Below are 57,671 nucleotides of genomic sequence, written 5' to 3'. Positions count from 1 at the left end.
ACCGCGGGCCTGGTCAGATCGGCCGCCAGCACGCCCTCGTTGCCCATCACCCGCAGCCGGGCCTCGTCGAGTCCGGGCGTGGCGATCCGGCTCACCGTGATCGACGCCCCGACCTCGTGCTCGAAGATCAACGTCGCGTTCAGCACGCCGTGATCATCGTCGAGCGAACCGGTGCAGCGCGCCGAGACCGTACGCACTCCGAGACCGAGCACGAACCGGACCGCGTCCACGGCTCCGGCCAGCAACTCGCCCAGCGTGCCTCCGTCCGGGCCGCGCAGCACCAGGTCGGCCTGCACCGCCCACGGCAACCCGAGATCGCCCCGGAGTACCGCCACGGCGACCCGCTGCACGCCCGGATCGGTCCGCACCAGCAACACCCTGCTCACGCCGCGGCCTCCTGCTCGAGAGTGATCATGGTCCCGCTGGCCAGCGAACGCTCCGCGGCGTCGCCGAGGACGACTGCGGCCAACCCGGTCCGGCCGGTCACCGGCTCCTCCTCGAGTTGATCACCTCGGACCGCGGCCAGCCAGGTCCGGGCCTGGGCCAGGAACGGGCTCGGCCCGGCCGGCACGACGCGGGTCCCGTCGTGACCCCAGGACAGCAGACCCTCGTTGTCCCATGGCAGCCGCAGCGTCCCGCCGTCGCCCTGCACGAACACCTCCCGATAGCCGATGCCGCGCGGCTGGTTGGCCCGGCTCATCTCGCAGACCGCGGACGCGCCGGACGCGTACCCGACGGTGATCATCAAGTAGTCGTGCACCTCAAGATCGGCGGCCGCGCGCTTGCGGCCGTACGCGTGCAGGTGGGTCGGGGTGTCGCCGAGCCACCAGGTGACCAGGTCGAGCAGGTGGACACCGTTGTGCAGCGCGTGCCCGCCGGACCGGCTGCGGTCGATCTGCCAGTTCCGCCAGTCGCCCCAGATCCAGCCGCCGAGCAGCGTGATCCGGGCCTGCAGCGGCCGGCCGACGGCACCGTCGACGATCGCCTGCCGGACGGCCCGCGCGTACGGGGCGTAGCGGTGCGTGTGCGCCGCCGACAGCACCAGGCCCTTGTCCTCGAACACCCGCACCAGCTCGGCCGCGTCGGCCGGCGTGATCGCCAGCGGCTTCTCGATCAAGGCGTGCACACCAGCATCGGCCAGCACCTTTCCGATCGCCGGATGGGTGTGATTCGGGGTGCAGACGATCGCCGCGTCGGCCGACCAGTCGGCGATCGCCGTACCAAGATCAACAGCCCACGGCACCCCGCCGGCGGACTTCGCGGCGGCGGCCGCCCGACCGGGATTAAGATCGACGATGCCGACCACCTCGGCGTCCGGCAACTGCTCCAGGGCGGACAGGTGTTCGCCGGCGATGAAGCCCGAGCCGACGACGACGACTCTGGTGGGTTCGCTCATGATCACGCCAGCCCCAGCGCCGGCCGCGGGTCGCCGTCCAGCAGCCATTCCAGCGTTTCCTTCTTGATCTCCGGCATCCCCTGGACCTTGGTCGCGGCCATCGAACGCAGCCCGGCGACCGCCTCGGCCGGAGTCCACAGCGCGTAGTCGGAGCCGAACAGCAGCTTGTCCACGACGCTCCATTCCTGGGCCCTGGCCAGCGCCAGATAGCCGTCCAGCGGGCGGTGCCAACTGGCCGAGACGTCGGTGAACACGTTGCGGTTCTTCCGGCAGATCACCATCGTCTCCCGCTGCCACGGATGGCCCATGTGCGCGATGATCTGCTTCAACCCCGGATGCCGCCGGGCCACCTCGTCGACGACCAGCGGCTGGCTGACGTCGAGCCGGCCCTCGGGGCTCGGCGTCGCGCCCATGTGCCAGAGGATGATCAAGCCGGCCGCCTCGGCCGCGGCGTAGACGGGATCGTGCTTCGCGTCCCGCGGATCGAAGTGGGCCAGCACCGGATACAGTTTGATCCCGCCGAGTCCGCGAGCCACGCCGTCCTGAAGTTGATCAAGGACGTCGTCGTCGCAGAGGTCGAGCGCCATGAAGCCGACCGTCGCCGTCTCGGTGTTGGCGCAGAACCACTCGACGTACTCGTTGGGCGTGTCCACGCCGGCCCGGGTGGCCCGCAGCCCGAACGTGAACGCGAGCTCGACGCCGGCCTCCTTCATCGCCGCATCGAACTCGGCGGGCGTCTTCTCCTCGTAGTCGTGACCGTAGACGGGCTTCCAGTTGGTCTCCCACTCCGGGCCCCAGTGCTCGCTGAGGTGACAGTGGGTGTGAACGTCGATCATCGCTTCCTGTTCGGTTGTGGTGCGGAGGGTGGTGATCACACCCGCAGCTGCGCGGTCAGATTGCTGATCGCGACGACGAAATCCTGATCTTGGCGAAGCGCCTCGGCGAGCCGGGAGAGGACGCCGGCGTACTCCTTCTGCCGGGCCGGGCCGAACTCGGCGGCCGGGCCGGACAGGCTGACGGCGGCCAGCACCGCGCCGTCGATCTCGATCCCGACGGCGATGCAGCGCAGACCGGTGCTGCGTTCGTTGTCGTCGATCGCGTACCCACGGGTGCGGACCTTCTTCAACTCCCGCAGCAGTTCCGGCAGCTCGGTGATCGTGGACGGCGTGAAGCCCTCCCACGGCGCGGCCGGCAGCCGCCGGGACGCCGCCTCGTCGTCCAGCCCGGCCAGCAGCACCTTGCCCAGCCCGGTGCAATACAGATGATCACGCGAACCCGGCGCAGCGTTGAACCGCAACGGCCGGTCCGGCTCCTCGACGCAGAGGTGCAGCACCTGATCACCGTCGAGCACGCCGAGGTTGCAGGTGTGCCCCGTCTCGGCCGCCGCCTCGGCGAGGTAGTGCCCGGTCACGTCGGCGATGTCCAGCGAAGCCCGGTACGCCGTCGCCAGGTGCTGCACCTTGTGGCCGAGCCGGAACGACGGCTGCTCGTCGACCCGCACCAGATACTCGAGTTCCACCAGCACCGACAACAGTCGGACCAGCGTGCTCTTGGGCAGCTTGGTGGTGCTGTTGAAATCGCTCAGGGTCAGCGGCCGGTCGGCCGCGGCGAGCTGCTCCATCAGGCCGAGGCCCCGGGCCAGCGCGTTCGCGTGATAGTTGGCCGAGGCCGGACGGCTGTCGTCCAACGCCGACGTTTTGCTCGATGCGTTACGTGCCACGGCTCAGCGCTCCTGATCTTGGGACTCCACCGTCATGCTAGTGGCGGGATCGACGTTCTCCGGGAAGTGGCAGGCCGAAAGGTGCCCGTCCGCGGTCAGTTCGGCCAGCGGCGGCGGTGTCGTCGCACACACGTCCTGCGCCTTCCAGCAGCGGGTCCGGAACCGGCAGCCGCTCGGCGGGTTGCTGACGCTGGGCACGTCGCCGGTCAGCCGGATCCGCTCCCTTTCCTCGCGCCGGTCCGGATCCGGGATCGGCACCGCCGACAACAAGGCCTTCGTGTACGGGTGCCGCGGCCGCTGGTAGAGCTGTTCCCGGCTGCCCTGCTCGACGATCATGCCGAGGTACATCACGGCGATCTGGTCGGACAGATGCCGTACCACGGAAAGGTTGTGCGAGATGAAGACGTAGGCCAGGCCGAGCCGCTGCTGCAGGTCCTGCAGCTGGTTCACCACCTGCGCCTGCACCGACACGTCGAGCGCGCTGACCGGCTCGTCCAAGATCAACACCTTGGGCTCCAGGGCGAGCGCCCGGGCCAGCCCGATCCGCTGCCGCTGACCGCCGGAGAACTCGTGCGGATAGCGGTACGCGTGCTCAGTGCGCAGCCCGACCAGCTCCAGCAGTTCGTGCACCCGGTTCCGGCCGCCGGCGCGGTACAAACCCTGCACCCGCAGGGGTTCCGCGATGATCTCGGCGACGGTGAGCCGCGGCGACAGCGACGAGAACGGGTCCTGGAACATGATCTGGATGTCGCGCCGGCGCGCCCGCAGCCGGGCCGGCGGCAGCGCCGTCAGCTCGTCGGACTCCAGCCAGACCCGGCCCTCGGTCGGCTCGATCAGCCGGGCCAACAGCCGGCCGGTGGTGGACTTGCCGCAGCCCGACTCACCGACCAGGCTCAGCGTCTTGCCGGCCGCCACACCGAAGTCGAGCCCGTCGACGGCCCGCACAACACCGACCTGCCGGCGCAGCACGCCCCGCCGGATCGGGAAGTGCTTGACCAGGCCCTCCACCCGCAACAGCTCGGTCATCGCGCCTCCGCCGCCGCGGCCGGCTCGTCCGGCTGCTCCACCTCGACGACCGTCCGCACGAACACCTGCTCCGGGGTTCGCCCGATCAGTTCGTCGGTACGGAAGCACGCCGCGAGGTGGCCGCCGTCGACCTCGACCAACCCAGGATCCTCGGTACGGCAGCGATCCACGGCCAGCGGGCAGCGCGGGTGGAACGGGCAGTTGGAGATCGGCTGGCTGACGTCGGGCGGGCTGCCCGGAATCGGATGCAGCCGGGTCAGCTCGGAGTCCAGCGTCGGCAGGCTGGCCAGCAGCCCCATCGTGTACGGATGCCGGGGCTGCCGGAACAGCTCCCGGACACCGGCGGACTCGACGATCCGGCCCGCGTACATGACGATCACCCGGTCGGCCAGCTCGGCCACCACGCCGAGGTCGTGCGTGATCAGGATCGCGGCGGCGCCGGTCTCCCGCTGCGCCTTCCGGAGTTGATCAAGGACCTGGGCCTGGATCGTCACGTCCAGCGCCGTGGTCGGCTCGTCGGCGATGATCAGGTCCGGGTCGTTGGCGATCGCCATCGCGATCATGGCCCGCTGCCGCATGCCGCCGGAGAACTCGTGCGGGTACTGGCGCAGCCGCTGGTCCGGGTTGGCCACCCCGACCGACTCGAGCAGCCCGATGCAGCGCTCGCGTACCGCCGCCTTGTCGAGCGCAGCCCGGCTGCCCTTGCCGGCGTGCAGCCGGATCGCCTCGGCCAATTGCGCGCCGATCGTCATCACCGGGTTCAACGCCGTCATCGGGTCCTGGAAGATCATCCCGATCCGGCCACCGCGGACCGACTGCATCCGCTGTTCGGAGGCGGTGGTCAGCTCCTCCCCCTCCAGGGCGATCGACCCGGTGACCGTCGCCTTGCGGTCCAGCAGGCCGACCACCGACAGCGCGGTGACGCTCTTGCCGGAGCCGGACTCGCCGACGATGGCCAGCAGCTCGCCGGTCCTGACCTGGAACGAGATCCCGTCGACCGCGTACACCGTGCCGTCCTCGGTCCGGAACTCGACCGCAAGATCGGAAACGGTCAGCAGCTCGGCCGTCATCGGTGAGTTCATCGGCCGCCCTGCTTCGGATCCAGGGCGTCCCGCAGGCCGTCGCCGATGAAGTTGACGCCGAGCACGGTGACCGCGACCGCGAGGCCGGGCGGCAGCCAGAGCCAGGGCTGATTGCGGATCACGGTCAACGACTGCGCCTCGTTGAGCATGTTGCCCCAGCTCGCGGTCGGCGGCTGGATGCCGAGGCCGAGGAACGACAGCGTCGCCTCCAACCCGATCGAGCCGGCCACCGACAGGGTGCCGGCCACCACGACCGGCGGCAGCACCGCCGGCAGGATGTGCCGGGTGATCACCCACCACGGATGGGCCCCGGTCGCCCGGGAGGCCAGGATGTATTCGTGCTCCCGTACCGAAAGGGCGCTGCCGCGGACCAGCCGGCCGCAGATCGGCCACTGGAACACGCCGATCGCGATGATCATGGTCACCACGCTCGGGCCGAGGATGCCGGCCAGCACGATCATCACCACCAGCGAGGGGAAGGACAGAAAGATGTCGGCGAGCCGCATGATCAACCCGTCCACCCAGCCGCCGAACATGCCGGCCAGGCTGCCCAGCACGACGCCGAGCACCACCGCCAGCGCCGCCGAGGCCAGGCCGACGCCGAGCGAGACCCGGCCGGCGTGCAGCAACCGGGCGAACACGTCCCGCCCGGTCCCGTCGGTGCCGAGCCAGTGCTCGGCGCTCGGCTTGGTCCGGATCGCCGACAGGTCGGTCGCGTCCGGTTGATGCTGCGCGATCACGTCGGCGAACAGCACCGCGATGATGATCAGGGCCAGCACGACCAGGCTGACCACGGCGGCCCGGTGCCGCAGGAACCGGCGCAACGCCATCCGGCCCGGCGACCGGTGTCCGCCGCGGACCGGCGCGGCGGTGGTGGCGACGTCCGACGCGAGCGGGGCCACGGTACTCATTGCAGCCTCACTCTCGGATCGACCACGGTGTAGAGGATGTCGGCCAGCAGGTTCGACGCCAGCACCATCACGGCGCCGACCAGCGCGAACCCGATGATCACCGAGTAGTCGTTCTGCGCGACCGCGGTGACCGCGAGCCGGCCCATCCCCGGCCAGGCGAAGATCTGCTCGATCACCACGGCTCCGGCGACCAGGTGGGACAGGTCGGAGGCCAGGATCGTGATCACCGGGATCAGCGAGTTGCGCAGCCCGTGCAGCACGGCCAGCCGCGGCGAGGCGCCCTTGGCCCGCGCGGTCCGGACGTAGTCGGAGTCCAGCTCCGACAGCAGGCTGGACCGGACGTAGCGCATCAGCCGGCCCGAGTTGCCGATGCCGAGGATCAACGCCGGCAGCACCAGGTGCCGCAGCGTGTTCAGCAGGGTCGGGTTGGTCGGGTCGGTGATCCCGGACGACGGCAGGATCGGGAACTGCAGGGTGAACACGAAGATCGCGACCAGGGCGATGAAGAACACCGGGAAGGCCACGATGCCGAGGCTGAAGAACGTTGCCAGGTAGTCGACGAACGTGTTCCGCCGGACCGCGGCAAGGATGCCCAGCGGGAACGCGATCAGGATCGAGCAGATCATCCCGACGCCCATCAGCTCGATCGTCGGGCCGAGCCGCTCCAGCAGCAGTTCCGTGACCGGGCGGCCGTTGACCATCGAGTAGCCGAGGTCGCCGGTCAATGCACTGCCGGCCCAGCGCAGGTACTGCAGCACGACCGGCTGGTCGAGGCCCAACTCGGCTCGGCGGGCCGCGATGTATTCCGCCGAGCCGGAGTTGAGCAGTTCCGGCGGGATCATCATCGCGATCGGGTCGCCCGGCGTCGCCCGGGTCAGCGCGAAGATCGCGACGCTGATCACCCAGAAGACGCCGAGGTTGATCAGCAGGCGTCGAATCAGGTACGAGCCCACGCCTGCCCCATCACCGTCATGATCCCCACCCCTAGATCACTGCCCGCTGATCGACCAGCTGGCCGGATCCCAGAACGGGACCTCCTGCGAGCCCGGCGCCTGGAACCCCTGCACCCGCTTGTTCACCGCCCACAGCCCCATCGGGCTGTAGAGCCAGAACAGATCGGCCTTCTCGTTGGAGATCCTCGCGGCCTGCGCGTACAGCTCGTTGCGCTTGGCCTCGTCGACGGTGCCGTTGGCCTCCTTCATGATCTTGTCCAGCGCCGGATCACAGAAGTAGTTGATGTTGCCGCCGTTGGGATAGTGCTTGTCGCAGGAGGTGATCACCGAGACGTTGTCGGAGCTGATCGCGTAGTTGCCGCCGCCGTAGAGGACCATGTCGAAGTCCTTGTCGCCGTAGATCTTGGAGATCTCGGACGGCTGCACCTGGCGCAGCTTGACGTTGACCCCGACCTCCTTGAGCTGGCTCTGCACGATCGTCGCACTGGCGTCCCGGTCCCGCTGGCCGGGCACCCACATCAGGTCGATCTCCCTACTGGAGTCCCAGCCCGCGTCGGCCAGCAGCTGCTTCGCCTTGGCCGGGTCGTAGGCGTACTCGTTGAGATCCTCCGGAGCGCGCGGCGTGTAGAAGTCGGAGTTCTGCACGACCGCCTTGCCGAGCAGCACCTTCTGCACCAGGTCGGCCCGGTTGGTCGCGTACAGGAACGCCTGCCGGACCCGCTCGTCCTTGAAGTGGTCCCGGGACTGGTTCAGGCCGAGCCGGACGAAGCCGGCGCCCAGCTTCTCCTGGACCGCGATCTGGTCGAAGCCCTTGATCGTCTCCAGGTCCAGCGGCGAGACCGTGGCCACGTCGAGCTCGCCGTTGCCGAGTGCGGCCGTCGCCACGTCGGACGTCATCGGCTTCAGGTAGACGTCGGAGAGCTTCGGCTTCGGGTTCGCGTGCTCGTTGGCCTCCACGTGGACGTACTGGCTCGTCTTGTACTCGACGAACTTGAACGGGCCGCTGGTCACCGTGGGATTGCGGAAGTACTCGTTGTCGTACAGCTCACCGATCGGGATCTCGCCGAGGACATGCTTGGGCAAGATCAGGATCGGGCCGATCTGGGCCAGCAGACCGACGTTGGGCTCGGCCGTCTTGACCACGACGGTGTGATCATCGGGGGCGGTGATGCCGGAGACCGTGTCGGCCTTGCCGTCGGTCACCTCCTTCGCCCCGACGATGCTGCTGAACATGCTGGCGGCGGCGCTCTTCGCCTTCGGGTTCGCCACCGCGTTGTACGTGAACAGGACGTCGGCCGAGGTCAGCGGCTCGCCGTCGTTCCACTTCAGGTCCGGCTTCAGCTTGAACGTGAACGTCTTGGCATCGGGGCTGATCTCGTACGACTCGGCCAAGATCGGCTGCAGCTCGAAGTTCGGGTCGGAACCGAGCAGTCCCTGGAAGATCAGCGAGTTGACCTGACCGTCGGGACCGCTGGCCGGCGCCAGCGGACCGAACAGCCCGGCCGGCTCCTGATACAGGTAGATGTTGATCGTGCCGCCGCCGGCCGCGGATCCGCTGCCGGTGCCGGGCGCGCCCGGTGTCTCGGTGGCGGGCCCGGTGCAGGCGGTGACGGCGAGGACCAGGGCAACGCAGAGGCCTAGCCCGAACCTGGTGAGTCTCTTCATCGGTTACCTCACTTCGGCGAGGTCCGGCTCTCCTCCGGACATCATGAAAATGTATTCCACGTACGACGACGCGGTCAAGCATCGCCGGGCGCTCTCCGCGATCCTGCGATTGAACGGACTCGGACGCCTCAGCTATAGTCCCAGAAACGGAACGGTATGGAACACTATTCCACGTAACGACTCTGTTACTGGCGAAGGTGAGGTCTCGATGATCCGGCAGCCATCCGACGTACCGCGGGGACGTGCGTTGGCCGAAGCCGCGGCCAGGGTCATTCCCGGCGGGGTGAACTCGGCGACGCGCTACATCGGGGAACCGTACGCCTTCGCGTCGGCCTCCGGTGCCTATCTGACCGATCTCGACGGCAACGACTATCTCGACTACCACGCCGCGTTCGGGGCGATCCTGCTCGGGCACAACGTGGAGTCGGTGAACCGGGCGATCCGGGACGCGGTCGGCGGCCTCGACCTCTCCGGGCTCGGCGTCACCGAGCTGGAGGTGGCGCTGGCCGAACGGATCTGCTCGATCATCCCGAGCGCCGAGAGCATGATCGCGACGGTCAGCGGCTCGGAGGCGACCGCCCAGGCGATCCGGCTGGCCCGGGCGGCGACCGGCCGGCGCAAGATCATCAAGTTCCAGGGCGGCTTCCACGGCTGGCACGATCCGGTGGCCCGGAACGTGATCTCCACGCCGGAGTTGGCGTACGGGCTGGACCCGCTCTCCGCCGGCATCCTGCCGGAGGCGCTCGAGGCGACCCTGATCGCCGAGTTCAACGACCTCGGTTCGGTGAAGGCGCTGCTCGGTGAGCACGACGGCGAGGTCGCGGGGATCATCCTGGAGCCGATCCCGCACAACGTCGGGGCCCTGCTGCCGACCGACGAGTTCGTCCAGGGGCTGCGCGAACTCTGCACCGCGACCGGCACCGTGTTGATCTTCGACGAGGTGATCACCGGCTTCCGGCACGCACTCGGCGGCTACCAGCAGCTGTGCGGCGTGACGCCGGACCTGACCACGTTCGGCAAGGGGATGGCCAACGGCTACCCGGTCGGCGGCCTGGCCGGCCGCCGCGACCTGATGGAGCACTTCAACGGCCGCGGCGGCGACGTACTGCTGGCCGGGACCTTCAACGGCAACCCGTTGGGCTGCGTCGCCGCGCTGGCCACGCTGGACCACCTCGCCGAGCATCCGGACTTCTACACCCGGACCCGGGACTTCGGTGATCAACTCCGGGCCGGCCTGACCCGGGTCGTCGGGGATCTCGGGCTGCCCGCGCACGCGGCCGGGTTCGGCGGGGTGTTCAATCTCTATTTCACGCCGGAACGCCCGACCGGCTATCGCGAACTGCTGGACAACGATCACCAGGCCTACGTCGACTTCCACCGCGCCATGATCAACCGCGGCGTCCTGATGCTGCCGCTGTCCCTGAAGCGCAACCACGTTTCCGGTGCCCACACCCAGGCCGACATCGACCAGACGCTGGAGGCCGCCGAGTCCGCGCTGACCGAGCTGGCCAAGTCCCGCTGAGCCGGACCGGGTCAGCTGCGCATCAGTTTGCCGGGCACACTCGAGAACTCCTCCATCCCGGCCCGGAACGGGAAGCGCCGCTTCACCGCGTCGGTGAGCCGGACGCCGAGTCCGGGCTGGTCCGGCCGGTGCACGTTGCCGTCCACCAACTCGAGGGCGCCACCCCAGAGCTCGGTGTGCAGCGGCCCCGCCGCGGGCGGCAGTTCGACGATCGCCGTGTTCGGTGCCGCGAAGGCGCCGTGCACGTTCTGCAGCACGGCCGCGCCGCCGCCCCAGGCGTGCGGCGCCACCGATCGTCCGGACTCGTGCTGCCGCCGGGCCACCCGGACGAAGTCGATCATGCCGAGCCAGGCGGCGTCGGGCTGAGCCACGGCGAACGCGTCCCGCTGCAGGAACGGCAGGAACTCCGCGAACGTGGACAGCTGTTCGCCGCCGGCGACCGGCACCGCGGACCGCCGGCCGAGCTCCGCGTACCCGTCGAGTTCGTGGTACGGCAGCGGTTCCTCGAAGAAGACCGGCCGGTACGGGGCGACCGCGTCCAGGACCAGCAGGGCGGTCTCCAGGTCCCACCGCTCGGGACCCTCGCGGTGCCCCATGTGCCCGTCGAGCAGGATCCCGACCTCGCCGCCGACGTGATCACGGAGCAACTCGAGCTTCGACGCCTCCAGCTCGGCCGCGGCCGCCGGCGAACCGGCCGTCCGCTCCTGCCGGGTGGTCGAATCGAGGTAACCCGAGGCCACCTTGAACGCCCTGAAACCCAACCCCAGATAGAAATCGACTTTCTCGATCAGCTGGTCTGCCGGCCACGGCGAGGGTCCGCCGGTGGCATAGGCGGGTAGCCACTCCGGAGTGTCCGCGCCGGAGCCGAGCAGCCGGTGCGCCGGTAGGTCGAGCAACTTGCCCTTGAGATCGATCAGCGCCGCCTCGATCCCGGAGATCACGGCCGCGCCCAGGCCGGTGCGGCCCCAGTACTGGCAGCAGGTGCGCAGCCGCCCGGCCAGCACGCCGACATCGAGGCTCTCGCCGTCGAAGGCCTCGGCGTGGATCAGGATCGGGCGGACGTAGTCGACGATCAACGGCACGCTCTCCGGGAAGAAGTAGCCGGCGTACGTCTCCCCCACTCCGACCACGCCGCCGCTCGTCACGATCTCGATCAACGCGACACTGCGCGACTGCTTGAAGACGCTGAGCCAGGGATCGTCGGTGCACGGACCGGTGAGCAGCACCGCTCGGACCTCGGTGATCATCACCGCACCATCTTGACATGGAACGTCGTTCTGCATTGAATCCCTGCTGTGAAGATCATGACGATCTACGCCCATCCCGCCGACACGATCACCAATTGCGGCGGGACCCTGGCCCGGCACGCCGAGGCCGGCGACGAGGTGGTGGCGCTGATCCTGACCCACGGCGGCCGGATCCACCCGAACAAGTACGCCGAGGAGTGGCGCAAGGACGACCCGGATACCGAGATCATCCGGGCCGACACCGCGGCGATCATCGCGAACAAGAAGGCCGAGCTGGAGCGGGCGGCCGAGATCGTCGGCATCACCCGAGTGCACACCCTCGATCACGACGACGAGATCGCCGCGGTGCCCGAGGACCTGGTGGACCAGACCGCCGAGCTGATCGCCCGGGAGCGCCCCGACGTGATCATCTGCGACTACCCGCTGAACTCCGCCCAGACCGCCAACACGCACACCGTGGCGACGATGACCGCACTGGCGGCGATCGGCCGCGCGGCAAGGCTCCTGAAGAACCTCGACGGCTCCGCCGAGGTCAACGTGCGGCAGGTGTTCTTCACCTCCTACCCGGTCTTCATCAGCGACGCACTCAGCCTGCACGGCCCCCGGAACGACCTCTACATCGACATCACGCCAGTGATCGCCAAGAAGGTCGCGGCGATGGACTGCTTCGCCTCCCAGGGCTACGACGGACTGTTCGCGCGGAAGTTGATCGAGTCCAACAACGGCGAGCACGGCCGGGTCGCCGGAGTGAACTTCGCCGAGGCGTTCGTCCGCTGCTACAACGAGACCCGGCCGCTGCTCCCGGTCACCGAGGCTGCCCTGGCCGACGACCCGCTGACCCGGCACGTCGGCTATTCGCAGATCAATCTCCGAGCCGACTTCCCCGCCGGGTAACGGTTGGGTCACAAGATCAGAAGACCCCGGCTGAGCGGACGACAATATGTCCGCTAACACCACTCACATCGGGGTCAGGGAGTGCCAGTCGAGCCGCGGCCGTTGTCGGCCGAAACGATCATGTCCTTGCGCCGGGCGGCGCAGGCCGGCGGCCCGGCCGGGACCCGGGCCAAGATCATTCTGCTGGCCCACCAGGGCCGGACCGACGTCGCGATCGCCGCGGAACTCGGGATCGCCCGGCAGACCGTGGCACGCTGGCGGCGCCGGTTCGAGGCCGCCGCCGACGGTGTCGTACCTGACGGCACCGGCGTGCTCGCCGATGCGCCGCGGTCCGGGCGACCGCCGGTGCCCGAGATCCCCGTGCTGTTGGCCACCGCCACCGCACCGCCCGAGGGCGGCCGGTCCGCCGCCGGGCTCGCCGCGCGGCTCGGGCTCAGCGCCGCGACCGTACGCCGGGTCTGGCGGCGCTGGGGCGTCGTCGTGCACCGGGATCGGATCCGGTCCGAGAGCGGGGTGCTCGCCGGTGAGATCGAGCGGTTCGGCGGGCTCTACCTCAACGGCGGCGACGGCGCGTTCGCGTACTGGCTGCGCACGGGCCGGCCCGCGACAGGTCCGGCCGACGCCGGCACCTTCGAACCGATGCTGGCCCTGCTCGATGCGGCCGACTCGCGGGACGAGTGCTTCCCCGAGCGGCGGGACCTCGAGTTCGAGCAGTTCCTTGATCAACTCCTGCCGGCCCGACCCGACGGCACCGTGCTGCGGGTGGTGGTCTCGGATCCCGCGATGACCGACAGCGACGTGATCATGCCCTGGCTCGCTCGCCCGGACGTCCGGATCGGTCCGCCGCCGTCGGCCGGCTGGGCGATCTTCCTGGCCGCCGTGATCGCCGCCGAGCTGGGCCCCGGGACCGGAGCCGCCGCCGGGACCCGGATCGCCGACCGGGTCGAACGACTCCGCAGGTCCGCCCCCGACGGTCGGGAGCCGATCCGCTGGATCGCCTGATGTCACAGGAATTTCGGCGCTCGCGGGCGTTCCGGCCGGCCGCCCGGCCGTTGCCCTCGCCTCGACAGCGTTCTACTGTGTGAGTCACTTGTTCTGCTGTACGGGCCACTGGCCCGGGGAGGCTGATCATGAGACATCGCCTGGCGATCATCGGTTGCGGCGGCATGGAGGGCACCCACGCGACTGGGATGGACCTGCTCGCGGACCGCCTCGACATCGTCGCCACCGTCGATCCCGTCCTCGAGCGGGCGGAGGCCGCCGCGGCCCGGTTCCCCGGGGCGCGCGCCGCCGCCAAGCACACCGAGGTGCTGGACGACATCGACGCGGCCCTGGTGGTCACGCCGCACCACACCCACTACGAGATCGGCACCGACCTGCTGGCCGCCGGCAAGCACGTCCTGATGGAGAAGCCGCTGGCGCTGTCCGAATCGGAGTGCCTGGACCTGATCGAGCACGCCGAACGAGTCGACCGGACGCTGATGGTCGCCTATCCGATGCGGTACCACCCACTGGTCGTCGAGCTCAAGCGGCTGCTGGACGCCAACCAGATCGGCGAGGTGTTCCAGATCTCGATCTGGACCGAACAACGCACCCAGTACGCCGACGGCCACTGGGCGCACTCGGCCGCCACCCTCGGCGGCGGCCAGCTGTTCTCGCACGGCTGCCACTACATCGACCTGCTGCTGTGGTTCCTCGGCGACCCGGTCAGCGGCACCCACGTCGGCACCCGCCGCGGCACGCCGTGGCTGGAGGGCGAGGGCACCAGCAACGTCTCGCTCGAGTTCGCCAATGGCGCGCTCGGCTACCACTTCGGCACCTGGGGCGCCCGTGGCACCAAGCTCGGCTACAGCATCCACGCCCACGGCACCGAGGCGATGCTCGAGGCGGACCTCAGGGCCGGCAAGTTGCGGATCTACACCCGGTCCGGGGTCAAGACGTTGAGCCGCACCGATCAGCACCGCAAGTACGTGGACCGGGAGCTGGGCCAGTTCCTCGACTGCATCGAGGGCAAGGCCCCGGTCCCCACCGACGGACCCACGTCGCTGCAGGGATTGCGGGTGATCTGGCGGCTCTACCAGGCCGAACGGGAACGGGTGGTCGCCGACCTGACCGGCCTCGGGTTCGGTGACCCGTGGCGGAGTCCCGGACTGGACCGGCTGCCGGTGCCGGCCGGGCGGTGATCGAAATGATCATGGAGACGTTCGACCGGCGGCGGTTGTTGGCCGGCGCCGGCCTGGCCGCGCTGGCCGCACCGGCCCTGGCGGGCTGCGCCGACTCCGGCCCGACCGGCAGCAGCACCGGCGGGAACAACGCGCGGGTGCCGCTGCCGACCTATCAGAAGTACGACGGCGTCGAGCCGGACCTACCCGGCAGCGCGGAGGGCGTACCGGACGGATTCCTCACCTATCCACGGCCCGCGCCCGAGGCCGTACCGGAGAAGCCGGCGGCCGGCGGGGCTGTCACGGCCATGATGAGCATCTCGGTCCAGGCACCGACCCCGATGGCCAACAACCGTTGGTGGCAAGGGCTGAACGAGCGGCTCGGCTGCGAACTGCAGGTCGAGATGACGCCGAGCGCCGACTACGACGCTCGGTTGTCGACGGCTCTGGCCGGCAACGAACTGCCGGATCTGGTCGGGCTGCGCCCGTCCTATCCGCGGCTGCCGGACGTGCTGGAGGCCAGGTTCACCGACCTCAGCGACTATCTGTCCGGCGACGCCGCCCTGGACTATCCTTTCCTGGCCGCGCTGCCGCCGGCGACCTGGCAGAACACGGTCTTCAAGGGCCGGATCTTCACCATCCCGCCGCAGAACATCGTCGGCACGCCGACCTGGATCACCCGCAACGAGGTGATCAAGAAGCTCGGCCTCGACCCGGAACCGAAGGACCTGGCCGCGGTCGAGGAACTGGCCCGCGGGGTGACCGACGCGGCGGCGAACCGGTACGCGTTCGGCAACGCCGAACACGTGCTGCACCACCTCGGCTGTGCCATGTTCGAGGCCCCCAACAACTGGTCCGAGCAGGACGGCGGGTTCCGGCTGATGCACGAGACCGACGAGTACCGTGCCGCGCTGGACTGGACGATCAAGCAGTGGCAGGCCGGCGTGATCCACCCGGACGCGTTCGGCAGGATCAACGCGCCGCAGCTCTACCAGTCCGGCAACGTGGTGCTCTTCGCCTGGGGCGGCGTCGGCTACAGCGGCGTGCTGCGGCAGAACCTGCCCGGGATGGACATGGGCTTCCTGGCGGCACCTCTGGCGGATGGCGGCGGGGTCGCCCCGAAACGGCTCGGGCCGGGGATCAGCGGGCTGTGCGGGATCTCCAAGCAGGCCTCCGAGGACCGGGTCCGGGAACTGCTCCGGGTGCTGAACTGGCTGGCGACGCCGTTCGGCACCGCCGAATATCTCTACCGCCAGTACGGCGAGGAGGGGACCCACTTCGGCTGGGACGAAAAGCTCGGCGCGCCGATCGACAATCAGCTGATCGCGGCCGAGCAGCCGGGCGGCGAGTTCGCGTACCTGTCCAGCGGGCCGTACGTCCTCTACAACCCGGGCCACATCGACAAGACGAAGGCCATGTACGAGGTGCAGAAGAAGACCATCCCGGTTGCCTACAAGGATCCGACGCTCGGGCTCTACTCGCCCACCAACGACCGGGAGGGCGCCCGGCTGCTGCTCGCACTGAACGACGTCCGGGACAACGTGATCATGGGCCGCGCCACGATGGCCGACTTCGACAAGGCCGTCGCGGACTGGCGCTCGCGCGGCGGCGACAAGATCAGGGGCGAGTACGAGGCGGCGCACCGGGAACGGGCCGGCGGCTGACGTGACCGAACCCCAGCTCCGCGTCGGGGCGGCCGAAACCGACCTCACCCCGCCGCTCGGCGCCGAGCTGGCCGGGCTGTTCGAGACCCGCCCGGCCACCGGCGTCGAGAGCCCGTTGCTGGCCAAGGCGATCGCCGTCCAGGCCGACGGACCGCCCGTAGTGTTGATCACCTGCGATCTGCTCTACCTGCCGGCGACGCTGACCGACCTGGCGAAGTCGATCATCGCCGGACGGGCCGGCGTCCCGGCCGAGCGGATCGTGATCTCCTGCACCCACACGCACACCGGGCCGGCGACGATCCGGACCGGGGCCGGCGCCGCCGTCGACCCGCACTATCTGGAGGACCTGCCCGGACGGATCGCCGAGTCCGCGATCCTGGCCTGCGCCAGGCTGCGGCCGGCGACGATCGCGGTCGGCACGGCCACCGTGGACGGGATCTGCTTCAACCGCCGCTACCTGACCGACGACGGGTTCGTGATCACCCACTTCGGCAATCGGTCCGGTGAGCCGCGGCCGGCCGGGCCGACGGACCCGACCGTGACCGCGCTGCTGGCCGAGGACGGCGACGGCCGGCCGATCGCGCTCTGGGCGAACCTCTCCCTGCACTACGTCGGCATCGACGACCAGACCATGATCAGCTCCGATTACTACGGCCGGTTCGCCGAGGCGGTCCGAGCCCAGCTCGGCAGCGACGTGATCGCGGTGCTGTGCAACGGGGCGTCCGGCGACATCAACAACGTCGACCCGCGCCGCCGGGTCCCGATCACCGGTACCCGGCGAGCGATCCTGGTCGCCCGAGCCGTCGCCGGCGCGGCCCTCGCCGCCACCGCCCTCGCCGAACGGTCGTCCGCGATCACCGTGGACGCGAGGAGACTGCCGTTCCGAGCCCACCGCTACCCCGTCACTGACGACGACCGGGAGCTGGCCGCCAAGATCATCGGCGATCCCAGCACGGAAGCGTGGTTCAGTTATGCGCAAGGGAATCCGGTGCCCGCACCGGTCGCGGAGCGATTCGCCCGCAACCTGCTCGAACTCGACGCGATGCCGCCCGAGCGGCCGACGGCGATCGGCTTGATCACCATCGGCGACCTCGGCCTGGTGGCGCTGCCGGGCGAGGTGTTCGTCGAGCACGGCCTGCGGCTCAAGGAACACTCGCCGCACCGGCTGACCGCGATCATCGGGCTGGCCGATGATCATCTCGGCTACCTGCCGACCCGGCGGGCCTTCGAGCAGGGCGGGTACGAGACGTGGCGCAGCCCGACCTCGTGGACCAGGCCGGGCACCGGCGAGGATCTCGTCGAGACCGTACTGAAGGAATGGGAGGGCCCGTGACCGAACGGCTGCAGGACCGGTTCGCCGAATGCGGCACCGGCGTGGTGATCGAACCGGACGTGTGGATCGAGCATCCCGAGCTGTTCCGGGTCGGCGACCGGGTCCGGCTCGGCCGCGGCTTCTCCAGCCAGGGCTCGACCGAGGTGATCATCGGGCCGGACAGCTCGTTCTACCCGAACTGTTTCCTGCAGGGCAGCGGGCGACTGGAACTCGCCGCCGAGGTCGACTTCTACCCCGGCGGCTACCTGTCGGTCGGTGGCCCGGGCGGGTTGATCAGCGTCGGCCGGAAGAGCCACTTCGCCGCCGGCTGCGCGGTCTACGGCGGCGGCGGGGTGCGGCTCGGCGCCTATTGCAACGTTGCCGCGCATGTCGTGATCACCTCGGTCCAGCACGACCCGGCCCGGCACGACGTACCGATGGCGCTGGCACCGTCGACGTCCGCGCCGATCACCATCGCCGACGACGTCTGGCTCGGCGCCAACGCCACCGTGGTGCAGGGCGTCACGATCGCGACCGGCTGCATCCTCGGCGCCAACGGGGTGCTCACCCGCGACACCGAGCCGTACGGGATCTACGCCGGCGTCCCGGCCCGCCGGATCGCCGACCGCCGCCCGGCGAGTTGATCATGACCGACCTCCTGATCACCGGCGGTACGGTGATCGACGGCACCGGCGACCCGGCCCGGGCGCTGGACGTCCTGATCAAGGACGACCGGATCGAGGCCCTGCTCGCACCGGGCACCCCGGTCGCCGCGGCCCGGGTGATCGACGCCGCCGGACAGGTCGTCGCCCCCGGCTTCATCGACGTCCACACCCACTCCGACGTCAGCATGCTGCTGGACGGCCGCGCCGAGAGCAAGGTCCACCAGGGCGTCACCACCGAGGTGACCGGCAACTGCGGCTTCTCCCCGTACCCGCTGACACCCGCGCGCCGCCATGATCAACTCGAGCTGCTGGCCGGCCTCGGCGACGACCCGATCGACCCGGGCTGGACCGACCTGGACGGCTACGCGGCCGCGTTCGCCGAGCGCGGCGTCGCGATCAACGTCGCGCCGCTGGTCGGCCACGGGCCGCTCCGGATCGCCGCCGCCGGGATGGCCGAGCGGGTCGACGCCGACCAGGTCCGGACCCAGCAGCGGTTGTTGGCGGAGTTGCTCGACCAGGGCGCCTTCGGGTTGTCCACCGGGCTGACGTACGTCCCCTCCGGCTTCGCCGAGACGACCGAGCTGATCGAGCTCTGCCGGATCCTGGCCCGGGCCGGCGCCCTCTATGCGAGCCACGCCCGGCACGAGGGCGTCGAGTCGATCGAGGAGGCCGCGCTGCTCGGCCGGACCACCGGGGTCCGGGTGCAGTACTCACACCTGGCGATCAACCACCCCGAGCGTTGGGGCGAGGCCGCGGAGCTGGTCGAGGTCTTCGATCGGCTCCGCGGCGCCGGGGTCGACCTGGCCTACGACGTCTATCCGTACGACGCGTCGGCCTCGGCCCTGACCCAATATCTGCCGGCCTGGGTGCAGGCGGGCGGCGTCGCGACGATGGCGGCGCGGCTGGCCGAGCCGGAGATCCGGCGCCGTGCGGCCGCCGACCTGGCCCGCGGTTGGGGACGCGGAGTGCCGTGGCTGTGGGACCGGGTGATCCTGTCCCGGACCGACGGGCTGTGCGGCGCCCGGGAAGGGCTGACCGTCGCGGAGGCCGCCGCCGAGCTGGACCGTTCCGAGCCGGACCTGGTGCTGGACCTGTGCCGAGCCGGCGGCAACCGGGTGCAGGTCGTGCTGCGGTACCGGACCGAGGCCGACATGCTGACCTTCCTGCGGCAGCCGTACGCCCTGATCGGATCCGACGGCTCCGCGCTGCCGTACCTGATCGATCGACGGCCGCACCCGCGCGCCTACGGAGCGCACGCTCGGATCCTCGGCCGCTACGTCCGTGATCTTGGTGTCCTCGAACTCGCCGCGGCGATCCGGCGGATGACCGGCGACGCCGCGGACCGCATCGGACTCACCGACCGCGGTCGGCTCCGGCCGGGCCTGGCCGCGGACGTCGTCGTGTTCGACCCGTCCACCGTGATCGACCGCGCGACGTTCCTGGACCCCGCTCAGCGGCCGGACGGCGTCCGGCACGTACTCGTCAATGGAACCGCAGTGATCGCCGACGGTCGTCAGACGCCCGCCTGTCCGGGACGGGTGCTGCGCCGCTGAAGCCGGTCAGCCCGCGAGCGGCTGCTCGCGACGCCAGGCGTGCCGATCGACGGTGTGCTCCCGTTGTCGCAATTCGCGGATGATCCGTTGCTCGGTCCGCGCCAGCTCGATCAGCGAGCCGTTGATCGGTTGTCGTTCGGAGTCATGTCCGTCGCCGCAGATTGCTGCCCGCCGAATCGTGTCCTCCGTGTCCGCGAGTCGAATGATCAACTCGCGCACCGACAGTCGTCCCAGATCGTCGTTCATAACCACCTCGAACAGTCCTCACCCGCACAGGGCCCCTCCCTGCTGCTCTCGGTCGTTACCGATTCTTGATGACACTCGGTGTGACTGTCAACACACGGATCACGAAGCGACCGGACTCGTCTCGCGCGACGTTGCTGTGGAACGCGAACTGCCGTTCCCCACGAGCACGGGCCCGTGGGGAACGGCAGGACGGCGTCGGGTCAGAGAGCGTTGCTGATGGTGGCCAGGAGGTTGACCGGGCTGAGCAGGCGCTCGACGTCGATGGGCGTACGGCTCTCCCAGACGTCGACGAACTTCGCCAGCAGCGGCGCGTTGTAGTCCTTGCCGAGGGTCAGCTCCTTGGCGACGATCGCGCCGGTGCCGATCAACTGGGCGTGGAACGGGATCCGGTAGTCGGCGCCCGGCACGACGAAGACGAACTCGACCTCGACGTCGCCGATCAAGGTCCGGGCCGTGACGGTGTCGCCGCGCCGGGTCACGTCGACGGCCTGGTCCACCCCGATCACCGGATTGCCGAGGATCTCGAGGGCGGCCTCGACGTGGTGGATGCCGTAGAAGAACAGCCCGGAGTATTCGCTGTCCGGGTCGGCCGGGCCGGAGACGGTGAGCCGGCGCAGTTCCTTGAGCTGGGGTGCGGCGGCGGCGAACTCGGCGATCTCCGGCACGAAGCGCAGCGCCGACGAGGAGTCCAGCGGGGTCTCGCTCGCCTGCGCCGCGGCGATGACTGCCTCGGCGTCGGCCGTCGTGGTCGCGAACGGCTTGTCCATCAGGACCGGCAGGCCGGCCTTGAGCAGCGGCTCGGCCTGCTCCCGGTGCCGGGCCCCGTCGCGGGTGCAGATCACCGCGGCGTCGACCTGGCCGATCAGGTCCTCCGGGTTGTCGACGATGATCGAGATGTCGCCGGCCTCGGCGAGCGCGTTGTTGCGTTCCGACGCGCCGCCGACGAGGGCAACGGCGCGGTAGCCGGGGTGCCGCTCCTCGGCGTTGAGCAGGCGGATGAAGTGGTCGGTGTGGGAGTTCTCGGTTCCGATGAAGCCGATGCGTTTCACGGTCGTCCTAATTCGCTGTGAGGTGGGTTGGCTGGAGGTCAGAGGAAGCCGGTCTGATTGCGGGCCTCGGCGATCACGCCGATCTGGCGGCGCACGCTGGCGGGCGTGACGAACAGGTCGGCACCCTCCCGCAAGGTGGCGTAAATCGTCCGGTAGTAGTTCTGGGTACGCTGCGCCGGCGGCGGCACCTCGATCGTCTCCTCCTGCCAGTCGATCGTCTCGGTGTAGCCGTACTTGCGGCCTTCGGGGGTGTCCGGGTCCGCCTCGAGTTCGGGCAGCGCGGCCGGGTCGAACCAGCGGACCTTGAGTTCCGACATCGAGCCGGTGATGCCTCCCGCCGTCCCGGCGATCAGCCAGTGGTCCTGCGGGTACGCGATCGCGGCGCTGGACTCGACCTCGACCAGCGGGCCCTTCTCCGGCCGCAGCACCAGCTTGACGTGGTCCTCGGCGTCGCCGGCCGACACGGTCCGGCGCAGGTCCGCGAACACCGACACCGGGCTGTCCCCGACCAGCAGCAGAAGTTGATCAAGGAAGTGCGACACGGTGTTCGGCAGCTCGCCGCCGCCCTTCGCACGCAGGGTCTGCCAGTCGGCCCGGCGGGCGAACCGGTGGATCGCCCGGCGTACCAACACCACCTCGCCGATCCGGCCGGAGTCGATGATCTCCCTGATCTTGAGGAACGAGGGCTCGAACCGGTTGTTCTGGAAGCAGGTGACCATCCGGCCGGCCTGCTCGGCCGCGGCGGTGAGCTGGTCGACCTCTTCGACCGACTGCGCCATCGGCTTCTCGATCACCACATGCTTGCCCGCCCCGAGCGCGGCCAGGGCGAGCGGCACGTGGGTGAACGACGGCGTGGCCACGACGACGAGCTCGACCTGCTCGTCGGCGATCAACTGCTCCGGCTCGGCGTACGTGGTCGCCCCGAAGTCGTTCGCCGCCTCCTGCTGGCGCTCCGGGAGCGGGTCGGCGACGGCGACTACCCGGAACTGGTCGGTCAGGTCCCGGAGGCCGGCGGCGTGGATGTTCCAACCGCTTCGGCCGAGGCCGATGATGCCGACTCTTACCTGTTCGGACAAGAAGGTTCTCCCCTTTGCATTGCGGACTGATCAGCCCTTGACGGCTCCGATGATCACGCCCTTGGCGAAGTGTTTCTGCAGGAACGGGTAGACCAGGCAGATCGGGACCAGGCTGACCACGAGGATCGCCATCTGCAGGGACTGCTGCGGCGGGATGTAGTCGCCCGGCAGGTCGACCCCGATCGAGGAGTTGTCCACCACATAGGTGCGCAGGACCAGCTGCAGCGGCCATTTCTCGGTCGAGTTGATGTAGAGCACCGCGTTGAAGAACGCGTTCCAGTACGACACCGCGTTGAACAGCGCGATCACCGCCAGCGCCGCCTTGGACAGCGGGACCATGATCGTGGTCAGGATCCGGAACTCGCCGGCACCGTCGATCCTCGCGGCCTCGATGATCTCCTTCGGCACCTCAAGGAAGAACCCGCGCATCAAGATCACCTGGAAGCCCGACACCATCGTGGGCAGGATCAACGCCCAGTACGAATCGATCAGGCCCAGCTGCTTCACCAGCAGATAGTTCGGGATCATGCCGGCGGAGAACAGCATGGTGAACAGCACCATCAGCAGGATCGGCCGGTGCGCGAACGTCCCGGGCCGCGACAGGGCGTACGCGAGCATCGTGACCACCGTGACCGAGAGCGCCGAGCCGACCACCGTGATCAGGATCGACACGATCGTCGCCCGGGTCACCACCCCGCCCCTAAAGATCGCCTCATAGGCGGCGAACGTCGGGTTGGTCGGGAACAGCACGTAACCGCCGGCGGCGTTGATCTGCTCCTGGTCGGCCAGGCTGGTCGAGATCACCGCGACGAACGGCATGATCACCAACAGCGACGCGATCAGCAGCACGACCCCCTTCAGCATCCGGATCGGGATGCTGGGCGGCTTCGCGCCGTTGATCGCCCGCAGCCGGTCGCTCTGCGACATGCCCGGGATGGTGACCGGCTTGCGCCGCTTCCGCGGCGAGGACGTGGTTGTCGTAGCCATGATTCAGTCCTTCGTCGAGTAGACGCCGCGTTCACCGAAGATATGGGCCACCTTGTTCGCCCCCAGCACCAACGCTGTGCCGACCAGGCCCTTCACCAACCCGACCGCGGCCGACGCACCCCAGTTGCCGCCCACGATGCCCCGGTTGTAGACGTAGGTGTCGAGGACTTCGGAGGCCTCCAGCCCGACCGGCCCCTGCTGCAGGAAGATCTGCTCGAACCCGACCGTCAGCGCGTCACCGAGCCGCAAGATCAGCAACAGGATGATCACGCCACGGATCGCCGGCAACGTGACATGCCACAACTGCCGTAACCGCCCGCCGCCGTCCACCGCGACCGCCTCGTACAAGTCAAGATCGACCCGCGAGATCGCCGCCAGGAAGATGATCGTGCCCCACCCGGCGTCCTTCCAGATGATCTGCGAGGTGATCAACGGAATGAACAGGCTCGGTTCACCGATGATGTTCATCGTGAAGAAATCGTTCTGCCGGGCCCACGTGTTGTAGAGACCCGCATTGCCCAGCATGTGCTGGAAGATCGCGACCACGATCACCCACGACATGAAGTGCGGCAGATACAAGATCGACTGCACGACCCGCTTGATCTTCTCGCCCAGCAACGAGTTCAACAGCAACGCCAACGCAATCGGCACCGGGAACACGAACACGATCTGGACCAGCGAGATGATCAACGTGTTCTTCAACGCGTTCAGAAAGTACGGATCACCGTTGAAGATGATCTCGAAGTTCTCCAAGCCCACCCACGGGGCCTCCCAGATCCCCAGATACGGCTGGTAGTCCTTGAACGCGATCACATTGCCCAGCAACGGGATGTAATGGAACAGCACCACCAGCACAACCCCCGGCACCGCCAGCAGCAACAAGGACTTGTCGCGCCAGAACCGGGTGAACAGGGAGAGTTGCCGGTCCGGCGGCGTCCCCGCCTTCCGACCCTTGGGTTTGCCGCGGCCGGCGTCGACCGTGTCGCGAGCTTGCAGCTCGGCGTTGGTCGGCTCGTTTCCGGCGCCGATTGCGGCGTCGGCCCTCTGCGAGCTCATGCCACCTCCCTCTTCCCTGAGCGTCTACCCCTGGCATCGCTGCCCCGGGTTCCACCCGCTCGCCGCGCGGGGTGGTGGCCCCGAGTTTCCCCCGGCGAGATTCGACTGTCAACACAGAGATTTCGGTGATTGAAATCCTGTCGCGAGCCTCGCCAGGTCTCGTCCAGCACGCTATTGCAACCGATTGCAAATAGCAAGGGTGGGCCACGTAAATGATCTGTTACGCCCCCACCACCCCACCCGCCGACCAGGCACAACGGCAGGCGTTTTGGGCGGCGTGTCGCTGCAATATTGACCTGTCGGCAGGCTGACCCCCTGGCCTCCCTCCGCGACCATTGTGCGCATCCGAGCCTGGTTCCACGGTCGAGGACTGGAGCAGCCGTCGCGGAAGTGAGCAACCGTCGTCGCCCGGAGCAACCGTCACGGAACGCACCAGCGGCCACGGACCGGACCCGCGCCCGCCGACCGGAGCAGCGGACCACTTCGCTCACGCTTCTCCGGCGCCGCAATCGGCAGTCGCCACGTAACGCGACGGCGGGTGGCTTGGACCGGCGATGCCGCCATCGCCGCATCGAGGGTGCGACCGCTAGCTCGCCAACGAGCAGCGCGATAGTCCAGGCCCTGACCGCGAGCGCAGTCGCATTCTCGTCCCTCCGCGTTCAGCCGTCGATGTCGGCCGGCGACTTCCTGGCTGGCGCGGGAGTGCTGGGTCGAGCGTCGGGCGGCCGCGGTCGGGTAGTGAGTTCCCGCCCGGCCAGTGAGGGTGCTGCAGAATTCGGTCCGTAGAAGCATCGCCGAAGATCTTGCGGGTCCCTGCCCTGCTCAAGGCGCACGATCGGAGTGAATTTCAGCCGGTCAGTCGCGGCGGAAATCCACAGCGGTCGGGTCGTGAGGTGGACGCCATGAGCGGACCGGTGCCACTGACCCGTTGCGCAACGGCACGAGGCGATCCGCGCCACTCCCCCTTCGCTGAGCGCGGGCGGACTCGGCGGTCAGGGCGTCCCCTCGACGACGTCAACGCACCAACAAGATCTTTCGCGGCGTCGCCCGACGGTACCGAATCCGCAACAGGCTCCAGTCACGGCGGAGATTCACCCACGACCTCAGGGGTGGGCCGGCGCCGGAGAGCGGGGCAGTAGGTGCCGAGATATCGACGTCCTGGGCGTCTCCCCGGAGAGCCCGGCGGGTCGCTCCAGACCGGACCCCCCCACTCCGAGCTTCGCGGCTCCGCGCCGCCGGTCCGGCCGAGGTGCCGAACCGGCCGCAACCTTCCGCAACAGCCACTACCCGCGGCCGAACCTCACCACAGCGTCGACCAGGTCGCATTCCAGCGGGAACGTGACGGCGGGCGGGGCCGAACCCGGCCGCAGGCCGCGCTCATCGCGCTCACCGCGCTGCCGACTCGCTCGTGTCGACAGCGAGCGGACGCTGAGGGCAGCCAAACGTGCCCAGGGACTGCCCTTTGGGTCCGCTCGATGAGGTCGGATGCGGTGCGACGCAGATCCTGAGCAGATCGGGTTCATCTCTCGCCCCTCGGCGAGATTGCGGCCCAACTCGGCGGAGTCGCCTCGCACCGAGCATCCCGCCGCACCACCCTTTCCCCGGCAGTCGTGGGGTTCTTACCCGCACGTGTCGAGGGATCGGGCGACGATCGCCGCGGGTACGCCGCCGAGTGGACCGCTTGACCGGCCGAACGGCTCAAAACCCGGTCAAGGCGTCCGCTCAGTTCATCCACGGAGTCTCGCCTTGCCGCTCCGCGATGCTGCTGGCATCCGCTTCGGTCGCGGAGGCGTCGAGCCGGACCCGGATGCTCGACCGATCGGTCCGGCGGAATTCGCTGGCCTAGTGTCGTCGCACAGCACCACGAGGTCACCCGGTGCCCCGCCCGCCGAACCCGTACGAGCGTTCGCCACCCAGCCACCCGACACCGACAGGTCACTAACGCAGCGACACGCCGCCAGAATGCCTGCTTTTGTGACTGGTCGGCGGATGGTCAGGGGGTGATCAGGCGGAGGAAGACTTCTTCCAGGGGGCGGTCGTGGCGTTCGGTGAGTTCCACGACGGAGCCGGCGAGGACGACTCGGCCTCGGTTCATCATGACCACGTGGCTGCAGGTCAGTTCGACCTCGCCGAGCAGGTGGCTGGACAGCAGGACGGTCCGGCCGGCGGCGGCGTAGTCGGCGAGGACGGCGCGCATCGCCTTGATCTGCGGCGGGTCGAGGCCGTTCACCGGCTCGTCCAAGATCAACACCTGGGGCAGGCCGAGCATCGCCTGGGCGATGCCGAGGCGCTGCCGCATGCCATGGCTGTAGCCGCGTACCCGTCGCTGGGCGGCGGTGCCGAGGTCGGCGATCCGGAGCACCTCGTCGAACTTCGCCTCCTGCTCCGGGCGGCCGGTGGCGGCCCAGTAGGCCCGCAGGTTCTCCTCGCCGGACAGGTGCGGCAGGAAGCCCGGGCCCTCCACCAGGGCGCCGACCGAGCGCAGCACCGGCGCGCCGGGGCGGACCGTGCGGCCGTGGACGTACGCGCGGCCGGCGTCGGGCCGGATCAGTCCCATCAGCATCCGGATCGTGGTGGTCTTGCCGGCGCCGTTCGGCCCGAGCAGCCCGACCACCTGGCCCGGCTCCGCGGTGAACGAGACGTCGTGAACCGCCAGCACCCGCTCCTTGGTCAGCCGGTCTCGGTAGCTCTTGGTCAGGCCGTCGACGGCGAGGGGCGTGTCCCGCAGTTCGGCCCGTTCGACGTCGGCGCGGGCCTGCAGGAAGCCGCGGAGCCGGCCGATCCCGATCGCCGCCAGGGCCGCCAGGGCGAGCACCCCGACCGTGATCGGCAGCCAGGCCGGCACCGAGAACCGCTGCTCCGGCTCCACCTCGACCGGCGTCAGTGTCGGCAGCACCAGTGACCGGTCCAGCAGTTCCAGCTCGTAGTCGGCCGCCTCGTCGGGCAGTGCGTAGGCCTGATCGGTGCTGGAGATCACCAGCTGGGCCCGGTGGTTGACCGGGTAGCGGTGCGCGATCGGCGGCAGGTTGATCATGACGTCGGTCGGCACGCCCGGCTTGAGTCCCTCCAGCCGGATCGGTGCGACGGCCAACCCGGGCAGGACCGCGCTGGAGGGCGCCGGCGCCCCCGAACTCGTACTGTCCGGGCCGAGGTCCCAGATCGAGGCGAACAGGGTCGCCGACGTGGTCGACGGCGTGAGCCGGATCCGTGCTCGCGCGCTGCCGACCACGGTGAGCGGTTCGTCCAGCGATTCGCTGGTGAAGGTGACCGACTGCCCGGGCAACACCCCGATCCGGTACGCCTCGGTGCCGGTCAACGAGGCGATCTGCGGGCCGAGGCCGGGCAGGCTGGTCAGCGCCGCCGGCACCCCGCCGGGCGGCGCGATCATCCGCTGCGCGTCGCCGTCGAGGCTCAGCGAGCCGGTCACCATCGCCGGCGCGCCGCGGCCGGGATAGGCGGCACCGGTGAGCCGGTCCGTCGGCCGGTCGGCACCGTTGGCCCGGCCGGTCGGGATGTCCACGGCGAACGCCGGACCCGGGTCGGTCTGCTCCCCCTTCAGATGGCGGCCGAACCAGGACTCCAGTTCCGCGGTCATCGGATCGAGCGCGATGGTGCCGTCGTGCCCGCCGTCCACCCAGACCATCCGGGCCGGCGTCCCGGCCGGCAGTCCACGCAGGTTGGCGTCGGCGTGATCGAGCGGGAACAACGTGTCCTGCTCGCCGGCGATGATCATGGTCGGCGCGCTGATCCGGCCCAGCACGGACTGCGGACTCGACTGGCCGAGCAGCTCCACCAGTCTGGCGTTCGGCCGGCCGGTCTGGGCGGTCTCCAGATAGGCCCGGCACAGGTCGAGCGAGAACCGGCCGCACAGGGACCGGTCGGCCGGCACGTTCGGGTCGTCGGGTCGGCTGGTGTCGAGGAAGAACAGCGACGCCCAACGGGCCTTGAACACGCCGGCCGTGTCGATCGACTCGACCTGCGCGGGCGCTTCCTGGGTGCCGTCGCTGGCGTACTGCGGGAACAGGGCGTGCGGCAGGCTGTTCCAGGTGAACGCGGGCGCGATCGCGTCCACCCGCGGATCGGCGCCGCCGAACAGGGTCACCGCTCCGCCGTACGAGACCCCGGCCAGACCGATCACCGGGTCGTTGTCGCCGGTGCGCTGGACCTCCGGCAGCGTCGCCGCGTAGTCGATGATCTTGGTCAGGTCGGCCACCTCGAAGTCCGGATGATCAAGGTGGATCAGGCCGCCGGAGGAGCCGAAGCCGCGGGCCGTGTAGGTGATCACGGTGTAGCCGGCCGCAGCGAGCCGCCGGGCCGTCTCCGCGCTGTCGCCCTTGCTGCCGTTGAACCCATGGCTGAGTACGACCGCCGGCTGCGCCTCGCCCGGCCGAGTCGTGAACACGGAGGCGTCCAGCTCGACCGGCCCGCCGTCGGTCCCGGCCGGCTCGCTCGCCGGCTCCGGGGTGCCGGCGATCCGGATCGGCGTCTCCACGACCTCCTCGGCCCGGGCAGCCGCGGGTACGGAGAGCAGACCGCAGGTCAGCAGCAGCGCCAGCAGGATCCTGGTCGCGGCCCCGCGGCGGCCGGGGCGCGGGCGGTGACCGGTCAACGACCTGCCCCCGGGAGGAAGCGGTGGGTACGACCGAGCACCACGTGGCGCGGACCGGTCAGGACGGACGGGTCGGCCCGCGGATCGGCCGGGTAGCAGACGAGTTCGGCCCGCTCCCCCGGCACCGGCCGGTCGGGCCGGCCGAGCCAGCGCCGTGCCGCCCAGGAACCCGCGGCCAGAGCCGCCGGTGCACCGATCACGTCGGCCATCCGGGCGATCTCGGTCCCGATCAGTCCGTGCGGCTGGTAGCCGCCGGCGTCGGTACCGGCATAGATCGGCACTCCGGCGTCCCGGGCGTCGGCCAGGATCCCGCGATGCCCGGCCTGCAGGGCCCGCATATGCTTCGCGTACGCGGGGAACTTCGGCTCCCCCTGCGCCGCGAACCGTTCGAACAGGCCGACCTGGATCATCGTCGGCACCAGCGCGATCTGCCGCTCGGCCATGATCGCGATGCCCTCGGTGGTCAGGCCGGTGCCGTGCTCGATGCCGTCCACCCCGGCGATGATCAACTCATGCGTGGCCTGCTCGCCGAACACGTGCGCGGTGACCCGGACACCGAGTTCGTGGGCCCGGGCGATCGCCGCCGTCGCGACCTCGACCGGCCACAGCGGAGCAAGATCACCGAGGTCGCGGTCGATCCAGTCGCCGACCAGCTTGACCCAGCCGTCGCCGGCCGCCGCCTGCCGCTCCACCGCGGTGATCAACTCGGCCGGCTCGATCTCCTCGGCGAAGTCGCGCAGATAGCGCTTCGGCCGGGCCAGGTGCCGGCCGGCCCGGATGATCTTGGGCAGATCGTCCCGGTCGTCGATCCAGCGGGTGTCGGACGGCGAGCCGGCATCCCGGATCAGCAGCGCCCCGGCGTCCCGGTCGGCGATCGCCTGCGCCTCGGCGGTGGCCCAGTCCACGGCGCCGCCGGAATCCAGGCCGACGTGGCAGTGCGCGTCGACCAGGCCGGGCAGGATCCAGCCGCCGGTCATGATCGTGACGGCGCCGGCGACCGGCGTGTCGCTGAGCTTTCCGTCGACGATCCAGAGTTCGCTGGTCTCGTCCGACGGTAGCAGCGTGCCGGTGAGATGCAGCCGATCCGGCACGGACCCTACTTGCCCTGGTTGTTGATCATCTTGCCGAGACCGGGCGGCAGCTGGAAGTCCTTGATCGCCTGTTCCAGCTGCTCCTGGTCCATTCCGGCACCGAAGGCGGCGGCCGGGTCGACCGCCTGCTGATCTTGTCCCTTGGCCGCGGCCGCGCGCTTGGCCGGGTTGCCGGAGACCTTCTTGCCGCGCTTGTTCTTCTTGCCCTGCTTGGCCGCCGGACGCTTCGCGGCTCCGGGCAGTCCCGGCATGCCCGGCATCCCGGGCATGCCCTTACCGTTGGCCAGCTGCGACATCACCTTGCGGGCCTCGAAGAACCGGGTGACCAGGCTGTTCACGGCGGACACCTCGACACCGGAACCGCGCGCGATCCGGGCCCGGCGCGAGCCGTCGATGATCTTGGGGTTGTCCCGCTCGGCCGGCGTCATCGAGTGGATGATCGCCTCGATCCGGTCGACTTCCTTCTCGTCGATCCCGGCGATCTGGTCCTTCATCTCGCCCATCCCCGGCAGCATGCCGAAGATCTTGGACAGCGGGCCCATCTTGCGCACCATCTGCATCTGCTGCAGGAAGTCCGACAGCCCGAACTCGCCGCCGCCCTTGCTGGTCAGCTTGGCCGCCGCCTTCGCCGACTGCTCGGCGTCGAACGTCTTCTCGGCCTGCTCGATCAGGGTGAGCATGTCGCCCATGCCGAGGATTCGGCTGGCCATCCGGTCCGGGTGGAAGAGGTCGAAGTCGCCGACCTTCTCGCCGTTGGAGGCGAACATGATCGGCTTGCCGGTGGCCTTCGCGATCGACAGGGCCGCGCCGCCGCGGGCGTCGCCGTCGAGCTGGGTGAGGACGACACCGTCGAAGCCGACGCCTTCGGCGAACGCGTTGGCCGTGTTGACCGCGTCCTGGCCGATCATCGCGTTGACGACGAACAGGGTCTCGTCCGGGTTGACGGCGTCCCGGATCGCCGAGGCCTGCTGCATCAGTTCGGTGTCGACACCGAGCCGGCCGGCGGTGTCGACGATCACCACGTCGTAGAGCTTGCGCTCCGCCTCGCCGATCGAGTCGCGCGCGACCTTGACCGGATCGCCGACCCCGGAACCCGGCTCCGGAGCGAAGACCTGCACCCCGGCCCGCTGCCCGACCACCTGCAGCTGATCGACCGCGTTCGGCCGCTGCAGGTCGGCGGCGACCAGGAGCGGCGAATGGCCCTGCTCCTTCAGCCAGTACGCCAGCTTGCCGGCCAGCGTGGTCTTGCCGGCGCCCTGCAGGCCGGCCAGCAGGATCACGGTCGGCGGCCGCTTCGCGAACCGGATCGTCCGGGTCTCGCCGCCGAGGACGTTGATCAGTTCCTCGTTGACGATCTTGATGATCTGCTGGGCCGGATTCAGCGCACCGCTCAGCTCAGCGCTCTGGGCCCGCTCCCGGATGGCGCTGATGAAGTCCTTGACCACGGCCAGCGCGACATCCGCCTCGAGCAGCGCCCGCCGAATCTCGCGCGTGGTCGTGTCGATGTCGGCCTCGGTGATCCGGCCCTTGCCGCGCAGGTTCTTGAACGTCGCGGCGAGCCGGTCTTGCAGTGTGTCGAACACGAGCTTCCTCAGTGTGCAGGGATCCCTATCCCCGCCAGCCTAACGGTGCGGCCAATCCGCCGCGGCGTTCAGTCGACCAGCCGGGCCGGATTGGCCACCACGTGGTACGGACTCGTCGGGCACAACTCGGTGTCCCCTTCGGCGCGGCCGGCCTCCCGATACCGCCCGTCGACCATGTCCCACATCACGATCGAGGGTGCGTCCGGATCGACCACCCAATAGTTCGGGCAACCCGCGTCCTCATACCGGCCTCGCTTGAGGTCGAGGTCGAACCGGTGCGTCTCTGGCGACAACACCTCGACGACCAGATCCGGCATTCCAGCCAGGTGAACCTCACCCAGCCGATCCCGTCGGACAACCAGGAGGTCCGGGCGCAGCACGGAGTCCTCGGAGATGTCGATGTTCAGCGGACCGGGCAGCACCTCGAGCTCGGGCGGGCAGTCGCGGTGGAGCAGCATCATGAGGTTGAGCAGGGCGCGCTGATGCAGCCAGGTCGGTGTCGGGCTCACGATCAGCACGCCGTCGAGAAGCTCAGAGCGCCTGCCGTCGTCGGGCAGTAGTTCGAGATGCGCCTTGGTGAACGGCTCGCCGGGCCGGGGCCAGGTCGCCTGGGCGTGAGCGGTCATGACCTGAGATTAAACGGAGGCGCTGACACCTTCCCGCTGCTCCAGCCGGGGCGTCCATTCCGACACCGTCGGGTACGCCTCGATCGGCACCACGGAGTGCACGACGCGGTCGCCGTACACGTGGATCAGGTTGTACGCCTGCGCACCGTCCTGGCCCCGCGCCCCGGGGTGGGCAACACCGAGATCCTGGGTGTAACACGTGGCCGAGGCGACCGAGACCGGGACGCCGGCGAACAGGCTGGTCGTCGAGTAGTGCAGGTGGCCGGCCAGGATGCCGCGGACGTCGGTGCCCGGCAGCATCGCCGCCAGCCAGCCCTCCTCGCGCAACTCGATGGTGCCGGCGACGGCGACCGGGCTGGGGATCGGCGGGTGGTGCAGGGCGAGCAGGGTGCCGTCCGGCGCCGGCCGGCCCAGTGTGTCCCGCAGCCAGACCAGCTGGTCGTCGGTCAGGTCGCCGTAGTGCTCGCCGGGCACGGTCGAGTCCAGCACGACGATCCGCAAGCCACCGACCTGATGCACCCGGTCGTACGGTTCCTCGGTCGGTTCGAGGTCCAGCAGCTCGGACCGGAAGGCGGGCCGCCGGTCGTGGTTGCCCATCACCCAGACCAACTCGGCTCCCAGCTCGGCCGCGAACGGCTCGACCAGCGCGCGCAGCCGTCGGTACGCGTCGGGCCGGCCGGTGTCGGCCAAGTCGCCGGTGAGGATGATCGCGTCCGGCTTGATCTCCGACCCGCGGACCCGATCCAGCAGCCGCTCCAGCTGCCCGTCGCAGTCGATCTTGCCGTAGAGCCGCTCGTCGTCGCCGACGAAGTGGGTGTCGCTGAGGTGGAGCAGCGTGTAGTCGGGGCTCGGGTACTGACTGCCGTACTCGTTCATGATCATCGGTCTACCGGGGCAAGGTTGAGCCTGGATGTCCGGCACGCAAACCGGTGCCATAGATTTCGGGTCAGCATGCGATCACGGGCTCGACGCTGGCGGTCGGTGTGCTCGGGAGCTGTGCCCTGGTGCCGCTGGTCGTGCTCGGCCTGTACGGCGGCGCACTGGTGGACACCGACGACCGCCGCAAGGTCGGCGAGCTGGTCCTGGGCGCCGAGGCGAACTGGTTCGGCGAGCACTGGGCGGCCGTGATCGGCGGCCTCACGTGCGTCGTCGTGCTGGGGGTCGTGCTCGCCGCCCAACGGAGGTCCCTGGCCTACGACGCCCGCGATCCCAAGCCCTGAAGCTCGGGCTCGGCCGTCCGGCGCGGACCGATCAGGCGGCCCAGGACATGATCAACGGCGAGCCGGCCCGGGCCGGTCAGCACCAGCGTCAGCGCCGCCGCGGCCATGATCAACGCGAAGCCGGACCCGCTGCCGTCCTCGGCCAGCACCAGCGGCTGCCCCGGATGGACGAAGATCAACGCGCCGGCCATGACGACGACCAGGCCGAGCCCGGCGAGTCTGGTGATCAAGCCCGCGATCAGGGCGATGCCGCCGAGGAACTGCATGAAGGCGCCGAACGGCGCGGCGAGCTCGGGCACCGGGATCCCGGCGCCGCGGTAGTTCTCCACGTTGACGCCGACGCCGCCCTCCTGGCTCAGGTCGCCGAAGCCGTGGGCGATGAAGACGGCGCCGGCGGCGCAGCGCAGCACGAGCAGGCCGGCGTCCGCCGCCCGCTGCCGGTTGTCGTCGGTCAGGAAGTTGCTGATCATGGTGATCTCCTTGGCTGGGTTCACCCTCGACGGTGCCGCACCGGGCCGGTTCCTGGGAAAGACCGGCTTGGTCCTGTCCCATACCCTGCCGGTATGGACGGGCCGAGTGACCGGGAGCTGCGCTACTTCGTTGCGGTGGCCGAGGAGCTGAACTTCACCCGCGCCGCCGAGCGGCTGGGGATGGCCCAGCCGCCGCTGTCCCGGGCGATCCGCCAGCTGGAGCGGCGGCTCGGCGCCGACCTGTTCGTCCGGGACGGCCGGCAGGTCCAGCTGACCGACTTCGGGGCCGGTCTCGTCGAGGAGGCCCGGCACGCGCTGGACGTGCTGGACTCGCTGGGCCGGCGGGCGCGCCGGGCGGCTCGTCCGAGCCCGACCGTCGTCGTCACCGCCAAGCCCGGGCACCCCACCGAACTGCTGCGCCAGATCGCCGACAGCTACGCCGGCCGGCCGGGCGCCCTGCCGGTGGAGTTCCTGGTCAGCGGCTATCGGGCGCAGGCCGACCTGGTCCGGGAGGGCCGTGCGGATCTGGCCCTGCTCAGTTCGCCCTTCGAGCTGGGCGGCCTCGACTTCGAACCGCTGACCAGTCAGCCGCGGGTCGCCGCGGTCCCGGCCGGCCACCCGCTGGCCCGGCGGACCGCTCTGCGCTGCCGCGATCTCGCCGGCGAACCGGTCCCGCGGTGGCCGGACGAGTCCGTGGCGGAGCGCTCGTACTGGACCGGCCGGGACGGCGATGGCGGCGCGAACGAGGATCCGCCGGGCGGGCCCCGGGTCAGCGATCCGAGCCAACTGCTCGAAGTGATCGGCCTCGGCCAGGCCGTCGCCCTGATCCCGGCCACGCTGGCCGAACGCAACCCGCGCCCCGACATCGCCTACCGGCCGGTGGTCGACGCGAGCCCGTACCGGATCACGATCGCCTGGTCCGCCGGCTCACGGTCCCGTCCGATCGCCGACCTGGTCCGGATCGCGACCTCCCGGTTCGGCGAGCTGAGCAAGCTCGGCTGACCGCGATCGACCTCGGGCCTTCAGTCGGCCCGGATCGTGTCGACCGCCGCCCGCACCAGCCGGAGCCGGAGCTCACCGCCGGGTCCGCGCGCCGGCAGCCGCCGGGTCTGCCAGGTCTCGGTGGCCGGGACCGAACCCAGCGACCGGCCGTCGAGCGTCACCTCGACCCGGCCGTCGACACGGCCCGAGCGGCGCACCCGGAACTCGAGATGATCATGGTCGCCGAGGTCGACCGACCTGAAGCTGATCATGCCGTCCGTCGCCGCCACGATCTCACCGCGCAACGGTTCCCGCGGCGCCAGCCGGGCCCGCTCGCAGTGATCGAAGGCGGCCGCCGGCACCGGAGTGGTCAGGTCGTGCGGGCCGACCTCCTCGCCGTCCAGCAGCACGGTGACGGTGCCGCGGAGGTCGTCGGCGGCGGCCCCGATGCCGATGTCGTACGAGCCTCGTTCGATGATCGACTTCGACCGGGTGACATCGAAGATCATGAACGCCTCCGGCCGCAGCGTGATCTCGACGATCCGGCTCTCCCCCGGCTCGAGCCGGACCCGCCGCCAGCCGGCCAGTCGGCGCGGGAACGGCAGCCGGTGCTCCGGTGCGCTGACGTAGGCCTGCACCACCTCGACCGCGGGGCGGTCGCCGACGTTGCCGACCCGCACCGACACGCGGTCCGGCGGGTCGGCGGAGTTGATCTTGAGATCGCCGTACTCGACCCGGGAGTAGCCGAGTCCGTGCCCGAAGGCGTACAGGGGACGCTGGTCCGAGTACCAGTAGGTGGCGCGGCTCCTGATGATGTCGTAGTCGAACAGGTCGGGCAGCCGGTTGTCCGGAGCCGGCCAGGTCTGCGCCAGCCGGCCGCCCGGCTCGACGGCGCCGGTGATCACGTCGACCAGCCCGTGCCCGAGTTCCTGCCCGGCATGGCAGGTCCAGACGACGGCCGCCGTGCCGGCCTCGTCCCCGTCCAGCGCGTACGGGTAGCTGGAGACGATCGCCAGCAGCACCCGCTCGTTCACCGCCCGGGCGATGCGGAGCAGCGCCGACTGCGGCTCGGGCAGGGCCAGGTCGGGCCGGTCGGCGGTCTCCCGGCCCAGCAGGTGCGGCTCGTTGCCCGCGGTCACGATCACCGTCTCCGCCCAAGCCGCCGCCGCGGTGACCTCGGCCCGGCCGTCGACGATCACCTCGAGCCGGAAGCGGGTCGCGTCGGCGAGGTCGAGGTGCTCCGCGGACAGCCCGCCGGCGACATCGACCCGCAGCCATTTCCCGGTGCCGAGGTGACGGATCGACCAGGTGCCGTCGCCGTGGCGATGCAGCCGGAAGCTCTCCTGGACCACCCAGCCGCCGACCCGCTCGGCCTCGGCCCGGACCCAGCGGCCCTTCGGCACGGTCCAGAGCCGGCCGTCGTCGGCGGTGAAGGTGATCACGCCGTGGCCCCAGTCGGTGATCGCGAACACCGCGGCCGGTTCCGGAGTCCCGTCCTCGGACGTCAGCCCGTCGGCCACCAGTCGGCCGTCCCGGTTGCGGAGCAGGCCGTCCCGCCCGATCGGCTGCAGCGTCACCCGGTCCGCGCCGTCGGCGACCCGGACCTCGCCGTCGGTCCCGACGGCTTCCCGGAGCGCCTCGGCCAGCGAGACGGTGTAGGGCGGGGTGCCCGAGTACCAGTCGGTCAGCACCCGGTGCGCGAACGGCCCGGTCACCGCGATCCGGCCGCGCGGCGGCAGCGGCAGCAGGCCGTCGTTGCGCAGCACCACCGCCCCCGCCGCGGCCGCCTCCCGGGCCAGCTCCCGGTGCTGCGGCCGATCAAGATCATCGGGCCCGATGCCCGCGTACGGATCATGATCATCGAGCTCGCCCAGCCGCTCCCGGAGCCGCAGCACCCGTTCCACGGCCCGGTCCACGTCGGTGATCGTGATCAGGCCGGCATCAAGCGCGCCGCGCAGCCGCTCCAGCGTCGGCCCGGAATCCCGGCCGTTGTCGGTGAAACTGTCCATCCCGGCCCGCAGGGCGGCGGCATGCGACTGAAGATGATCATCGAAGTAGGCCTGCGAGTCGGCCAGATTGCCCGGCGCGAAGGCGTCCGAGACGACCAGCAGCGAGTCGGGAGTCCAGGACCGCAGTTCGTCCAGCAGGTCGGCGCTGACGTGGGCCGGCCGGCCGTTGATCAGGTTGTACGACGCCATCACCGCACCGACGGCACCGGCCGCGATCGGACCGCGGTAGGCGGGCAGTTCGTACTCGTGCAGCACCCGGCGCCGCAGCTGGGAGTCGCTGACGTCGCGGTCGGCCTCGTTGTTGTAGCCGCAGAAGTGCTTCACCGTCGGCACCACCCGCCAGCGGCGCGGGTGATCGCCGCGCATCCCGGCCGCATAGGCGCCGGCCAGCTCGGCGGTCAGCCACGGGTCCTCGGAGAAGCCCTCCTCGTTGCGTCCCCAGCGCGGATGCCGGAGCGGGTTCACCACCGGCGCCCAGGCGTTCAGGCCGATACCGGGGTCAGCCGCGTGCTTGGCCCGGAGCTCGGTCCCCACCACGTCCCCGACCCGGTGCAGCAATTCCGGATCCCAGCTGGCCGCCATCCCGACCGGCTGCGGGAACACGGTCGCGATGCCCTCCCAGGCCACCCCATGGGCGGCCTCGGCACCGGTGTGGAAGGCGGCCAAGCCGTGCCGCGGCAACGCCGGAACGGCCTGGTGCAGCAGGGCGAGCTTCTCCTCGACGCTGAGCTCTGCGAGCAACGCTGCCACCGGATCGGCCACCATGCCAACTCCTCGAGAGTCGAATCGATTCGAACCTGATCTTCTCACAGGTCTCAATTGAATGAAGGCTCTTGCCAGACACTCCGCGTCCCGCATAGCCTTCCGCTGTCGAAGCGCTTCGACAGTCGGTCGCCGATGCCGGCGGCTCGCCGGCGCTCGACCCGATCCCGATCACGAGGAAGTGATGATCATGACCGCAGGCACTGTGCCCGGAAGTCGGCTGAATCGCCGCTCGTTCCTTGCCTCCGTCGGCCTCGCCGGCGCCGGGTCCGCCCTGGCCGGCTGCTCCACGGGTGGCCCGTCGGCACCGGTCGAGCAGGGCGGCGAGATCGCGGCTGCCGTACTGCCGAAGTACGTTCCGGTGGACTACGCCAAGCCCGATGTCCCGAGCCAGAACGGGTCCCCGCCCGGATACACCAAGATGCCCGCCGAACTGGTCCGTTCGGTGCCCGAGCCGCCGGGCACCGGGATCACGATCAACGCGATGACGCCCTTGTGGGGCACCATTCCGCCGAGCAGCGGGAACCAGTACTTCGAAGCTGTGAACGCGATCCTGGGCAGCAAGATCAACTTCCAGATCTCGGACGGCAACACGTACGGCGACAAGCTGGCCGCGGTGCTGGCCTCGCCCAAGGATGTTCCGGATTGGGTGCAGGTGCCGAGCTGGAACCAGCCGCCCCGGTTCGGTACCGAGATCGTCGAGAACGTGTTCACCGACCTGACGCCGTACCTGGCGGGCGAGGCGGTGACGAAATATCCGAACCTGGCGAACGTTCCCACCGATGCCTGGAAGACCTGCGTCTGGAACGGCAAGCTGTACGGCGTGCCGTTCCCCGGTACTCCGATCGGAAACGCGAACTTCTACCGGGACGATCTGCTGGAGAAGCTGGGCATCACGCCTGACGTGAAAACCGTCCAGGACCTCTACGACCTGATGGTCGAGATCAACAATCCCGGCGGGAACCAGTGGGCGACCGAGGATCCGTGGAACATCGCCACGATGGCCTATTCCGTCGTCTCGAAATGGCAGCTCGGCGACAACGGTCTGGTCCACCGGGTGGAGACCGAGGAGTACCGGGCAGCCCTGGAGTGGGTCGCCGGCGTCTTCAAGGCCGGACTGGTGCATCCCGACGCGGTCGCCGGCAAGGACGACGAGAGCAAGAGCCGCTTCCAGGCCGGCAAGGCGTTGATCATGTTCGACGGCTTCGGCGGTTGGCACGAGGCACTGCGGGACAATCTGGCCGGCAACCCGAGCTACTCGCAGCGTCCCTTCGATCTGATCTCGGCCGACGAGTCGACCAAACCCTTGTACTGGAAGGGTGCGGGGGCGAGCATGCACTCGTTCATCAAGAAGAGCGATGATCCGGCGAAGGTCGAGGAGATCCTCAAGCTGGCCAACGTCCTCGCCGCCCCGTTCGGGACCACCGAGTTCCACTTGATCAACTACGGCGTCGAGGGCGTGCACTACACCAAGGGCGATCAGGGGCTTCCGGAGCCGACCTCGTTGGCGGCCAAGGAACTGCAGCCGACGTACGTCTTCCTGGCCGACCCGCCGGTGGCCGAGTTCCACATGCAGTATCCCGGGTTCGTCGAGGAGTACTGCACCTGGCAGCACCGGGCCGGCGAGCTCGCCGCGGAGCCGCTGTTCTACGGCATGAACATCGCCGAGCCGAGCCAGTACGCCTCGATCGGCCAGCCGTTCGAGGACCTGGAGTCCGACATCGCCCGCGGCCGGAAGCCGCTCAGCGCGTTGGACGACGCGATCAAGACCTGGAAGGCAGCCGGCGGCGATCAGCTTCGGTCGTTCTACCAGGAAATCCTGGACAAGCAGTAGGGCGAGGCCTTTCCATGAAGAGTAGGCGAAGGACCTGGCGGGTCAAGCTCAGGCAGGACCGATCGCTGTTGATCATGACCCTGCCCGCGGTCGTCCTTCTCGCGATCTTCGCGTATGTGCCGATGCTCGGCAATATCATGGCCTTTCAGCAGTATTCGCCGTACACGGGCTTCTTCCGCAGCGCCTTCATCGGCTTCGACAACTTCATCCGCGTGTTCAACAACCCGCTGTTCCTGAACGCGGTCAAGAACACCTTGACGATCACCGCCTTCCAGTTGGTGTTCTACTTCCCGATCCCGATCATCCTGGCGCTGCTGCTGAACAGCGTGATCTCACCGAGGATCAGAACCGCGGTGCAGGCCATTGTCTATCTGCCGCACTTCTTCTCCTGGGTGCTGGTGGTGACGATTTTCCAGCAGATCGTCGGCGGCGCCGGACTGATCGCGCAGACGTTGCGGTCCCAGGGATATCAGGGCTTCGACCTGATGACCGACCCGAATGCGTTTCTGATCTTGATCACCATGCAGTCGGTCTGGAAGGACGCCGGCTGGGGCATCATCATCTTCCTGGCCGCACTGAGCACGGTCGACCCGGCGTTGCACGAGGCGGCAGCCGCCGACGGGGCCAACCGCTGGCGGCGCATGTGGCACATCACGCTGCCCGCGCTGAAGCCGGTGATCATCCTGCTGTTGATCTTGCGCCTCGGCGACTCGCTGAGCGTCGGCTTCGAGCAACTGATCCTGCAGCGCGACGCGGTCGGCTCCGACGTGTCGGAGGTGATCGACACCTACGTCTATTACCAGGGCGTGATCTACGGCGACTGGAGCTTCGCCGCCGCCGCGGGCCTGGCCAAGGGAGTGATCAGTTTGTTGCTGGTGCTGGGTGCGAACAAGCTGGCCCACGTCTTCGGCGAATCGGGGGTGTACCAGAAATCATGACCACCGAACTGACCCACCCGACGACGACCGGCTCTTCGACAGGCTCAGGGCACGTGAACCCGCAGACTCGACGAGCACCGGCCCGGCGGCGGAAGCGCCCGGTCTGGGACGAGGAGCCCAGCAGGATCGGCTCCGCCGGCAAGGCGGTGGCGCTGGTCGCTGTCGTCCTCGTGGTGCTCTTCCCGCTCTACACCGTGGTGCTGACCAGCTTCTCCACCCAGGCGCACACCATCGAGACCGGCGGCCTGGTCGTCATCCCGGGAGAGCTGACCGCGCAGGCGTACGTCCAGATCCTGTCCGGCGGCGTTGTCACCCGCGCCGCCCTGGTCAGTGTCGGCATCACCACCGTCGGCACGATTCTTTCCACCACGGTCTCGATTCTGGCCGCGTACGGGTTGTCCAAGCCGAACTCACTCGGGCACCGGCCGATCCTGTTCATCTTCTTGATCACGATGTTCTTCGGCGCCGGGTTGATTCCCACCTATCTGCTGGTCAGCAACCTGGGCTTGATCAACTCCTATTGGGCCTTGATCCTGCCGACGGCGGTTTCGGCCTTCAACGTGCTGATCCTGCGGAACTTCTTCATGGGCATCGAGCCGGGCATCCTGGAGGCCGCCCGGATCGACGGCGCCGGAGAATGGCGGATCCTCGGCCAGATCGTGCTGCCGATGTCCGGCGCGGTGATCGCCGTGGTCGCCCTGTTCTACGGGGTCGGCTACTTCAACGCCTTCTTCAACGCCATGCTCTACATCAACGACAACGAGAAGTGGCCGCTCCAACTGGTGCTGCGTTCCTACGTGTTGCAGGGCGCGAACCTTCCGGGCGGACCGACCGCCTCCGACAGCCGGGTCACCGGCACGGTCGCCGGCCTGCCGATCAAGATGGCGGTGGTGGTGTTGGCGCTGGTACCGATCTTGATCGTCTACCCGTTCGTCCAGCGGCACTTCACCAAGGGCGTGATCTTCGGCGCCATCAAGGGCTGAGCCGTGCTCAGGCAAGGGCTAGGGCTGCCGGAAGGTGGAGTCCCGCTCGGTCAGCTGCGGTACCAGCAGCCGGATCTCCGGATCCTCGATCCCCTCGATCCGGGCCATCGCCAGGTCGACGGCGATCTCGCCCATCCGGACCGCGGGAAGATCGATCGAGGTCAGCGGCAGCTGCTGCCCGACCGCGACGTCGGCCGGGCAGAGGGCAATCACGCTGACCGCCTTCCCGGCCGGCCGGCCCGCCTCGCCCAGCGCGGTCAGGACGCCGGGCAGCGCGGCCTCGTTGTGCACGACCAGGGCGGTCAGCTCCGGCCGCCGGCGGAGCACCCGGCCGACCGCGTCGGCGCCGCCGGCGTGGCTGGCCTCGGCCGGCTCGACGACCGGCTCGGTGCCGGCAGCCTCGGCGCAGCTCCGGTAGCCGCGCAGCAGCCGCTCGGCGTACGACGTGTGCCGGCCCAGCACGGTCGGGGTCGGCCCGATCAACGCGACCTCGGTGTGCCCGAGGTCGAGCAGGTGCTGCATGGCCATCCGGCCGGCCGCCTCGAAGTCCAGGTCCACCACCGACAGCCCGCGCGGGTCGTCCGGCAGCCCGATCAGCACCGCCGGCCGGTGCAACTCCACCAGGGTGGGGATCCGCGGGTCCTCGGCCTCGATGTCCATCATGATCAACGCGTCGACCATCGACGAGGTGGCCGCCCGCTCCACACCCCGCGGGTCGTCCTGGGTGAGCAGCAGCACGTCCATCTCATGATCACGGGCCCGGGTCGCCACGCCGGTGACGAACTTCATGATCACGCCGACGTTCACATCGGTCCGCAGCGGTGCCACCAGGGCCAGCGTCCAGGTCCGCCGGGAGGCCAGCGAGCGGGCGCCGGCGTGCGGCCGGTAGTCCAGCTGGCGGATCGCCTCCTCCACCCGGGCCCGGGTCTCGGCCGAGATCGATCGCTTGCCGCTGAGCACGTAGGAGACGGTGGACGTCGACACCCCGGCCGCCCGGGCGACGTCGTTGATGGTGGCCATCACCCTCCTTCCGTACTGCTGGACGACGACCATCATAGGCCGCTGATCGGGAAGGGAATGGCATGAAGTTCACCGACGGGTATTGGCAAACGCTCCCCGGAGTGTCGATCTTGAAACCTCGCGCGGTCGACCAGATCGAAACCGCAGAAGGGAAACTCACGGTCTTCGCCCCGACCAGCCCTCTCCGCCGGCGCGGCGACTCGCTGAACCGGCCGGTGATCACGGTCACCTTCGACACCCCGGCCGAGGACGTGATCGGGGTCCGGATCGAGCACTTCACCGGCGGCCGGGACCGCGGCCCGCACTTCATGATCAACAGGACCGATCCGGCACCGGTGATCGACCAGCCGGACGGCGGCCCGGTGATGTTCAGCTCCGGCCGGCTGACCGCCCGGATCGCCACCGAGGGCGACTGGACGGTCGACTTCCTGGCCGGCGACACCGTGCTCACGTCGTCGACGCCGAACAGCGTCGGGGCGATCACCGACGGCGCCGGCCGTCACTTCATCCGGGAGCAGCTGAGCCTCGGCATCGATGATCACGTGTACGGGCTCGGCGAACGGTTCGGCCCGTTGATCAAGAACGGCCAGACCGTCGACTGCTGGAACGCCGACGGCGGCACGGCCACCGAGCAGGCGTACAAGAATGTGCCCTTCTACCTGACCGACGCCGGCTACGGCGTGTTCGTCGCGCACCCGGACCTGGTCAGCTTCGAGGTCGGCACCGAGGTGGTCTCCCGGACCCAGTTCTCGGTCGCGGGCCAGTCGCTGCAGTACTACGTGATCTACGGGCCGACACCGAAGGAGATCCTGACCAAGTACACGGCGCTGACCGGCCGGCCGGCCCGGGTCCCGGCGTGGTCGTACGGGCTGTGGCTGTCGACCTCCTTCACCACCGACTACGACGAGCGGACCGTGAGCTCGTTCCTGGACGGGATGGCGGAGCGCGAACTGCCGCTGAGCGTCTTCCATTTCGACTGCTTCTGGATGCGCCAGTTCCACTGGTGCGACTTCATCTGGGACCCGGCGATGTTCCCGGACCCGGCCGGCATGCTGGAGCGGCTGAAACAGAAGGGGGTCCGGATCTCGGTCTGGATCAACCCCTACATCGCGCAGCGCTCCGCTCTCTTCGCGGAGGGCAAGGAGCTCGGCTTCCTGGTCCGGACCACCGAGGGCGACGTCTGGCAGTGGGATCTCTGGCAGGCCGGCATGGGATTGGTGGACTTCACGAACCCGGACGCCCGCGACTGGTACGCGTCGAAGCTGAAGGTGCTTCTTGATCAAGGTGTCGACGCGTTCAAGACCGACTTCGGCGAACGGATCCCGAGCGAGGGCGTGGTCTGGCACGACGGCTCCGATCCGGCCCGGATGCACAACTACTACGCCCAGCTCTACAACGAGTGCGTCTTCGAGTTGCTGCGCTCCGAGCGCGGCGACGGCGAGGCGGTGATCTTCGCCCGCTCGGCGACCGCCGGCGGCCAGCAGTTCCCGGTGCACTGGGGCGGCGACTGCGAGTCCACGTTCGCCTCGATGGCGGAATCCCTGCGCGGCGGACTTTCCCTGGCGCTGTCCGGGTTCGGCTACTGGAGCCACGACATCGGCGGTTTCGAGGGCACCCCAGATCCGGCCGTCTTCAAGCGCTGGACGGCGTTCGGGCTGCTGTCCTCGCACTCCCGGCTGCACGGCTCCAGCTCCTATCGGGTGCCGTGGGCGTTCGACGAGGAGGCCGTCGAGGTGACCCGGAAGTTCGCCCGGCTCAAGCTGTCGCTGATGCCGTACCTGGCCCAGCTCGGCGAGGAGGCCCACGCTTCGGGGATTCCGATCATGAGGCCGATGGTGCTCGAGTTCCCGCATGATCGCGGCGCCGTCGCGGTCCAGACCCAATACCTGCTGGGTGATCGGCTGCTGGTGGCGCCGGTGTTCCGGGCGGACGGCCGGGCCGACTTCTACCTGCCCGAGGGCACCTGGACGCATGCGCTGACCGGGGAGCGGCTGTCCGGCCCGCGCTGGCACAGCGAGGTGTACGGGTTCGACTCGCTGCCGCTGTTCGTCCGGCCGGGCACGGTGCTGCCCTGGGGGGCCGGCCGGGACCGGCCCGCCGACGACCACCTCGACGGCTTGACCTTGCAGGCGTACGAATTCGCCGACGGTGATCAGGTCGAACTCGAGGTCGGCCCGGCCCGGTTCTCCGTCCGCCGGGAACAAGGGACGCTCACCGCCACGGCCCGGGGCACCGACCGGCCGTGGCGGCTGCGGGTCGGTGACCGGGTCGTGGCGGCGAGCGAGAACCGAGCGGTGCTGGATCTCCCGGGCTAGACCGCCAGCCGGCGGCGGACCGCGATACTGATCAGGTCGACCACGATGATCAACACCAGCACCTGCAGGATGTAGGTGAACATGGCGTCGAACTGGAACAGCTGGATCGACTGGTTGATCAAGAACCCGATGCCGCCGGCGCCGACCAGACCCAGCACCAGCGAGGACCGGACGTTGACGTCGAACCGGTACAGCAGCAACCCCACGCACTGCGGCACCACCGTCGGCAGCACGGCGTGCAGCGCGATCTGGGCGCTGCCGGCGCCGGCCACCCGAAGGGCCTCGACCGGACCTTGATCGGCTTCCTCCATCGCCTCCGACCACAGCTTGCCCATCACGCCGGCGTTGTGCACGATCAGCGCGAGCACGCCCGGGAACGGGCCGAGACCGACCGCGGTGACGAAGATCAGCGCGAAGACGACGTCGGGCACCGCCCGGAGCAGCGACATGATCCCGCGGGCCAGCTGATAGACGACCGGGTTCCGGTTCGTCGTCCGCGAGCCGAGCACGGCCAGCAGCAGCGCGAACGGGATCGACAGCGTGGTGCCGAGAAGGCCGATGTAGAGGGTGGTCAGACAGGCCTGGAAGCCCGGCAGCACCACCTTCGCCCAGTCGAGGTCGGGCGGCAGCGCCTCGGCCAGGAATCTGATCATGCCGTCGCCGCCCTGGGCGAGAGCGGCGATCGACACCTCAGTGTCGATCCAGGCCAGCACATGCGCGGCCACGACGACCGCCGTGACGACCACACCGATGATCATGGTCGCGGTGGCATGCGGCCGCGGCGGTACGGGCAGCCGGGACGGCTCGGGGAGCCGCCGTGGCGGCAGCACGGTGGTGGTCACGACAGGGCTCCGTCCGGAAGATAGAGGCCGGCGACCTGGCCGCCGTCGAGCCGGTCGGCCGGCGTGTCGAAGGTGATCACGCCGCCGCGCAGCCCGATCACCCGATCGGCGTGACGTTCGGCGAGGTCCGGCTGGTGCAAGACCGCGGCGACCGCCATCCCGTCGTCGTGGGCCAACGATCGCAGCAGCGCCATCACCTGCTCGGCCGCTGCCGGGTCGAGGGCGGACACCGGCTCGTCCGCCAGCAGCACCGGAGACCGCTGGCACAGGGCCCGGGCGATCGCCACCCGCTGCTGCTGACCGCCGGACAGCCGGCCGGCCGGCATGTGTGCCCGGTCGGCCAGGCCGACCCGGTCCAGGCAGGCCATCGCCTCCTCCTTCAGCCGAGCCGGGAAGGCCCGGACGCCCCAGGACCGGCTCAGCGGGAGCCGGCCGAGCGCGCCCGCGCAGACGTTCGCGAGCGCGCTGCGCCGGCGGACCAGATGGAACTGCTGGAACACCATCGCGACCCCTGCGCCGCCGTCCGGTCGCCGTACCTCGATCTGGCCGTCGTCCGGCTTCACCAGCCCGGCGACGCAGCGCAGCGCGGTCGACTTGCCGCTGCCGTTCGCACCGAGCAGGGCGACCAGCTCGCCGGCCGCGACGTCCAGCTCGAAGCCGGCCAGCACCGTCCGGCCGCCGAAGGTCTTGTACAGGTTCCGGACCAGCAGCACCGGTGGCTGCGGGACCGGCTCCCTGACCGGGGTCTGTTCCTTCGTCGCGATCATGGTTCAGACATCCGCTTCGGTCAGGCCGAGCGTCTCGGCGAGCTCGAACAGCGGCCGATAGGTCTCCTCGGTCACCTCGACCATCGGGCCCGGCTCCACGTCCAGGAACGCACCGACCTCGGCCACCTTGTCGGTCGGCAACTCGAGCAGCGCCGTACGAACGGCGTCCTTGAAGGCCGGGTCAAGATCACCGGCGACCGTGATCGGGTCGTTCGGGATCTCGGCGGAGGTCCAGATCCGCCGGTACGCCTGCTGGTCGAACGTGCCCTCCTTCGTCGCCGTGGCCAACTGCTGGGAGTTGATCTCCGCCGCGTCCACCTTCCCGTTGATCAGCGCCAGCAGCGCCTCGGGGTGGCCGCCGGCGTAGTCGACCTTCACCTGGTCGATGACGCCGGCCTCGGTCAGCGCCTGCCGGGGCAGCGCGTCGCCGGAGGTGGAGCCCGGGTCGGAGAGGGCCAGGCTGTGCCCGGCCAGACCGGCGACGTCCGTGATCGCCGAGTCCTTCGGCACCCAGATGCCCGCCGTGTACGTGCTCAGGGTGCCCGACGCGTCGGCGAAGGAGGCGATCGGCTCGGCGTTGGCGCGCTGGCTGGCGAAGACGTAGCCGAGCGGGCCGAACTGGGCGAGCTCGAGATTGCCGTTCTGCATCGCCAGCACCTCGGCCGAGTAGTCCTGCACCACCTGGAGTTCGACCGGGCAGTTCAACTTCTCGCCGAGGGCCCCGGCCAGCACCTGGTACGCCGGCACGAGCTTGGCCGGGTCCTCGAACGGCTCGACGCCGAACCTGATCTTGCCGCCGGGGCAGGTCGGCGACTCGGCGGCGGACGTGGCGGCGCCGGAGCAGGCGCCGGTCGCGATCAGGCCGAGCACGAGCATGCCGGCGGCGATGATCTTGGTCAGGGTTCGCGGTCGGGATGGCGGACGGGTCGTGTTGATCATGAGTTCTCCCTGGGTGGCTAGGTCGTCAGGGCATCGGCCGCCAGCCCGAAGGCCGTCGTCATGCCGATGCCGGAGGTCACCGAGACGACCCGGGTGGCCGGGTCGAGGTCGGTGATCAAGAAGTCGGTGTGGTCGGAGGACGCGTAGACGCCGCGCCAGCGACGCCGTACCGTCAGCCGGTCGGTGCCGAGCAGCCGGCGCGCCTCGGCGATGATCAGCTCCGCGGTGCCCTCCTCGTCGAAGGGCAGGTGGGTCCGGGCATAGGCATGGGAGTCGCCGATCACCAGGTTCCCGTCGGGACGCTGGGTGTACATCAGGTTCATCGCGAGGTCGAGCAGGTCCGGCCGCTGCTCCTGGAACCGCTGCCGGACGGCCGTCGCGGCCGTGCAGTCGGCCAGGCCGGAGTACCGGAGCATGGAGAGCCCGCTGAGCACGGCAGGGTCGACCGGCACCGGGGTGTCCGGGCAGACCTCGAGCATCTGCAGCAGGCAGCGGCGGAGTTCGACCTCGGCAGCGGCGGAGGGGGCAAGCCGGTCGACGTCATGGCCGACGGCGATGATCACCCGGTCGGCAGTGAACCGGCCGGCGGTGCTGATCACCTCGCCGTCGGCGACCTGCTGCACCTGGGCGCCCCAGTGGAACCGGACCCCCTCGGCGGCCAGCCAGGCGGCGAGGGCCGGCACGGCCTGGCGCGGGTCGACCCGAAGATCCAGCGGCAACCAGGCGCCGCCGACGGTGGCCGGGTCCAGCAGCGGCAGCCGGCCGGCGACCTCGGCCCGGTCCAGCAGCCGTACCTGATCACCGCCGCGACGTTCGGCGAACTCCTCCAGGACCGCGAACTCGTCCGCGGCCCGGGCGACCACGACGGTGCCACACTCGCGGAGCCAGAAACCGGCCTTCGCGGCCAGGTCGATCCACCGCTGCCGGCCGGCCAATCCGTAGTCGAGGGCCCGGCCCGACTGGGCGGTCAGGCAGATGTGGCCGAAGTTGCGGATCGAAGCGCCGACGGCCCGTTCGTCGCGCTCCAGCACCGTCACCCGGAGGCCGCGCTCCGCGGCCGCCACGGCGTGGGCCAGGCCGACGATGCCGGCCCCCACGATCAGCAGGTCGCTGTGGCCCGATTCACTGTGGCCCGATCCGTACTCGTTGCTCTCCATGACAGCAAACGTGCCCGCTCCGGAAGATCGAGTCAATCGAATCCGGCAGCTTGTCTAAACAAGTTAACCGACCATTAACCAGGCTTTCCGTACTGTTCATCGGCGACAGCTCGGCACCGGATGACGTACTTGTATAGTCAGAGTCGTGAGCCAACCCCTCTATCTCCGCGTGGCCGAGGAGCTGCGGCTCCGGATCAGCCGAGGCACCTATCCGGTGGGGACCCCGCTGCCATCGGAGGCCCAGTTCTGCGAGGAGTTCGGAGCCTCCCGGGGCACCGTCCGGCAGGCGCTCGGCACGCTGCGGCACGAGGGCATGATCGGTGGCGGCCAGGGCAAACAACCGGTGGTCCGGACGCCCGCCCTGGGCCAGCCGTTCGAGACGTTCATGTCGTTCACGGCGTGGGCCAGGCAGCTCGGCCGGGTCCCGGGCCAGCGGACGATCGAGGTCGCCCGCCGCGGCGCCGACGCGGTGACCGCCGACGTGCTCGGTCTCGATCCCGGGAAGCCCGTGGTCGAGGTGTTGCGGCAACGGACGATGGACGGCGAGCCGGCGCTGCTGGAGCGGAGCAGCTTCGTCGAACCGGTCGGCCGGCTGCTGTTCGACTGGGACCCCGACAGCGGCTCGATCTATGCCTACCTGTCCCGTCAGGGGGTGGACCTGCGTCGTGCCCGGCATACGATCGACGCCGTCGCCGCCGACGAGACCGACGCCGAGCTGCTCGACGTACCGGTCGGTTCTCCGCTGCTCCGCGAGCGTCGCTGCGCTCGGGACAGTCATGGCACGCCGCTGGAGTCCGCCGACGACCGCTACCGCCCGGACCGGGTGACCTTCACCATCGACAACGAGCGCCCGGCCCCGAACGGCGCGGGTGCCGATTTCCGAATCCTCAAGGAGACTTCCTCATGATCAGGTTGGCCGCGCTGGACATGGCCGGGACCACCATCGACGACGGCGGCGCGGTGTATGCGGCGCTGCGCAACACGGTGGCGCAACGGGTCGGCGCGCAGCCACCGGACCCGATCATGGTCCGCTGGACCGGCACCGACAAGCGGGCCGCGCTGGCCGGGCTGCTGGCCGACCTCGGCGCACCGGTCGACGCCGCCGAACTGGACCGTCTCTACTGCGACTTTCATGATCAACTGCTGACCACGTATCAGGACACGCCGCCGGTGCCGCTGCCCGGGGTGCCCGAGGCGCTCGCCCGGCTGCGCGCCGCGGGAATCCGGATCGCCCTGCAGACCGGCTACTCGGCCAAGATCGCCGAAACGATCTTGGCCGGGATCGGCTGGCGGGTCGGCGAGGAGATCGACGCGGTGATCACCAGTGATCAGGTCCCGGCCAGCCGACCGGCCCCGTACCTGATCTTCCGGGCGATGGAGGCGACCGGGGTCCGCGACCTGGCCGAGGTCGCCGCGGTCGGGGACACGCCGAACGACCTCGGCGCCGGCAGCAACGCCCGCGCCGCCCTGGTGATCGGCGTCCTCACCGGTGAGTACGGCGCGGCCGAACTGGGCCGGCACCGGCACACCCACCTACTGCCCAGCGTCGCCGACCTGCCCGCCCTGCTCGAAGGTTCGGCCTGACCTCGATCGGCTTCACCGGCGCAGGCGGTGCGGGCGCGGGAGTGTCGACAACCCCACCGACGTGAGGTCGACCGAGAGAGCAACTCAGCCGCAGGCCAGTCGTTCCCTTGGCGGCACGCCGAGTGGACTCCTTGTCCGGCGGATCGGGGGTCCGGTGGATTGGAGCGAAATCGCGGGTGAAGCGTCCGCTCGGCACGGCTTCGTCGAGTCAGGGGCCGCACCCAGGCCCAGTCGCCCGGCCCGGTCGACGCCCGGGTGTTCAGCAGAAGGGTCACCGGCGAGGACGTGCGGCTCAGCGCCCAGCCCCTGACGGAGTGGTCGAGACGCAATTCTGCGCCACTTGAGGGATCACCGCCGCCGGGCCGCCGAGTGACCTTGCGGGCCGCGGTTCCCGAAGAGCCCGGCGCGTCGTTCGCGGCCCCGGCTCGATCGTGTCCGACATCGAGCGGACGCTAAGGGCAACCAAACGTGCCCGGGAGCTGCCCTTTGGGTCCAGTCGATGAGGTCGGGTGCTGTACGACGCAGATCCTGGGCCGCACCGCTTGCTACGGGTTGGCGGGGTCGCCGTCAGCGGGCGGGCCGCCGCGGAGCTCGGGGTCGGTGGCGAACCAGAGGGCCTGCGGCAGGGTGAACGCGGTGAAGCAGTAGTTACCCATCGGCAGCCAGTAGTGGTACTCCTCCACCGTGGAGCCCTGATAGGCGACCAGGAACTGCCACTTGTCGGCGTGCATCGCCCAGATCCGGCGCTTCCGCCGCTGCCCGTCCTCGGTGAACGTGAAGGTTCGTTCGATCTTGACGATGTCGTTGTAGGTCTGGTCGTCGGCCGCCTCGACCTCGACGTCGGCGAGCTCACCCAGCCCCGCCTCGAAACCCTCCCGGAGCGTCGGCAGGTCGGCCGCCACCACGCTGACCTCCAGCGGCGTGACCGCCACCGCGAAATAGGTGGCCTGATCATCGGCCTCGGGCCGCACGATCACGCCGTCCCGGCCCTCCAACTCGGACCGGTGCCAACCCCACGGGTGGCGGAAGGCGAACCGTCCCTGGGGATCGTCGTACGTGGTGATCCCGGTGAACTGCGGCCGTCCGGTCCTGATCTTGGGCTCACCCGTCATCACACCGTGCTCCTTCATGCCTCGGGCTCCTTCATCGTGCCTCGGCTGTTCCGCCGGCGGTCTCCGCCGAAGGTACCAGCGCCCCCTTCAGGTCGAGCTGCTCGGCGAAGTGACAGGCCGCCTGGCGAGTGACGCCCGGCCCCGCCGTCTCGTCCGGGATGTCGCGCAGCGGCGGCGTCTCCGTGGAGCAGATCTCCTGTGCGTACGGGCAGCGGGTGTGGAAGTAGCAGCCCGACGGCGGGTTGGCCGGGCTCGGCACGTCGCCGGTCAGCGGCACCGCCTCGGTCCGGTTCCGCGGGTCCGGCTGCGGCAGCGCCGACAGCAGGGCCTCCGTGTACGGGTGCTTGGGCTTGTAGAACAGCTCCCGGGTGGTGCCGGTCTCGACCACCCGGCCGACGTACATCACCGCCACCCGGTCCGAGATGTGCTCCACCACGGACAGGTCGTGCGAGATGAACATGTAGGTCAGCTTGAGCCGGTCCTGCAGGTCCTCCAGCAGGTTGATCACCTGGGCCTGCACCGACACGTCGAGCGCGGAGACGGGCTCGTCGCAGATGATCAACTCCGGGTTCAGTGCGATCGCCCGGGCGATCCCGATCCGCTGCCGCTGGCCGCCGGAGAACGCGTGCGGGTAGCGGCTGGCGTGCTCCGGCCGCAGGCCGACCAGCTTCAGCAGCTCGGCCACCCGGTCGCGCAGCGCCTGGCCCTTCAGCACCTTGTTGATCAGCAGCGGTTCGGCGATCACCCGGCCGACCGTCATCCGGGAATCGAGCGAGGCGAACGGATCCTGGAAGATGATCTGCATCTTCGGCCGGATCCGCTCCATCGTGCGGCGGTCCGCGCTCTCCACGTTCACCGCGCCGAGCTCAGAATCGTGGAAGATCACCTGGCCGTCGGTCGGCTGCTCCAGCCGCAGGATGGTGCGGCCCGTGGTGCTCTTGCCGCAGCCCGACTCGCCGACCACGGCGAGCGTCTCGCCGCGGTTGACAGTGAGGTTCACGCCGTCGACCGCCTTGACCTCGCCGACCGTACGGCGCAGCAGGCCGCCCTTGATCGGGAAGTGTTTCTTGAGGTCGATGACCTCCAGCAGCGGTTCGTCGGTCACCGGTCGCTGCGCGGTCTCCGCTTCGGTCATCGGGCACCTCCGGTGCTCGCGGGCTCGGGCGCGCCGGCCGTCTGGTCGGAATAGAGGTGACAGCGCACCCCGTGCGTCGTCGGGCCCGCGAGCAGCGTCTCCTCCGGGATGACGTCGACGCAGACATCACCGATGAAGGCCGGGCAACGCGGGTGGAACGCACAGCCGGTCACCGTCGTGTACGGGTCCGGGATGGAGCCCTTGATCACCTCGAGCGGCTGATGCTCGGCCGACCCGATCCGCGGGATCGACCGCAGCAGCGCCTTCGTGTAGGGATGCTTCGGGTTGTAGAAGATCTCGTCCACCGAGGCCCGCTCGACCACCCGGCCGAGATACATGACCATCACCTCGTCGCACAGCTGGGCGACCACGCCCATGCTGTGCGTGATGAACATGATCGACATCCCGATCTCGGACTTCAGCTTGCGCATCAGGGAAAGGATCTGGGCCTCGGTCGTGACGTCCAGCGCCGTGGTCGGCTCGTCCGCGATCAACAGCGACGGATGACAGGACAGCGCCATCGCGATCATGGCCCGCTGCCGCATGCCGCCGGACAGCTCGTGTGGGTACGACCTCGCGATCCGCTCCGGGTTCGGCATGCCGACCTGGCGCAGCATCTCGACCGCCTGCTCCTTGGCCACCTGCTTGTCCGGCGTCTGGTGCAGCAGGATGGCCTCCTCGATCTGCGACCCGACGGTGTACACCGGGTTGAGCGAGGTCATCGGCTCCTGGAAGATCATCGCGATCTCGTTCCCGCGCAGCGCACGCATCGCGGAGCTGCGCGGGTCGAGCTTGGTGATCTCGACCCCGCCCGACGCGGTCTCCGCCGAGCCGAGGTCGACGTCCTCGCCGACCAGCATCTGCGAGACCTGTTGCCCGTCGGCGCTGCGGCGGAAGTCGATCGACCCCTCGGTGATCTTGCCCGGCGGCTCGAGGATCTGCATGATCGCTCGCGCGGTCACGCTCTTGCCACTGCCGCTCTCCCCGACGATGCCGACCACCTTGCCCCGCGGGATGTCGAAACTGACGCCGTTCAGGGCGTTGACGACGCCGAGCGTGGTGGGAAACTGCACCCGCAGATCGCGGACGGAGATGATCGCGTCGCTGTTGCCGTTCTCCGTTGAAGTCACGTTGGCTCCTGCCTTCTCTCGGTCAGCTGTACGGATCGACGGCATCGCGGACACCGTCACCGAGGAGTTGGAAACAGGTGATCACGATGATCACCGCGAGACCCGGGACCAGCAGCCACGGGAACTGCTGCAGTACGTCGATCCGGGACGCGTCCTTGAGCAGCACGCCCCAGCTGATCGCCGGTTCGAGCATCCCGATGCCGATGAAGGACAGCGAGGTCTCGGCCAGGATCGTGGCCGGGATGGACAGCATGGCCACGGCGACGATGTGGCTGGTCGCGTTCGGCATCAGGTGGGTCCCGACGATGCGGAACCCCGACGATCCCGCGGAGCGGGCCGCCGCGACGTAGTCGGCGTGGGCGTACCCCATCACCTTGCCGCGGACCTGTCTGGCCAGACCGGTCCAGGTGACCAGGGACAGGATGATCGTCATCATGAAGTAGCGGTCCGTCACCGGCATGTCCAACGGCAGCACCGCGGCCATGGTGGCCCACAGCGGCAGCGTCGGGATCGACATGATGATCTCGATGATCCGCTGGATGATGTTGTCCGTCACGCCGCCGGCGTAGCCGGAGATCGTCCCGATCACCGCCCCCAGCACGGTCGCGATCGCGACGCCGAGCAGGCCGATCGTCATCGAGATCTGGGATCCGTGCAGGGTCCGGCTGAAGACGTCCCGGCCGTTGCCGTCGGCGCCGAACACCACCACCCGGCCCTGGCTCTCGTCGACCGTGAACAGGTGCCGGTCGGCCGGAATGACGCCGAACAGCTTGTACTCCCAGCCCTGGCCGAAGAGGTTGATCCGGATCGGGTCGTCGCAGTTCGTCACGTACGTCGTCGAGATGTTGACCGGGTCGATCTCCTGGGTGACCCGGCAGATCCCCGGACCGCCGTTGAGCGTCCAGGCGCTGGGCGACGCGTACTTGAAGTCCGGGCTGACCTCCTGCGGATCGTTCGGCGAGAGGAAGGGGGCGAACGCCGCCACCAGATACATGAACAGCAGGATGATCACGCTGATGACGGCCAGTTTGCTGCGCCGGAACCGGCGCACCATCAACCGCCACTGCGGAATCTCACCGACCTTGCTGTCCGGCGAGCCGGACATGCCCTCGGCGCCGCCCTCGGAACTGGACTCGGCAAGCTGAAGTGTTCCCGTCATGGCTTCCCCCTAGTCCGTCGCCTTGACCCGCGGGTCGATGATGGTCAGCGCGATGTCGGAGATCAGGTTGCCGACGACCAGCAGCGCCGACAGCAGGACCAGCAGCGTTGCCGCCACGTAGGTGTCCTTGACGATCAGCGACTGCAGCAGCGCCTGGCCCGTCGTCGGCAGGCCGAAGACGATCGAGATGATCGCCTCACCGGAGATCAAGGCCGAGAGAGTCGTGCCGAAGGTCATCACCAGCGGATGCAGCGCGTTGCGTACCGCGTGCTTCCAGATCACGAGGCGTTCGGCGACGCCCTTGGCCCGGGCCGTCTGGATGTACTGCTGGCCGAGCACGTCGAACAGGTTGGCCCGCATCACCCGGGACAGCCAGGCCGTGCTGGCCACGGCGATCACGACCAGCGGCATCCACATGTGGGCCAGCATGTCGAGGAATTTCGCCAGGCTGAACGGGGCGTTGCGGTACTCGTTGGAGTTGAGCCCTCCGACGTCCATCCCGGACGCGCTGGCCACGCTCATCACCCCCAGGGCCAGCAGGAACTCCGGCACCGCGACGCCGACGAACTGGATCACGGTGATCACGTTGTCCGGCAGGTTGTACCGGTGGGTCGCGGAGTAGACGCCGACCGGGATCGCGATCACCCAGGCGACGATGAGCGCGCCGAGCGACAACGCCACCGACAGGCCCAGCCGGCTCCAGATCAGATCGCTCACCGGCTGCCGGAACGCGAACGACTGGCCGAAGTCGCCGGTGAAGAAGCCCTGCGCCCACTTCCCGTACTTCACGAAGAACGGGTCGTTGATCCCGTACTGCTCCTCCATGGCCGCCACCATCTGATCGGAGACGTTGTTGCCCTGGGCTCGCAGCCGGGAGATCTCGTCGGTGATCGCCGAACCCGGCGCCAACTCGATGATGAAGAAGGCGACCAGCGATATCACGGCCAGCGTGAATACCGCGTAGATCAGCCGCCGGAGAACGAAGATGAACACGTCGGTGCCCTCCCAGTCAGGCTCGTCCGGTCATGATCAACACTCGGATCAGGCGTGCTGGGTCGGGTCCTCCCAGAACCAGGTCTCCGCGTCATAGACCGCCGGCGTCGGGTGGATCCACGGGTTGACCGCGCCGCCCTGGGCGAGGTTCTCCCGCTTCGGCACGTTCCGCAGGTCCTTCTTGACGATCATCACCTGCGGGTAGTTCGCCACCGAACCCATGAAGAACGGGCCGTCGGAGATGTGGATCTTGATCATGTCCCAGACCAACTGGTGCCGCTTGGTCTCGTCCGGCTCGACCTTGCTCTGGTCGTACAGGTCCCAGAGCTTCTTGATCGGGCCGTCGGCCTCCGGCTCCATCCGCGGCGGCGTCCGCTCCCACGGGTCCTTGTCCAGCTCGGTGCCGGCCGTCTTGGTGCCGAGCTGCTGGTACCACTGACCCTCCAGGGGCGCCCAGCGGGTGTATTCGATCGGCACCATCCACTGCGGGTACACCAGGTGGTTCGGTCCGTCGCCGACCTCCCAGTTGCTGTGCCCCATCAGCTTGCCGGTCTTCCACCGGTCGTCGTACGTCTGCGGGGCGATCGGGTTGATCTGCATCTCGAGCCCGATGGCCTTCAGGTCGGCGACCAGCTGGTTGTCCTTGGTCTTGTGCTCCTGGGAGGAGTCGGCCGTGGTGTCCAGCCGGAGCGTGAGCTTCTTGCCGTTCGGCAGCTCGCGCATCCCGTCACCGTCGGAGTCCTTGATCCCGATCTCTTCCAGCAGGGCCTTCGCCTTCTCCGGGTCGTACGCGACGTAGGCGTCCCGCCAGTCGGTGTAGGCCTTCTTGCCGGTGTCGTTGATCGAATACTCGATCGCCTTCGGGCTCAACGTGCCGGTGGTCGGCTCGCCGGTGTTGAAGTAGACCGACTTGCGGACCGCGTCGCGGTTGAACGCGTGCGAGATCGCCTGCCGGAACTTCGGCATCCGAATGACGTCGCGCAGTTCCTTCTCGGAGTAGTCGTAGTTGAAGAAGAAGATCGAGCCGGTACCCGAACCGCTGTCCCAGAGGATGATCTCGGTGTTCGCGCGCTCGGCGGAGTCGCGCAGGCCCTGGACGTCGTTCAGCGAGATCTGGTTGTAGTTGCCGTTGCAGAAATCGACCGCGCCCTGCTGCACCTGGAGCTTGCCGGCCTCCGGATCGGTGACGGCGTTGATCTGGATCTCGTCGAGGTACGGCAGCTGGTCGCCGTTGGGCATCACGGCCCAGTAGTACGGATTCCGTTCCAGCACCACGCCGCGGGCGTTGTCGAACGACTTGCACTTGTAGCCGATCAGCGTCGGGCAGTCCGGGTTGCGGTGCCAGTCGCCCTTGGACTCCATCAGGCCGCCGACCGTGTCCCAGTTCTCCGGGACGTTCTTGCCGTACTTGGGATGGAACTGCTTCAGGTAGTGGCTCGGCATGATCCAGATCGGCCCGTTCTTGCCGATGTTGCCGTTCACCCACATGGCCATCCGGTCCGCGGTCAGCGGTGCCGGGGCGTCGAAGGTCATCTTCAGCGTGGAGTCGTCGACCTTGGTGAACTCGGCCAGCGTGCCCTTGCCGGAGCGGGCCTCGTCGGGCGGGGTCTGGGCCATCTTCTGCTCGAGGATGAACTCCTCCCACCAGAACAGGATGTCGTCGATCTTGAACGGCTCGCCGTCGGACCACTTCAGGCCCTTCCGGAAGAAGAACGTCCACTCCGACGCGTCGTCGTTGGACTCCCACTTCTCGACCAGGCCCGGGCCGACGTCCTTGCCGTCGTTGAGCCAGCGCAGCGGCGAGTGGCCGTAGAAGAAGTTCCGGTCCGACTCCGCCTTGATCGCGCCCTGGGTCGCCAGGACCTGCATGTTCATGACGCCGCCGTACTTGCCCGGCTGGATCCACTTGTGCGGGACCACGTACGGGTTCTCCGGCAGCCGCTCCTCCACCGGCGGCAGGCTGCTGTCGATGTTCGGCGCCTGCTGGAACTTCTCCGGCTTGGGCAACACCTCGGTGAAGGATCCGACCGCGTCCGAGCCGCCGGGACTCTGGTCGGTGCCACCACCAGGACTGGTTCCGCCACCACCGGGCGAACAGGCGCTCAGGGCCGCCGCACCGGCCAGCAGAGCGGAGCCGTAGAGGAAGCTACGGCGAGAGTGCTGGGAAGCCATCATTGGTCCTCCATCGTTGCTGAATCTTCGTCAGGGTACGGCGAAGGGCAGTCC

49 protein-coding genes (1 of these 49 cut by a window edge) are annotated in these 57,671 nt (G+C 69.3%); 16 read left to right on the top strand and 33 right to left on the bottom strand.

Going from position 1 to position 57,671, the window contains the following annotated elements; all coding sequences use genetic code 11:
• The 9 genes in view from BKA15_RS28780 to BKA15_RS28740 are tightly spaced (at most 36 nt apart) and all read right to left on the bottom strand, a layout consistent with a single transcriptional unit that may run on beyond the window.
• On the bottom strand, positions 1-386 hold the 5' portion of the coding sequence (locus BKA15_RS28780; protein ID WP_179756826.1) for a Gfo/Idh/MocA family protein. The gene continues 154 nt to the left of window position 1, outside the view; 386 of the gene's 540 nt are visible here — the first part of the coding sequence; its start codon is at positions 384-386; the stop codon falls past the left edge of the window.
• Positions 383-1,396: a Gfo/Idh/MocA family protein gene (locus BKA15_RS28775; RefSeq protein WP_179756824.1), complete on the bottom strand. Its 1,014-nt coding sequence runs from the start codon at positions 1,394-1,396 to the stop codon at positions 383-385. Before BKA15_RS28775 ends, BKA15_RS28780 begins: the two co-directional genes overlap by 4 nt.
• Before the next feature lie 2 nt (positions 1,397-1,398).
• Positions 1,399-2,232 (bottom strand): amidohydrolase family protein, encoded by an 834-nt coding sequence (locus BKA15_RS28770; protein WP_179756822.1) that lies wholly within the window; start codon positions 2,230-2,232, stop codon positions 1,399-1,401.
• Positions 2,233-2,267: 35 nt separating this feature from the next.
• Entirely contained in the window at positions 2,268-3,083 is an 816-nt protein-coding gene (locus BKA15_RS28765; RefSeq protein WP_179756820.1) for an IclR family transcriptional regulator, read from the bottom strand.
• A 36-nt stretch (positions 3,084-3,119) separates the two neighbouring features.
• The gene (locus BKA15_RS28760) at positions 3,120-4,142 is read right to left on the bottom strand and encodes an ABC transporter ATP-binding protein (protein WP_179756818.1); all 1,023 of its coding nucleotides are present in this window, start codon (positions 4,140-4,142) and stop codon (positions 3,120-3,122) included.
• The gene (locus BKA15_RS28755) at positions 4,139-5,224 is read right to left on the bottom strand and encodes an ABC transporter ATP-binding protein (RefSeq protein ID WP_179756816.1); all 1,086 of its coding nucleotides are present in this window, start codon (positions 5,222-5,224) and stop codon (positions 4,139-4,141) included. Before BKA15_RS28755 ends, BKA15_RS28760 begins: the two co-directional genes overlap by 4 nt.
• Positions 5,221-6,135, bottom strand: coding sequence for an oligopeptide ABC transporter permease (gene opp4C, locus BKA15_RS28750; protein ID WP_179756814.1), 915 nt, complete (start codon positions 6,133-6,135; stop codon positions 5,221-5,223). The genes BKA15_RS28755 and opp4C overlap by 4 nt, the downstream gene beginning before the upstream one ends.
• Positions 6,132-7,088, bottom strand: a complete 957-nt coding sequence (locus BKA15_RS28745) for an ABC transporter permease (protein ID WP_179756812.1) — start codon at positions 7,086-7,088, stop codon at positions 6,132-6,134. The genes opp4C and BKA15_RS28745 overlap by 4 nt, the downstream gene beginning before the upstream one ends.
• Before the next feature lie 36 nt (positions 7,089-7,124).
• Entirely contained in the window at positions 7,125-8,753 is a 1,629-nt protein-coding gene (locus BKA15_RS28740) for an ABC transporter substrate-binding protein (protein WP_179756810.1), read from the bottom strand.
• Positions 8,754-8,961: 208 nt separating this feature from the next.
• Here BKA15_RS28740 and BKA15_RS28735 point away from each other — a divergent pair, with 208 nt between their 5' ends.
• The gene (locus BKA15_RS28735; RefSeq protein WP_179756808.1) at positions 8,962-10,275 is read left to right on the top strand and encodes an aspartate aminotransferase family protein; all 1,314 of its coding nucleotides are present in this window, start codon (positions 8,962-8,964) and stop codon (positions 10,273-10,275) included.
• Positions 10,276-10,286: 11 nt separating this feature from the next.
• Here BKA15_RS28735 and BKA15_RS28730 read toward each other — a convergent pair whose 3' ends face one another.
• Positions 10,287-11,522, bottom strand: coding sequence for a mandelate racemase/muconate lactonizing enzyme family protein (locus BKA15_RS28730; RefSeq protein ID WP_179756806.1), 1,236 nt, complete (start codon positions 11,520-11,522; stop codon positions 10,287-10,289).
• Positions 11,523-11,579: 57 nt separating this feature from the next.
• Between BKA15_RS28730 and BKA15_RS28725 the strand changes: the two genes are divergently transcribed.
• The 7 genes from BKA15_RS28725 to BKA15_RS28695 all read left to right on the top strand — a co-directional run bounded on the left by BKA15_RS28725 (position 11,580) and on the right by BKA15_RS28695 (position 19,772).
• Positions 11,580-12,416, top strand: coding sequence for a PIG-L deacetylase family protein (locus tag BKA15_RS28725; RefSeq protein ID WP_246323288.1), 837 nt, complete (start codon positions 11,580-11,582; stop codon positions 12,414-12,416).
• An 81-nt stretch (positions 12,417-12,497) separates the two neighbouring features.
• Positions 12,498-13,418, top strand: coding sequence for a helix-turn-helix domain-containing protein (locus BKA15_RS28720; RefSeq protein ID WP_179756802.1), 921 nt, complete (start codon positions 12,498-12,500; stop codon positions 13,416-13,418).
• Between the two features lie 128 nt (positions 13,419-13,546).
• Positions 13,547-14,599, top strand: coding sequence for a Gfo/Idh/MocA family protein (locus BKA15_RS28715; RefSeq protein WP_179756800.1), 1,053 nt, complete (start codon positions 13,547-13,549; stop codon positions 14,597-14,599).
• 5 nt (positions 14,600-14,604) lie between these two features.
• Complete coding sequence (locus BKA15_RS28710; protein WP_179756798.1) at positions 14,605-16,242, top strand: type 2 periplasmic-binding domain-containing protein; 1,638 nt, start codon at positions 14,605-14,607, stop codon at positions 16,240-16,242.
• Between the two features lies 1 nt (position 16,243).
• A complete protein-coding gene (locus tag BKA15_RS28705; protein ID WP_179756796.1) occupies positions 16,244-17,575 on the top strand; it encodes a hypothetical protein in 1,332 nt (443 codons plus the stop codon).
• Positions 17,572-18,198 carry an acyltransferase gene (locus tag BKA15_RS37055; protein WP_179756794.1) on the top strand — a complete coding sequence of 209 codons (627 nt, stop codon included), beginning with the start codon at positions 17,572-17,574 and terminating at the stop codon, positions 18,196-18,198. Before BKA15_RS28705 ends, BKA15_RS37055 begins: the two co-directional genes overlap by 4 nt.
• Positions 18,199-18,200: 2 nt before the next feature.
• Entirely contained in the window at positions 18,201-19,772 is a 1,572-nt protein-coding gene (locus BKA15_RS28695; protein ID WP_179756792.1) for an N-acyl-D-amino-acid deacylase family protein, read from the top strand.
• Between the two features lie 6 nt (positions 19,773-19,778).
• On the opposite strand, the gene BKA15_RS28690 is transcribed toward BKA15_RS28695, so the two are convergent.
• The 10 genes from BKA15_RS28690 to BKA15_RS28645 all read right to left on the bottom strand — a co-directional run bounded on the left by BKA15_RS28690 (position 19,779) and on the right by BKA15_RS28645 (position 32,977).
• Positions 19,779-20,018 carry a hypothetical protein gene (locus BKA15_RS28690; protein ID WP_179756790.1) on the bottom strand — a complete coding sequence of 80 codons (240 nt, stop codon included), beginning with the start codon at positions 20,016-20,018 and terminating at the stop codon, positions 19,779-19,781.
• Positions 20,019-20,218: 200 nt separating this feature from the next.
• Positions 20,219-21,067, bottom strand: coding sequence for a Gfo/Idh/MocA family oxidoreductase (locus tag BKA15_RS28685; protein WP_179756788.1), 849 nt, complete (start codon positions 21,065-21,067; stop codon positions 20,219-20,221).
• Positions 21,068-21,105: 38 nt separating this feature from the next.
• Positions 21,106-22,143 (bottom strand): Gfo/Idh/MocA family protein, encoded by a 1,038-nt coding sequence (locus tag BKA15_RS28680; RefSeq protein WP_179756786.1) that lies wholly within the window; start codon positions 22,141-22,143, stop codon positions 21,106-21,108.
• Positions 22,144-22,173: 30 nt separating this feature from the next.
• Complete coding sequence (locus BKA15_RS28675) at positions 22,174-23,130, bottom strand: carbohydrate ABC transporter permease (protein ID WP_246322443.1); 957 nt, start codon at positions 23,128-23,130, stop codon at positions 22,174-22,176.
• A gap of 3 nt (positions 23,131-23,133) precedes the next feature.
• Complete coding sequence (locus BKA15_RS28670; RefSeq protein ID WP_179756784.1) at positions 23,134-24,186, bottom strand: ABC transporter permease; 1,053 nt, start codon at positions 24,184-24,186, stop codon at positions 23,134-23,136.
• A 1,993-nt stretch (positions 24,187-26,179) separates the two neighbouring features.
• Positions 26,180-28,795 carry an alpha/beta fold hydrolase gene (locus BKA15_RS28665; RefSeq protein ID WP_179756782.1) on the bottom strand — a complete coding sequence of 872 codons (2,616 nt, stop codon included), beginning with the start codon at positions 28,793-28,795 and terminating at the stop codon, positions 26,180-26,182.
• On the bottom strand, positions 28,792-29,886 hold the full coding sequence (locus BKA15_RS28660; RefSeq protein ID WP_179756780.1) for an amidohydrolase family protein: 1,095 nt from the start codon (positions 29,884-29,886) through the stop codon (positions 28,792-28,794). The genes BKA15_RS28665 and BKA15_RS28660 overlap by 4 nt, the downstream gene beginning before the upstream one ends.
• A gap of 5 nt (positions 29,887-29,891) precedes the next feature.
• Positions 29,892-31,469, bottom strand: a complete 1,578-nt coding sequence (ffh, locus tag BKA15_RS28655) for a signal recognition particle protein (protein ID WP_179756778.1) — start codon at positions 31,467-31,469, stop codon at positions 29,892-29,894.
• Between the two features lie 68 nt (positions 31,470-31,537).
• A complete protein-coding gene (locus BKA15_RS28650) occupies positions 31,538-32,095 on the bottom strand; it encodes a Uma2 family endonuclease (protein WP_179756776.1) in 558 nt (185 codons plus the stop codon).
• 9 nt (positions 32,096-32,104) lie between these two features.
• Entirely contained in the window at positions 32,105-32,977 is an 873-nt protein-coding gene (locus BKA15_RS28645; RefSeq protein ID WP_281385323.1) for a phosphodiesterase, read from the bottom strand.
• 122 nt (positions 32,978-33,099) lie between these two features.
• On the opposite strand from BKA15_RS28645, the gene BKA15_RS28640 reads away from it, so the two are divergent.
• On the top strand, positions 33,100-33,315 hold the full coding sequence (locus BKA15_RS28640) for a hypothetical protein (RefSeq protein ID WP_179756774.1): 216 nt from the start codon (positions 33,100-33,102) through the stop codon (positions 33,313-33,315).
• Here BKA15_RS28640 and BKA15_RS28635 read toward each other — a convergent pair.
• Entirely contained in the window at positions 33,288-33,785 is a 498-nt protein-coding gene (locus BKA15_RS28635) for a DoxX family protein (protein ID WP_179756772.1), read from the bottom strand. The genes BKA15_RS28640 and BKA15_RS28635 overlap by 28 nt on opposite strands.
• A gap of 93 nt (positions 33,786-33,878) precedes the next feature.
• On the opposite strand from BKA15_RS28635, the gene BKA15_RS28630 reads away from it, so the two are divergent.
• Positions 33,879-34,787, top strand: coding sequence for a LysR family transcriptional regulator (locus BKA15_RS28630; RefSeq protein ID WP_179756770.1), 909 nt, complete (start codon positions 33,879-33,881; stop codon positions 34,785-34,787).
• A gap of 20 nt (positions 34,788-34,807) precedes the next feature.
• On the opposite strand, the gene BKA15_RS28625 is transcribed toward BKA15_RS28630, so the two are convergent.
• The gene (locus tag BKA15_RS28625) at positions 34,808-37,540 is read right to left on the bottom strand and encodes a beta-glucosidase family protein (RefSeq protein WP_179756768.1); all 2,733 of its coding nucleotides are present in this window, start codon (positions 37,538-37,540) and stop codon (positions 34,808-34,810) included.
• Between the two features lie 187 nt (positions 37,541-37,727).
• Between BKA15_RS28625 and BKA15_RS28620 the strand changes: the two genes are divergently transcribed.
• The 3 genes from BKA15_RS28620 to BKA15_RS28610 are packed head-to-tail and all read left to right on the top strand — an operon-like array spanning position 37,728 to position 41,292.
• The gene (locus BKA15_RS28620; RefSeq protein WP_179756766.1) at positions 37,728-39,371 is read left to right on the top strand and encodes a substrate-binding domain-containing protein; all 1,644 of its coding nucleotides are present in this window, start codon (positions 37,728-37,730) and stop codon (positions 39,369-39,371) included.
• Positions 39,372-39,385: 14 nt separating this feature from the next.
• Positions 39,386-40,309, top strand: a complete 924-nt coding sequence (locus BKA15_RS28615) for an ABC transporter permease (RefSeq protein ID WP_179756764.1) — start codon at positions 39,386-39,388, stop codon at positions 40,307-40,309.
• Complete coding sequence (locus tag BKA15_RS28610) at positions 40,306-41,292, top strand: carbohydrate ABC transporter permease (RefSeq protein WP_179756762.1); 987 nt, start codon at positions 40,306-40,308, stop codon at positions 41,290-41,292. Before BKA15_RS28615 ends, BKA15_RS28610 begins: the two co-directional genes overlap by 4 nt.
• Positions 41,293-41,310: 18 nt before the next feature.
• On the opposite strand, the gene BKA15_RS28605 is transcribed toward BKA15_RS28610, so the two are convergent.
• Positions 41,311-42,312 carry a LacI family DNA-binding transcriptional regulator gene (locus BKA15_RS28605; protein WP_179756760.1) on the bottom strand — a complete coding sequence of 334 codons (1,002 nt, stop codon included), beginning with the start codon at positions 42,310-42,312 and terminating at the stop codon, positions 41,311-41,313.
• A 62-nt stretch (positions 42,313-42,374) separates the two neighbouring features.
• Between BKA15_RS28605 and yicI the strand changes: the two genes are divergently transcribed.
• Positions 42,375-44,627, top strand: a complete 2,253-nt coding sequence (yicI, locus tag BKA15_RS28600) for an alpha-xylosidase (RefSeq protein ID WP_179756757.1) — start codon at positions 42,375-42,377, stop codon at positions 44,625-44,627.
• On the opposite strand, the gene phnE is transcribed toward yicI, so the two are convergent.
• Genes phnE through BKA15_RS28580 form a run of 4 tightly spaced genes read right to left on the bottom strand, consistent with a single transcriptional unit; the run spans position 44,624 to position 48,332 of the window.
• Positions 44,624-45,469 carry a phosphonate ABC transporter, permease protein PhnE gene (gene phnE, locus BKA15_RS28595; protein ID WP_312879471.1) on the bottom strand — a complete coding sequence of 282 codons (846 nt, stop codon included), beginning with the start codon at positions 45,467-45,469 and terminating at the stop codon, positions 44,624-44,626. The genes yicI and phnE overlap by 4 nt on opposite strands.
• The gene (locus tag BKA15_RS28590; RefSeq protein WP_179756755.1) at positions 45,466-46,236 is read right to left on the bottom strand and encodes a phosphonate ABC transporter ATP-binding protein; all 771 of its coding nucleotides are present in this window, start codon (positions 46,234-46,236) and stop codon (positions 45,466-45,468) included. The genes phnE and BKA15_RS28590 overlap by 4 nt, the downstream gene beginning before the upstream one ends.
• Positions 46,237-46,239: 3 nt before the next feature.
• Entirely contained in the window at positions 46,240-47,175 is a 936-nt protein-coding gene (locus BKA15_RS28585; protein ID WP_218871614.1) for a phosphate/phosphite/phosphonate ABC transporter substrate-binding protein, read from the bottom strand.
• A 17-nt stretch (positions 47,176-47,192) separates the two neighbouring features.
• Positions 47,193-48,332, bottom strand: a complete 1,140-nt coding sequence (locus tag BKA15_RS28580; RefSeq protein ID WP_179756753.1) for a TIGR03364 family FAD-dependent oxidoreductase — start codon at positions 48,330-48,332, stop codon at positions 47,193-47,195.
• A 145-nt stretch (positions 48,333-48,477) separates the two neighbouring features.
• On the opposite strand from BKA15_RS28580, the gene BKA15_RS28575 reads away from it, so the two are divergent.
• The gene (locus tag BKA15_RS28575; RefSeq protein ID WP_179756751.1) at positions 48,478-49,239 is read left to right on the top strand and encodes a GntR family transcriptional regulator; all 762 of its coding nucleotides are present in this window, start codon (positions 48,478-48,480) and stop codon (positions 49,237-49,239) included.
• Positions 49,236-49,916: a phosphonatase-like hydrolase gene (locus tag BKA15_RS28570; RefSeq protein ID WP_179756749.1), complete on the top strand. Its 681-nt coding sequence runs from the start codon at positions 49,236-49,238 to the stop codon at positions 49,914-49,916. Before BKA15_RS28575 ends, BKA15_RS28570 begins: the two co-directional genes overlap by 4 nt.
• Positions 49,917-50,461: 545 nt before the next feature.
• On the opposite strand, the gene BKA15_RS28565 is transcribed toward BKA15_RS28570, so the two are convergent.
• The 6 genes from BKA15_RS28565 to BKA15_RS28540 are packed head-to-tail and all read right to left on the bottom strand — an operon-like array spanning position 50,462 to position 57,620.
• Complete coding sequence (locus tag BKA15_RS28565; protein ID WP_179756747.1) at positions 50,462-51,046, bottom strand: hypothetical protein; 585 nt, start codon at positions 51,044-51,046, stop codon at positions 50,462-50,464.
• A 13-nt stretch (positions 51,047-51,059) separates the two neighbouring features.
• Positions 51,060-52,163 (bottom strand): ABC transporter ATP-binding protein, encoded by a 1,104-nt coding sequence (locus BKA15_RS28560; RefSeq protein WP_179756745.1) that lies wholly within the window; start codon positions 52,161-52,163, stop codon positions 51,060-51,062.
• Positions 52,160-53,293, bottom strand: coding sequence for an ABC transporter ATP-binding protein (locus BKA15_RS28555; RefSeq protein WP_312879468.1), 1,134 nt, complete (start codon positions 53,291-53,293; stop codon positions 52,160-52,162). Before BKA15_RS28555 ends, BKA15_RS28560 begins: the two co-directional genes overlap by 4 nt.
• 22 nt (positions 53,294-53,315) lie before the next feature.
• Positions 53,316-54,452, bottom strand: a complete 1,137-nt coding sequence (locus BKA15_RS28550; RefSeq protein ID WP_246322442.1) for an ABC transporter permease — start codon at positions 54,450-54,452, stop codon at positions 53,316-53,318.
• 9 nt (positions 54,453-54,461) lie between these two features.
• Positions 54,462-55,445, bottom strand: coding sequence for an ABC transporter permease (locus BKA15_RS28545; protein ID WP_179756741.1), 984 nt, complete (start codon positions 55,443-55,445; stop codon positions 54,462-54,464).
• A 48-nt stretch (positions 55,446-55,493) separates the two neighbouring features.
• On the bottom strand, positions 55,494-57,620 hold the full coding sequence (locus BKA15_RS28540; protein WP_312879467.1) for an ABC transporter substrate-binding protein: 2,127 nt from the start codon (positions 57,618-57,620) through the stop codon (positions 55,494-55,496).
• Between the last annotated feature and the right edge of the window lie 51 nt (positions 57,621-57,671).

Origin of the sequence: Microlunatus parietis, assembly GCF_013407955.1 — a bacterium.
GTDB classification, from domain to species: domain Bacteria; phylum Actinomycetota; class Actinomycetes; order Propionibacteriales; family Propionibacteriaceae; genus Microlunatus; species Microlunatus parietis.
This window is presented reverse-complemented; position numbering and strand designations above follow the sequence as displayed.

What these genes read in the sequence shown, in the direction of transcription:
- BKA15_RS28775 (WP_179756824.1), bottom strand. Translation starts at nt 1,396, where the DNA reads ATGAGCGAACCCACCAGAGTCGTCGTCGTCGGCTCGGGCTTCATCGCC.
- BKA15_RS28770 (WP_179756822.1), bottom strand. Translation starts at nt 2,232, where the DNA reads ATGATCGACGTTCACACCCACTGTCACCTCAGCGAGCACTGGGGCCCG.
- BKA15_RS28760 (WP_179756818.1), bottom strand. Translation starts at nt 4,142, where the DNA reads ATGACCGAGCTGTTGCGGGTGGAGGGCCTGGTCAAGCACTTCCCGATC.
- BKA15_RS28755 (WP_179756816.1), bottom strand. Translation starts at nt 5,224, where the DNA reads ATGAACTCACCGATGACGGCCGAGCTGCTGACCGTTTCCGATCTTGCG.
- opp4C (WP_179756814.1), bottom strand. Translation starts at nt 6,135, where the DNA reads ATGAGTACCGTGGCCCCGCTCGCGTCGGACGTCGCCACCACCGCCGCG.
- BKA15_RS28740 (WP_179756810.1), bottom strand. Translation starts at nt 8,753, where the DNA reads ATGAAGAGACTCACCAGGTTCGGGCTAGGCCTCTGCGTTGCCCTGGTC.
- BKA15_RS28735 (WP_179756808.1), top strand. Translation starts at nt 8,962, where the DNA reads ATGATCCGGCAGCCATCCGACGTACCGCGGGGACGTGCGTTGGCCGAA.
- BKA15_RS28730 (WP_179756806.1), bottom strand. Translation starts at nt 11,522, where the DNA reads ATGATCACCGAGGTCCGAGCGGTGCTGCTCACCGGTCCGTGCACCGAC.
- BKA15_RS28725 (WP_246323288.1), top strand. Translation starts at nt 11,580, where the DNA reads ATGACGATCTACGCCCATCCCGCCGACACGATCACCAATTGCGGCGGG.
- BKA15_RS28715 (WP_179756800.1), top strand. Translation starts at nt 13,547, where the DNA reads ATGAGACATCGCCTGGCGATCATCGGTTGCGGCGGCATGGAGGGCACC.
- BKA15_RS28710 (WP_179756798.1), top strand. Translation starts at nt 14,605, where the DNA reads ATGATCATGGAGACGTTCGACCGGCGGCGGTTGTTGGCCGGCGCCGGC.
- BKA15_RS28695 (WP_179756792.1), top strand. Translation starts at nt 18,201, where the DNA reads ATGACCGACCTCCTGATCACCGGCGGTACGGTGATCGACGGCACCGGC.
- BKA15_RS28690 (WP_179756790.1), bottom strand. Translation starts at nt 20,018, where the DNA reads ATGAACGACGATCTGGGACGACTGTCGGTGCGCGAGTTGATCATTCGA.
- BKA15_RS28675 (WP_246322443.1), bottom strand. Translation starts at nt 23,130, where the DNA reads ATGGCTACGACAACCACGTCCTCGCCGCGGAAGCGGCGCAAGCCGGTC.
- BKA15_RS28670 (WP_179756784.1), bottom strand. Translation starts at nt 24,186, where the DNA reads ATGAGCTCGCAGAGGGCCGACGCCGCAATCGGCGCCGGAAACGAGCCG.
- BKA15_RS28650 (WP_179756776.1), bottom strand. Translation starts at nt 32,095, where the DNA reads ATGACCGCTCACGCCCAGGCGACCTGGCCCCGGCCCGGCGAGCCGTTC.
- BKA15_RS28645 (WP_281385323.1), bottom strand. Translation starts at nt 32,977, where the DNA reads ATGATCATGAACGAGTACGGCAGTCAGTACCCGAGCCCCGACTACACG.
- BKA15_RS28635 (WP_179756772.1), bottom strand. Translation starts at nt 33,785, where the DNA reads ATGATCAGCAACTTCCTGACCGACGACAACCGGCAGCGGGCGGCGGAC.
- BKA15_RS28630 (WP_179756770.1), top strand. Translation starts at nt 33,879, where the DNA reads ATGGACGGGCCGAGTGACCGGGAGCTGCGCTACTTCGTTGCGGTGGCC.
- BKA15_RS28625 (WP_179756768.1), bottom strand. Translation starts at nt 37,540, where the DNA reads ATGGTGGCCGATCCGGTGGCAGCGTTGCTCGCAGAGCTCAGCGTCGAG.
- BKA15_RS28620 (WP_179756766.1), top strand. Translation starts at nt 37,728, where the DNA reads ATGACCGCAGGCACTGTGCCCGGAAGTCGGCTGAATCGCCGCTCGTTC.
- BKA15_RS28615 (WP_179756764.1), top strand. Translation starts at nt 39,386, where the DNA reads ATGAAGAGTAGGCGAAGGACCTGGCGGGTCAAGCTCAGGCAGGACCGA.
- BKA15_RS28610 (WP_179756762.1), top strand. Translation starts at nt 40,306, where the DNA reads ATGACCACCGAACTGACCCACCCGACGACGACCGGCTCTTCGACAGGC.
- BKA15_RS28605 (WP_179756760.1), bottom strand. Translation starts at nt 42,312, where the DNA reads ATGGCCACCATCAACGACGTCGCCCGGGCGGCCGGGGTGTCGACGTCC.
- yicI (WP_179756757.1), top strand. Translation starts at nt 42,375, where the DNA reads ATGAAGTTCACCGACGGGTATTGGCAAACGCTCCCCGGAGTGTCGATC.
- BKA15_RS28590 (WP_179756755.1), bottom strand. Translation starts at nt 46,236, where the DNA reads ATGATCGCGACGAAGGAACAGACCCCGGTCAGGGAGCCGGTCCCGCAG.
- BKA15_RS28585 (WP_218871614.1), bottom strand. Translation starts at nt 47,175, where the DNA reads ATGATCAACACGACCCGTCCGCCATCCCGACCGCGAACCCTGACCAAG.
- BKA15_RS28580 (WP_179756753.1), bottom strand. Translation starts at nt 48,332, where the DNA reads ATGGAGAGCAACGAGTACGGATCGGGCCACAGTGAATCGGGCCACAGC.
- BKA15_RS28570 (WP_179756749.1), top strand. Translation starts at nt 49,236, where the DNA reads ATGATCAGGTTGGCCGCGCTGGACATGGCCGGGACCACCATCGACGAC.
- BKA15_RS28565 (WP_179756747.1), bottom strand. Translation starts at nt 51,046, where the DNA reads ATGAAGGAGCACGGTGTGATGACGGGTGAGCCCAAGATCAGGACCGGA.
- BKA15_RS28560 (WP_179756745.1), bottom strand. Translation starts at nt 52,163, where the DNA reads ATGACCGAAGCGGAGACCGCGCAGCGACCGGTGACCGACGAACCGCTG.
- BKA15_RS28550 (WP_246322442.1), bottom strand. Translation starts at nt 54,452, where the DNA reads ATGACGGGAACACTTCAGCTTGCCGAGTCCAGTTCCGAGGGCGGCGCC.
- BKA15_RS28540 (WP_312879467.1), bottom strand. Translation starts at nt 57,620, where the DNA reads ATGATGGCTTCCCAGCACTCTCGCCGTAGCTTCCTCTACGGCTCCGCT.